At 72.5% G+C, this 57017-nt stretch carries 50 protein-coding genes and 1 pseudogene (2 of these 51 only partly in view); 25 read left to right on the top strand and 26 right to left on the bottom strand.

The genetic code is table 11. The annotated features are described in order from the left end of the window. Positions 1–380: the 3' portion of an SAM-dependent methyltransferase gene (locus GBN72_RS04715; protein ID WP_151770318.1), read on the top strand. 88 nt of this gene lie to the left of the window's left edge; only the last 380 of its 468 coding nucleotides appear in the window; its start codon lies off the left edge, out of view; the stop codon is at positions 378–380. A gap of 137 nt (positions 381–517) precedes the next feature. Here the strand turns inward: GBN72_RS04715 and GBN72_RS04710 are convergent, their stop codons facing one another. Next, positions 518–3289: a cellulose binding domain-containing protein gene (locus GBN72_RS04710; protein WP_369695878.1), complete on the bottom strand. Its 2772-nt coding sequence runs from the start codon at positions 3287–3289 to the stop codon at positions 518–520. Positions 3290–3831: 542 nt separating this feature from the next. Next, positions 3832–4407: a TetR/AcrR family transcriptional regulator gene (locus GBN72_RS04705; protein WP_151770317.1), complete on the bottom strand. Its 576-nt coding sequence runs from the start codon at positions 4405–4407 to the stop codon at positions 3832–3834. Between the two features lie 239 nt (positions 4408–4646). Between GBN72_RS04705 and GBN72_RS04700 the strand changes: the two genes are divergently transcribed. The 5 genes from GBN72_RS04700 to GBN72_RS04680 all read left to right on the top strand — a co-directional run bounded on the left by GBN72_RS04700 (position 4647) and on the right by GBN72_RS04680 (position 10824). After that, positions 4647–5555, top strand: coding sequence for a DMT family transporter (locus tag GBN72_RS04700; RefSeq protein ID WP_218042018.1), 909 nt, complete (start codon positions 4647–4649; stop codon positions 5553–5555). Between the two features lie 180 nt (positions 5556–5735). Continuing rightward, positions 5736–6044, top strand: a complete 309-nt coding sequence (locus tag GBN72_RS04695) for a hypothetical protein (protein ID WP_151770316.1) — start codon at positions 5736–5738, stop codon at positions 6042–6044. Positions 6045–6287: 243 nt separating this feature from the next. Then, the gene (locus GBN72_RS04690; RefSeq protein ID WP_151770315.1) at positions 6288–7085 is read left to right on the top strand and encodes a VOC family protein; all 798 of its coding nucleotides are present in this window, start codon (positions 6288–6290) and stop codon (positions 7083–7085) included. Positions 7086–7473: 388 nt separating this feature from the next. Continuing rightward, positions 7474–9108 carry a ribosomal protection-like ABC-F family protein gene (gene abc-f, locus GBN72_RS04685; protein WP_151770314.1) on the top strand — a complete coding sequence of 545 codons (1635 nt, stop codon included), beginning with the start codon at positions 7474–7476 and terminating at the stop codon, positions 9106–9108. 78 nt (positions 9109–9186) lie between these two features. Beyond that, a complete protein-coding gene (locus GBN72_RS04680) occupies positions 9187–10824 on the top strand; it encodes an ABC-F family ATP-binding cassette domain-containing protein (RefSeq protein ID WP_151770313.1) in 1638 nt (545 codons plus the stop codon). 113 nt (positions 10825–10937) lie between these two features. On the opposite strand, the gene GBN72_RS04675 is transcribed toward GBN72_RS04680, so the two are convergent. Then, a complete protein-coding gene (locus GBN72_RS04675) occupies positions 10938–11543 on the bottom strand; it encodes a class I SAM-dependent methyltransferase (RefSeq protein ID WP_151770312.1) in 606 nt (201 codons plus the stop codon). A 149-nt stretch (positions 11544–11692) separates the two neighbouring features. Between GBN72_RS04675 and GBN72_RS04670 the strand changes: the two genes are divergently transcribed. Further along, entirely contained in the window at positions 11693–12370 is a 678-nt protein-coding gene (locus GBN72_RS04670) for an N-acetylmuramoyl-L-alanine amidase (protein ID WP_151770311.1), read from the top strand. Between the two features lie 325 nt (positions 12371–12695). After that, on the top strand, positions 12696–13394 hold the full coding sequence (locus tag GBN72_RS04665) for an NPCBM/NEW2 domain-containing protein (protein ID WP_151770310.1): 699 nt from the start codon (positions 12696–12698) through the stop codon (positions 13392–13394). Positions 13395–13415: 21 nt separating this feature from the next. Here GBN72_RS04665 and GBN72_RS04660 read toward each other — a convergent pair whose 3' ends face one another. The 4 genes from GBN72_RS04660 to GBN72_RS04645 form a co-directional block, all read right to left on the bottom strand. Then, positions 13416–14108 carry a response regulator gene (locus tag GBN72_RS04660; RefSeq protein WP_151770944.1) on the bottom strand — a complete coding sequence of 231 codons (693 nt, stop codon included), beginning with the start codon at positions 14106–14108 and terminating at the stop codon, positions 13416–13418. Positions 14109–14133: 25 nt separating this feature from the next. Next, complete coding sequence (locus GBN72_RS04655; protein WP_151770309.1) at positions 14134–15459, bottom strand: sensor histidine kinase; 1326 nt, start codon at positions 15457–15459, stop codon at positions 14134–14136. A 28-nt stretch (positions 15460–15487) separates the two neighbouring features. Then, positions 15488–16363, bottom strand: a complete 876-nt coding sequence (locus GBN72_RS04650; protein WP_151770308.1) for a CPBP family intramembrane glutamic endopeptidase — start codon at positions 16361–16363, stop codon at positions 15488–15490. Positions 16364–16465: 102 nt separating this feature from the next. Next, on the bottom strand, positions 16466–17467 hold the full coding sequence (locus GBN72_RS04645) for a helix-turn-helix transcriptional regulator (RefSeq protein ID WP_151770307.1): 1002 nt from the start codon (positions 17465–17467) through the stop codon (positions 16466–16468). Between the two features lie 111 nt (positions 17468–17578). Between GBN72_RS04645 and GBN72_RS04640 the strand changes: the two genes are divergently transcribed. After that, positions 17579–18133 carry an NIPSNAP family protein gene (locus GBN72_RS04640; protein WP_151770306.1) on the top strand — a complete coding sequence of 185 codons (555 nt, stop codon included), beginning with the start codon at positions 17579–17581 and terminating at the stop codon, positions 18131–18133. Here the strand turns inward: GBN72_RS04640 and GBN72_RS35825 are convergent. The 3 genes from GBN72_RS35825 to GBN72_RS04630 all read right to left on the bottom strand — a co-directional run bounded on the left by GBN72_RS35825 (position 18130) and on the right by GBN72_RS04630 (position 19560). Continuing rightward, positions 18130–18264, bottom strand: coding sequence for a hypothetical protein (locus GBN72_RS35825; protein ID WP_281371399.1), 135 nt, complete (start codon positions 18262–18264; stop codon positions 18130–18132). The genes GBN72_RS04640 and GBN72_RS35825 overlap by 4 nt on opposite strands. Further along, a complete protein-coding gene (locus GBN72_RS04635; protein ID WP_151770305.1) occupies positions 18248–18604 on the bottom strand; it encodes a hypothetical protein in 357 nt (118 codons plus the stop codon). Before GBN72_RS04635 ends, GBN72_RS35825 begins: the two co-directional genes overlap by 17 nt. An 83-nt stretch (positions 18605–18687) precedes the next feature. Further along, the gene (locus GBN72_RS04630; RefSeq protein ID WP_151770304.1) at positions 18688–19560 is read right to left on the bottom strand and encodes an alpha/beta hydrolase family protein; all 873 of its coding nucleotides are present in this window, start codon (positions 19558–19560) and stop codon (positions 18688–18690) included. Positions 19561–19658: 98 nt separating this feature from the next. On the opposite strand from GBN72_RS04630, the gene GBN72_RS04625 reads away from it, so the two are divergent. The 5 genes and pseudogenes from GBN72_RS04625 to GBN72_RS04610 all read left to right on the top strand — a co-directional run bounded on the left by GBN72_RS04625 (position 19659) and on the right by GBN72_RS04610 (position 25487). Then, positions 19659–20318, top strand: a complete 660-nt coding sequence (locus GBN72_RS04625; protein ID WP_151770303.1) for a TetR/AcrR family transcriptional regulator — start codon at positions 19659–19661, stop codon at positions 20316–20318. A 50-nt stretch (positions 20319–20368) separates the two neighbouring features. After that, positions 20369–21898 (top strand): MFS transporter, encoded by a 1530-nt coding sequence (locus GBN72_RS04620; RefSeq protein WP_151770943.1) that lies wholly within the window; start codon positions 20369–20371, stop codon positions 21896–21898. Positions 21899–22199: 301 nt separating this feature from the next. Then, a pseudogene (locus GBN72_RS35045) lies at positions 22200–22364 on the top strand (IS5/IS1182 family transposase); the annotation flags it as partial. Positions 22365–22568: 204 nt separating this feature from the next. Further along, positions 22569–23939, top strand: a complete 1371-nt coding sequence (locus GBN72_RS04615; protein ID WP_151770302.1) for an SMI1/KNR4 family protein — start codon at positions 22569–22571, stop codon at positions 23937–23939. 183 nt (positions 23940–24122) lie between these two features. Next, positions 24123–25487, top strand: a complete 1365-nt coding sequence (locus GBN72_RS04610) for a glycoside hydrolase family 6 protein (RefSeq protein WP_246212249.1) — start codon at positions 24123–24125, stop codon at positions 25485–25487. Positions 25488–25609: 122 nt separating this feature from the next. On the opposite strand, the gene GBN72_RS04605 is transcribed toward GBN72_RS04610, so the two are convergent. Further along, a complete protein-coding gene (locus tag GBN72_RS04605; RefSeq protein ID WP_151770300.1) occupies positions 25610–26035 on the bottom strand; it encodes an SSI family serine proteinase inhibitor in 426 nt (141 codons plus the stop codon). A gap of 196 nt (positions 26036–26231) precedes the next feature. Beyond that, entirely contained in the window at positions 26232–27053 is an 822-nt protein-coding gene (gene modA, locus GBN72_RS04600; RefSeq protein ID WP_151770942.1) for a molybdate ABC transporter substrate-binding protein, read from the bottom strand. Positions 27054–27358: 305 nt separating this feature from the next. On the opposite strand from modA, the gene GBN72_RS04595 reads away from it, so the two are divergent. Then, positions 27359–27841 carry a molybdopterin-dependent oxidoreductase gene (locus tag GBN72_RS04595; RefSeq protein WP_151770299.1) on the top strand — a complete coding sequence of 161 codons (483 nt, stop codon included), beginning with the start codon at positions 27359–27361 and terminating at the stop codon, positions 27839–27841. Between the two features lie 54 nt (positions 27842–27895). Here GBN72_RS04595 and GBN72_RS04590 read toward each other — a convergent pair whose 3' ends face one another. Continuing rightward, the gene (locus tag GBN72_RS04590) at positions 27896–28291 is read right to left on the bottom strand and encodes a TOBE domain-containing protein (RefSeq protein WP_151770298.1); all 396 of its coding nucleotides are present in this window, start codon (positions 28289–28291) and stop codon (positions 27896–27898) included. 260 nt (positions 28292–28551) lie between these two features. Between GBN72_RS04590 and GBN72_RS34565 the strand changes: the two genes are divergently transcribed. Together GBN72_RS34565 and GBN72_RS04580 are read left to right on the top strand one after the other, a co-directional pair. After that, positions 28552–29004 (top strand): hypothetical protein, encoded by a 453-nt coding sequence (locus GBN72_RS34565; protein WP_174887062.1) that lies wholly within the window; start codon positions 28552–28554, stop codon positions 29002–29004. A 98-nt stretch (positions 29005–29102) separates the two neighbouring features. After that, entirely contained in the window at positions 29103–30278 is a 1176-nt protein-coding gene (locus GBN72_RS04580) for a PP2C family protein-serine/threonine phosphatase (protein WP_164540381.1), read from the top strand. A gap of 452 nt (positions 30279–30730) precedes the next feature. On the opposite strand, the gene GBN72_RS04575 is transcribed toward GBN72_RS04580, so the two are convergent. Further along, positions 30731–31573 (bottom strand): hypothetical protein, encoded by an 843-nt coding sequence (locus GBN72_RS04575; protein WP_246212248.1) that lies wholly within the window; start codon positions 31571–31573, stop codon positions 30731–30733. Between the two features lie 450 nt (positions 31574–32023). On the opposite strand from GBN72_RS04575, the gene GBN72_RS04570 reads away from it, so the two are divergent. Both GBN72_RS04570 and GBN72_RS04565 read left to right on the top strand, forming a co-directional pair. Further along, the gene (locus GBN72_RS04570; protein WP_246212247.1) at positions 32024–32788 is read left to right on the top strand and encodes an RNA ligase family protein; all 765 of its coding nucleotides are present in this window, start codon (positions 32024–32026) and stop codon (positions 32786–32788) included. A 110-nt stretch (positions 32789–32898) separates the two neighbouring features. Continuing rightward, positions 32899–33324 (top strand): DUF2750 domain-containing protein, encoded by a 426-nt coding sequence (locus tag GBN72_RS04565; protein ID WP_369695872.1) that lies wholly within the window; start codon positions 32899–32901, stop codon positions 33322–33324. Between the two features lie 228 nt (positions 33325–33552). Here the strand turns inward: GBN72_RS04565 and pntB are convergent, their stop codons facing one another. Together pntB and GBN72_RS04555 are read right to left on the bottom strand one after the other, a co-directional pair. Further along, positions 33553–35034 (bottom strand): Re/Si-specific NAD(P)(+) transhydrogenase subunit beta, encoded by a 1482-nt coding sequence (gene pntB / locus GBN72_RS04560; RefSeq protein ID WP_164540379.1) that lies wholly within the window; start codon positions 35032–35034, stop codon positions 33553–33555. Positions 35035–35040: 6 nt separating this feature from the next. Continuing rightward, positions 35041–36597, bottom strand: a complete 1557-nt coding sequence (locus GBN72_RS04555; RefSeq protein ID WP_151770295.1) for a Re/Si-specific NAD(P)(+) transhydrogenase subunit alpha — start codon at positions 36595–36597, stop codon at positions 35041–35043. 871 nt (positions 36598–37468) lie between these two features. Between GBN72_RS04555 and GBN72_RS35820 the strand changes: the two genes are divergently transcribed. From GBN72_RS35820 to GBN72_RS04540, 3 genes are all read left to right on the top strand, one after another. After that, positions 37469–37603: a hypothetical protein gene (locus tag GBN72_RS35820; RefSeq protein WP_281371398.1), complete on the top strand. Its 135-nt coding sequence runs from the start codon at positions 37469–37471 to the stop codon at positions 37601–37603. A 34-nt stretch (positions 37604–37637) separates the two neighbouring features. Continuing rightward, the gene (locus GBN72_RS04545; protein ID WP_151770293.1) at positions 37638–38945 is read left to right on the top strand and encodes an ATP-grasp domain-containing protein; all 1308 of its coding nucleotides are present in this window, start codon (positions 37638–37640) and stop codon (positions 38943–38945) included. Between the two features lie 378 nt (positions 38946–39323). Further along, positions 39324–39830: a GNAT family N-acetyltransferase gene (locus tag GBN72_RS04540; protein WP_151770292.1), complete on the top strand. Its 507-nt coding sequence runs from the start codon at positions 39324–39326 to the stop codon at positions 39828–39830. A gap of 232 nt (positions 39831–40062) precedes the next feature. Here the strand turns inward: GBN72_RS04540 and GBN72_RS04535 are convergent, their stop codons facing one another. The 4 genes from GBN72_RS04535 to GBN72_RS04520 form a co-directional block, all read right to left on the bottom strand. Next, the gene (locus GBN72_RS04535; protein WP_151770291.1) at positions 40063–40836 is read right to left on the bottom strand and encodes a calcium-binding protein; all 774 of its coding nucleotides are present in this window, start codon (positions 40834–40836) and stop codon (positions 40063–40065) included. A gap of 720 nt (positions 40837–41556) precedes the next feature. After that, positions 41557–42231 (bottom strand): lytic polysaccharide monooxygenase auxiliary activity family 9 protein, encoded by a 675-nt coding sequence (locus tag GBN72_RS04530; RefSeq protein ID WP_501207492.1) that lies wholly within the window; start codon positions 42229–42231, stop codon positions 41557–41559. A gap of 908 nt (positions 42232–43139) precedes the next feature. Then, a complete protein-coding gene (locus tag GBN72_RS04525) occupies positions 43140–44255 on the bottom strand; it encodes a hypothetical protein (protein ID WP_151770289.1) in 1116 nt (371 codons plus the stop codon). Between the two features lie 334 nt (positions 44256–44589). Continuing rightward, positions 44590–45279: a FadR/GntR family transcriptional regulator gene (locus tag GBN72_RS04520; RefSeq protein ID WP_151770288.1), complete on the bottom strand. Its 690-nt coding sequence runs from the start codon at positions 45277–45279 to the stop codon at positions 44590–44592. A 188-nt stretch (positions 45280–45467) separates the two neighbouring features. Here GBN72_RS04520 and leuA point away from each other — a divergent pair, with 188 nt between their 5' ends. Next, positions 45468–47264 carry a 2-isopropylmalate synthase gene (leuA, locus tag GBN72_RS04515; RefSeq protein ID WP_151770287.1) on the top strand — a complete coding sequence of 599 codons (1797 nt, stop codon included), beginning with the start codon at positions 45468–45470 and terminating at the stop codon, positions 47262–47264. Positions 47265–47404: 140 nt separating this feature from the next. Here leuA and GBN72_RS04510 read toward each other — a convergent pair whose 3' ends face one another. The 3 genes from GBN72_RS04510 to GBN72_RS04500 form a co-directional block, all read right to left on the bottom strand. After that, the gene (locus GBN72_RS04510) at positions 47405–48352 is read right to left on the bottom strand and encodes a hypothetical protein (RefSeq protein WP_151770286.1); all 948 of its coding nucleotides are present in this window, start codon (positions 48350–48352) and stop codon (positions 47405–47407) included. A 64-nt stretch (positions 48353–48416) separates the two neighbouring features. Continuing rightward, a complete protein-coding gene (locus tag GBN72_RS04505) occupies positions 48417–48728 on the bottom strand; it encodes an AzlD domain-containing protein (protein WP_151770285.1) in 312 nt (103 codons plus the stop codon). Further along, positions 48725–49465 (bottom strand): AzlC family ABC transporter permease, encoded by a 741-nt coding sequence (locus GBN72_RS04500; protein ID WP_164540377.1) that lies wholly within the window; start codon positions 49463–49465, stop codon positions 48725–48727. Before GBN72_RS04500 ends, GBN72_RS04505 begins: the two co-directional genes overlap by 4 nt. Positions 49466–49701: 236 nt before the next feature. On the opposite strand from GBN72_RS04500, the gene GBN72_RS33980 reads away from it, so the two are divergent. Continuing rightward, a complete protein-coding gene (locus tag GBN72_RS33980) occupies positions 49702–51468 on the top strand; it encodes a hypothetical protein (RefSeq protein ID WP_176604103.1) in 1767 nt (588 codons plus the stop codon). 202 nt (positions 51469–51670) lie between these two features. On the opposite strand, the gene GBN72_RS04490 is transcribed toward GBN72_RS33980, so the two are convergent. From GBN72_RS04490 to GBN72_RS04480, 3 genes are all read right to left on the bottom strand, one after another. Beyond that, positions 51671–52288, bottom strand: a complete 618-nt coding sequence (locus GBN72_RS04490) for a restriction endonuclease (RefSeq protein ID WP_151770939.1) — start codon at positions 52286–52288, stop codon at positions 51671–51673. Between the two features lie 404 nt (positions 52289–52692). Continuing rightward, on the bottom strand, positions 52693–53496 hold the full coding sequence (locus tag GBN72_RS04485; protein ID WP_151770283.1) for an MBL fold metallo-hydrolase: 804 nt from the start codon (positions 53494–53496) through the stop codon (positions 52693–52695). 175 nt (positions 53497–53671) lie between these two features. After that, positions 53672–54892 carry a bifunctional class I SAM-dependent methyltransferase/NUDIX hydrolase gene (locus GBN72_RS04480; protein WP_151770282.1) on the bottom strand — a complete coding sequence of 407 codons (1221 nt, stop codon included), beginning with the start codon at positions 54890–54892 and terminating at the stop codon, positions 53672–53674. 868 nt (positions 54893–55760) lie between these two features. Between GBN72_RS04480 and GBN72_RS04475 the strand changes: the two genes are divergently transcribed. Next, on the top strand, positions 55761–57017 hold the 5' portion of the coding sequence (locus GBN72_RS04475; protein WP_151770281.1) for a sugar porter family MFS transporter. It continues 60 nt past the right edge of the window; only the first 1257 of its 1317 coding nucleotides appear in the window; the start codon lies at positions 55761–55763; its stop codon lies off the right edge, out of view.

The following is a 57017-nucleotide window of genomic DNA, read 5'->3' as shown; positions in this document are numbered from 1 at the left end:
GCACCATCCTCGTCGACCAGCGCTTCGGCGACACCTGCCTCCAGGGACTGGAGGGCTTCTCCCACGTGGAGGTCCTCTTCGTCTTCGACCAGTTCCCGGAAGAGGACGACCACCGCACACCCCGCCCCTACCGCGGCCGCGCCGACCTCCCGCCCGTCGGCGTCTTCGCCGGCCGCGGCCCCCGCAGACCGAACCGCATCGGGGTGACGTGCTGCGCCGTCGAATCCGTCCGCGGCCGTGAGCTCACGGTGGTGGGCCTGGACGCGGTCTCCGGCACGCCGGTCGTCGACCTGAAGCCGGCGATGGCGGAGTTCCTCCCGCGCGACGTCCGCCAGCCGGACTGGGTCGGCGGCCTGATGTCGGAGTACTTCGCACGGTAGGCGGCCGGGCGCCGCCGCGGTCCCCCGGCAGCGCGGCCGCGCCCGCGCCCGCTCCCGGGAGGCCGACGAAGCGAGGGCCGCGACCAATGACCGGTCGCGGCCCTCGCCCTGTGGCGGTCCCGCTGGACGCCGCTGGATCAGCCGCAGGCGGCTCCGTCACGGGTGAAGTCGTCCGGGGTGCCGTTGCTCCCCGTCGACGTCCCGGTGAAGCCGACGGTCACCGAACCGCCGGGCGCGACGCGGCCGTTGTACGACACGTTGGTCACCGTGACCCGGTCACCGCTCTGGGTGTGGGTGCCGTTCCAGAGCTGCGTGATCCGCTGGCCGTCCGGGTAGGTCCAGCCGAGCTTCCAGCCGTCCCACGCGCTGTCGCCGGTGTTGGTGAGCTTGACCTCCGCCTGGAAACCGCCCTGCCACTGGTTGGTGACGCGGTGGTCCACGGTGCAGGCTCCGTCCGGGCCACCGGGGTCCGGCGGGTCGGTCGGGTCCGGCGGGTCGGTCGGGTCCGGCGGGTCCGTGGGACCGGTCGGCGAGGGTATGCCGGCGGTGTCCGCGTAGACGATGCCGCGGCCGTTGGTGGAGACGTAGACCCGCCCGTACGTGCGCGGGTCGCCGGTGATCGTGGAACCGGTCCAGCCCCACTGGTGCTGGTCGTCGTTGACCCTGACCCAGTTGGCGCCCGCGTCGGTGGAGCGGAAGATGCCGCGGACCCCGTCGATCTTGGCACTGGTGTAGAGGGTCTGGTAGGTGGCGCCCGGGGCCGCCTTGCCGAAGCCGATGGTGTCGGCCTCCTGGACGCCGCCCACCTTGGTGAACGTCGCCCCGGAATCGGTCGAGTGCCACAGCCCGTACGTCTTGTCCTCCTCACCGCCGGCCAGCCAGACGTCGCCGTTGCGGCCGGGGACGGCCTTGAAGCGGACGGCCGTGCCCGTCGGCAGCCCGGTGGACGCGCGCTTGGTGAAGGTCGCGCCGGCGTCGGTGCTGACGTAGAAGGCTCCGTCCTTGAACCCGTAGAACTTCTTCGGGTCCACCCGGTCCGACTCCACGACGGCTCCGGCCGGGATACCGGAGGAGGCCGTCCAGGAGGAGCCCGACCCGGCGTGCACGCCCGCTCCCTCCGGGCTCCACACGTAGCGGCTGCCGTCCGCCGCCGCCGCGACGGTGCCTCCGCCGGTGACGCCCGACGGGTCGGAACCCGCGTACCAGTTGGCGCCGTTGTCGGAGGAGAACGCCACGTGGGCACCGCTGTCCACGTTGCCCACCCGGACCACCGTGTTCGGGTTGGTCTCCGCGTAGTCGAGGCTGGTGGTGGAGGTGAAGTTGGGCGACTGGAACATCTTCGCCGGGACCGTGTCCAGGGAGGTGTGCCGGAAGCCGCCGACGTCGCCGAGGCCGCTGATCAGCGTGGCGCCGCTGGGCGGGGCCACCAGGTCGAGGACGGCGGTCTCCTCGAGCCCCTTCACCATGGGCTTGATGACGGGCTTGCCGCCGCCGTCCCACTGGGTGAGGTTCTCGGTGCCGAAGATCGTCGCGCCGGTACCGTACATCATCCGGTCGGAGTCGAAGGGGTCGATCTCCAGCGCCTCCGTCATCCACCCGAGCTTCGGGGTCTGCTCCGGCGGAGTCGGATTGGCGCCCCAGTCGAGCCAGGGGACCGAGGAGATGTCCATGGTGTAGCGGTTCGAACGGTTCGGGTAGGAGCTGTACTCCCAGGCCCTGGTCCAGTTCTCGCCGCTGTCGGTGGTGCGGAAGATCTGCGTGTCCGGCCACCAGGAGCTGTAGCCGGTGACCATCACCGTGCCGGGGTTCTGCCGGTCCACGCTCAGCCCGCTGTAGCCGAAGTAGGTGTCCGCGGCAGGCATCGGGCTGATGTCCGTCCACTCGCCGCTGCCGGTGTCGTACCGCCACACCTGGCCGGTGGAACCGTCGTACGGGCCGCCGGTGTCGCTGTAGGGGAGGTAGAGGTAGCCGTTCTCGGCGTCCAGAACGCCCTTGTGCGCGAGCAGCCCGGTCGGCTGCCCGGCCACCCGGGACCACGTGGCGCCGGCGTCGGTCGACCGGTAGACGTTGTTCTCCTTGTCGGCGACACCGACGTAGATCGTCCGGGTGGCGGAGCCCGCGCTGCCCGTCGTCTCGTCGAAGGTCACCCAGGAGATGCCCTGGATGTCGCCGTTGTAGCCGCCCGTGTCGCTCGGATCGGCGATGTACGTCCCCGGGTTGGGGAACGAGGTCACCTCCGACCAGGTCGCGCCGCTGTCGGTGGAACGCCACAGGCCGTTGCCGCTCGGCGCCCCAAGGTAGAGCACGCTGTTGCGGTGGGGGTCGACGGCGAGGCGCTCCCCCATGCCCCGGCCGGGCATGTTCCCGCCCAGCTTGAACGGCAGGTCGGCCTTGGCCCAGGTCTCGCCCCGGTCCCCGGAGCGCAGCACGGCGCCGTTGCCGGGGTCCCAGTCGTTGGTGTACGTGCCGACCGCCGCGTAGACCTTGTCCGGGTCCACGCTGTCGGAGGCGAGGCCGATGACACCGGTGTGGCCCCAGTCGTCCCAGCCGACGTGGTCCAGCAGCGGGGTCCAGCTCTTGCTCGACTCCACCCAGCGGTACGCGCCGCCGATGTCGGTGCGGGCGTAGGCGAGATCGGGCTCGGACCGGTTGAAGACGATGCCGGGGACGAAGCCGCCGCCGTCGATGCGGACGTTCTTCCAGTCCGCGGCGGCCGCCGCGGCGTCGGCCCCGGACAGCGAGCGGGCGCCCGCGCCCTCGTCGGGCCGGGCCATGGCACCGGGCATCAGGGCGCACAGCAGACCGGCGGCGGCCGCCAGCACGCCTCCGAGCCGTAAGGCCGTGCGGCGCGGGGGCTGGGCGGAGCGTGGCGGACGGGTGCGCTCGGCCCGGGGCGTCTGCCCGGGCAGCGGTCTGCCCCTGGGGGGAGGGGACTCGTGCACGGTTGGTTCCTTCCTCGTCGCCCCGGTGTCCTCCGGGCACGGGCCGGGAGTCCCGGCGGCGGGCGTGCCGCCGCCCGTGGGAGCACCGGGGCAGGGGGATGTGGTGGACGGAACCGTCGGGTGCGGCTCGGCGGTCGCTCGCCGTACGCGACGGACGGGTACGCCCGGCGAGGGGCGACACGGAGCCCCGCCGGGTTCCCTGTCGCCCCTCGCCTGAGCTGGGAGCGCTCCCACTTTCGATCCGCGATCGAGTCGGCGTCAAGGTGTGCGCGGCGTCGAAGAAATTCGACTCCGCGCACGCGCCCCGTCCACCGAGGACCGGAAAACGTCGAAGCGCTTCGACTGCCTCGGAGGATGCGGCCGGTCAGGGCTCGTTGCCCCGTCCCGCGCCTGTTCCCGCGATCCCCCGCCGGGCCCGCGTCGAAGCGCTTCACACGGCGCGCGGAACGCACGCACCCGGCTGCGCGGCAGGGCCTGGCAGCCGGGTGCGGCGACACGGCACGGAGCGTTCAGGCGCGCGGGCCGGCTCCGTGCAGCAGGGTGTCGATGATGCGGGCGGCGAGGGTGTCCGGGTCGGCCGCCGCGGCGTTGTCCTGCAGGGACTCCCTCAGGAGCGCGTAGTAGACCCGGCGCACCCAGTCCAGGTCGGCCGCCTCGTCGATGAGCTTGTCGGCCCGGGCCCGTTCCAGCACGGCGATGCAGCGCCGGGCGATGCCCTGATGGAGGCGGGCGGCCTCGCTGTCCGGGTCGGCCGGCAGCTCCAGGGCGAACGCCCAGGCGCTCTTGACCTCCAGCACGTTGGCCGTTATTCGGTGCATCGCCACCAGCGGCGGCGCCGTGTCCGGCCTGCCGTCCTCCACCGCCTGGGCGAGCTGGCGGGCCGCCGACGAGGCGAGCGTCTCGATCAGCGCCTGCCGGTTGGCGAACCGCCGGTGGATCGTCGTGCGGGCCACCCCCGCGGCCGCGGCGATCTGCTCCATGGAGGCGCCGGGATCCTCCGCGAGCACCCGCTCGGCCGCCTCCAGGATCACGCGCACACTGCGCTCCGCGTCCGCCCGCAACGTTCGTGTCGCCGTCTGCCCCATCGCACCTCCCGCTGGACCACTTGTCCAGCAATACGGTACATCGCTGATGCGATCCAAGCCATATCTGCATCAGCTCTGTTGCAGTTCACGGATTTATTGATACCGTCTACTCTCAGTTACCGCCGACCGAAGGAGGAACTCGTGCACCGCACCGCCCTCACCACCGAAGCGTCGTCAGGCCCGGCCGCGCGGTTCTCCGCGCCGGCGGGCAGCACCGCGACCTCGTCGGAGCGTGCCGCGTGAAACTCTCCGCAGCCCCCGTCGGCGCCGCCTCGGCCATGCTGCTGGTCGGCACCTCGACCGCGGTCTCCGCCACCATCGCCGACTACCCGGTCTTCGCCGGGCAGGCCTTACGTTATGGGCTCGCCGCGGTGATCCTGCTCGCCGTGGTACGTCAGCAGCGCCTGCCCCGCGTGCGGCTGACGCCGCGTGACGTGATCCTGCTGCTCGCGCTGGCCGCCACCGGCCTGGCCGGGTTCAACGTGTTCCTCGTGGAGGCGACCCGGCACGCCGGACCCGCCATGATCGCCGCTGTGGTCGGAGCCGTGCCTCTGGTGCTCGCCCTGGTCGGGCCGTTGATGGAACGCCGGCGCCCCGCACCCCGCACCGTCGGGGCCGCCCTCGTGGTCGCCCTGGGCACGGCCGTCGCCGCCGGCCTCGGCTCGGGCAGCATGACGGGCTTCCTGCTGGCCCTGGGCGCACTCGCCGGCGAGGTCGCCTTCTCCCTGCTGGCCGTCCCGCTGCTGCCCAAGCTCGGTCCGCTGAGGGTCGCCGCCTATCCCGCCGCGCTGTCCGTGCCCATGCTGCTGGTCGCGAGCCTCGTCATGGAGGGCACGGCCTCCCTGCGGTTGCCCACCTCCGGCGAGGCGGCCGCCTTCGGCTACCTCGGCGCGATCGTCACCGCGGCCGCCTTCTTCCTCTGGTACGACGCGCTGCGCCGCCTCGGCGCGGACCGCGCGGGCCTCTTCGCCGGACTGGTACCGGTGGGCGCGCTCCTCACCACCGTCGTGCTCGGTATCGGCCACGCGGGGCCCGCAGACGTCACCGGCGCCCTGCTCGTCGCGGCGGGCGTCGCCGTCGGCATGCGCAGGCCCCGCCCCGCCGGGGACGCGCGGGGCGACCGGCCGGGGATACGCGAACTGGTCTGACGGTGCCCTGCCCGGCGACGGCCCCGTCGCGGGCGGGGGAAGGGTCCGCCCAAGTGGCTCATCGTGGCCGTCGGCTCCGTTGCCTCGTGATCGGTGACTCGTTGGCCCGAGCGGCACCGTGGTGGCCGTGGGTACCGGACCCCGCCCGCAGGCCCGTGAGAGACGAGGAGTGACCGCCGGATGAAGTTCGTGCAGATCATCGACTTCGAGACGGAGCGCATCGACGAGGTGCGCGAGATGATGCGCGCGTACGAGGAGCAGGCCCGTTCGCAGGGCCGGGCCAACGCTCCCACCGCCCGCACGCTGCTGAAGGACCGGGCCGACGCGAACCGCTATCTCGCCGTGGTGGAGTTCGACTCCCACGAGAGCGCCATGGCCAACAGCGACGCCCCCGAGACCGACGAGCTGGCACGGCGGCTCTCCCAGCTGATGACGCGACCGCCGGTCTACACCGACTGCGACGTCCAGGAGCAGCACCGGACGGGGTGAGCCCCGGCCACCGCCCGGGGCGCGGTCTTCCGCGGCGGTCGCGGCGGGCTCGCGGCAGCCCGGAACCGCAGTAGCCCCGGGCCCGCGGTCGCCCGGAACCGCAGTAGCCCCGGGCCCGCGGCAGCGCCGCTCCCGCGGGCCTCGTCGCGTCGTACCGCCCACCCCTCCGCGGCACGACGGGCGCCCGCCGCGACCCCGTGCCACGCTGGAGGCGTCAAGGATCTGCGGAAGGGAGTCATCACCATGATCACCAATGACTTCGCGCCCGGTTCCCCCTGCTGGCTCGACCTCGGCGCACCCGACGTGCGCGAAGCCGCGGCCTTCTACGGCTCCGTGCTCGGCTGGGACTACGAGTCGATGGGCGAGAGCGAGGACATGGAAGGCGGCATGTTCCGCAAGGACGGCAAGATCGTCGCCGGGCTCGGCAAGCTGACCGAGGAGGGCGCCCGCCCGGCGTGGATGATCTACTACCGCGTCGAGGACGCGGACGCCACGACCCGGGCCGTGGAGGGCGCGGGCGGCACGGTGCGGGTGGCCCCCACGGACCTCGACGAATGGGGCCGGATGGCGCAGTACAGCGACCCCCTGGGCGGACAGTTCGCCGTCTGGCAGCCGGGCACGGACAAGGGCGTCGAACTGGTGGACCAGCCGGGCTCGCTGTCCTGGACCGAGCTGTACACGAGCGACGCCACCGCCGCGAAGGAGTTCTACGGCGGCGTCCTCGGCTGGCGGTTCAGCGACATGGAGCTGCCCGGCGGTGGGGGCACCTACTCGCTCATCACCCCCGCCGGGCTCCCCGAGGAACGGATGCACGGCGGTCTCATGGAGCTGCCCGCGGAGAACCTCGGCCTGGCGCACGGCCGTCCGTACTGGCACCCGGTCTTCAACGTCACCGACTGCGACGCCGCGGTCGCCAGGGTCACCGAGAACGGCGGCAGTGTGCAGATGGGGCCCGAGGACGCGGAGGGCGTCGGCCGGATGGCCGTCTGCCTCGACCGGTCGGACGCGGACTTCGTGCTGCTCACCCCGGTCCCGGGCTGAGCCCCGACGACCACGGCCGGCGGCCGGCCGCTCCTTTGGGGCCGTCGGCCGGGGCCGGACGGCCGGCGTCTCCCGGTCAGGGCCGGCCCCGGACGGCGGTCCGCCCCTGCCCGAGTGACGCCGGGCCGTCCTTGTGCTCGCGCGTCCTTCCCCATGCTTCCGCCCTGCCCCGCGCCCCTGCTGTTACCCTGCTGAAGACGTTGATCGCTTGTTGAGGAGCCCAGACATGGTGGTGGACGACGACATCTCCGGGTGATCACCCGGACCCGACAGGCCACCGGCCGGTGCGCGGAAGCACCGCCGTCGTGGCCTCGCTGTCGTCCCCTCCTCCCCCTTGTCTGCCACCGGGGCAGAAGTGTTCTGCCTCCATCCTCACGAGGTCACCTCCATGTCCGACGCCCGCGTCGTCTGCTCCAGCCTGTCCTTCTCCTGGCCCGACGACACCCCCGTCTTCCAGGACCTGTCCTTCACCGTCGCCTCCGGCCGCACCGGCCTCGTGGCGCCCAACGGCACCGGCAAGAGCACGCTGCTCAAGCTGATCGCCGGTGAACTGCGGCCCCGCACCGGGTCGGTCTCCGTCTCCGGCACCCTCGGCCACCTCCCGCAGACCCTGCCCCTGACCGGCGACCTCACCGTCGCCGAGGTACTGGGCGTCGCCGCCGTCATCCGCGCCATCGACGCCGTGGAGTCCGGGGACGTCGCCGAGGAGCACTTCGCCACCATCGGCGACGACTGGGACATCGAGGAACGCACCCGCGCCCAGCTCGACCGCCTGGGCCTGGCCGGCCTCACCCTGGACCGGAGCCTGAGCACGCTCAGCGGCGGCCAGATCGTCTCCCTCGGCCTCGCCGCCCAGTTGCTGAAGCGGCCCGACGTGCTCCTGCTCGACGAGCCCACCAACAACCTCGACGCCGAGGCCCGCCACAAGCTGTACGACGTGCTGGAGGACTTCGACGGCTGCCTGCTCCTGGTCAGCCACGACCGCGCGCTGCTCGACCGCATGGAGAGCATCGCCGAGCTCGATTCCGGCGAACTGCGCTTCTACGGCGGCAACTTCACCGACTACGAACAGGCGGTGCGGGCCGAGCAGGAGGCCGCGCAGAGGAACGTCCGCAATGCCGAGCAGGAACTGAAGCGCGAGAAGCGGGAGATGCAGCAGGCCCGCGAGCGCGCCGAACGCCGGCAGAGCAACGCCGCCCGCAACCTGCGGAACGCCGGGCTCCCCCGCATCTTCGCCGGGAACATGAAGCGGGGTGCGCAGGAGTCCGCGGGCCGGGCGGGCCAGGTGCACGCCGGCCGGGTCGGCGAGGCACAGGCCCGGCTGGACGAGGCCGGGCGCGCGCTGCGCGACGAGCAGCGCATCACGCTGGACCTGCCGGACACCCACGTGCCCGCCGGGCGCACCCTGTTCCTCGGCGAGCGGCTCCGCGTGCGCCTCGGGGACGAGGAGGTGTTCGCCGCCGACGGCGTCGACCTGACGATCCGCGGCCCGGAGCGCATCGCGCTGACCGGCCCCAACGGCGCCGGGAAAAGCACTCTGCTGCGGCTGCTGAGCGGCGACCTGGCGCCGGGGAGCGGCGTGGTCAAGCGGGCCGACGGCCGGGTAGCCCATCTGTCGCAGCGTCTGGACCTGCTGGACCTGGACCGCACGGTCGCCGAGAACTTCGCCGACCACGCCCCGCGGCGGCCGGAGGCCGAGCGGATGAACCTGCTCGCCCGCTTCCTCTTCAGGGGGCCCCGCGCCCATCTGCCCGTCGGCGTGCTCTCCGGTGGGGAGCGCCTGCGCGCCACCCTGGCCTGCGTCCTGTGCGCGGAGCCGGCACCGCACCTGTTGCTCCTGGACGAGCCGACGAACAACCTCGACCTGCTCAGCACGGGCCAGTTGGAGAGCGCGCTCAACTCCTACCAGGGGGCCTTCGTGGTGGTCAGCCACGACGAGCGGTTCCTGCGGGAGATCGGCGTGCGGCGGTGGCTGCGTCTGGCCGACGGCGAACTCGGCGAGACGGGGCGCCCCGAGGTGTGAGCCGTCGGCGTGTCGACCTGGCCCGCGCCGAGGCGCACCGCCCCGCGGGCCGTACACCGATCACGTGGAACGGACCTCATGCCTCAGCCCCCTCTGCTCGCCCACGACCTCGTCCGCACGCTCGACGGCCGGCGCGTGCTCGACGGCGTCTCCCTCACCGCCTCACCGGGACACCGCATCGGCCTGATCGGAGAGAACGGCGTCGGCAAGTCGACCCTGCTGCGCCTGCTCGCCGGGGCGGACGAGCCCGACGCCGGTGACGTCATCAGGCCGCCCGACCTGGGCTTCCTCCAGCAGGAGATGCCGTACGACAGCGGTTCGACGATCGCCGCCGTCCTCGACGACGCGCTGCGCGAGGCCAGGGAGGACCTCGCCGAGCTGGAACGGCTCGCCGAGCGGCTCGCGCGGACCGCCGAGGACGCGCCCGGGTACACCGGCCTGCTCGACGCGTACGGCGGCCGCCTCGAACACGCCCAGGAGCGGGAGGCCTGGGACGCCGACCGGCGTGCCGTGCTGGTGCTCGACGGTCTCGGTCTGGGCGCCCTCGGGCACGACCGGACCCTGGGATCACTTTCCGGCGGGCAGCGTGGCCGGCTCGCCCTGGCCGCGCTGCTGGTCCGGCAGCCCTCCGCCCTGCTGCTGGACGAACCGACCAACCATCTCGACGACGCCGCCGCGGCCTTCCTCGAGGAGCGGCTGCGGGCCCTGCCCGGAGTCGTCGTCCTGGCCAGTCACGACCGGGCCTTCCTGGACGCGGTGTGCACGGACCTGGTCGACCTCGACCCGGCGGTGGACGGCCCGGTCCGTCACGGCGGCAACTACAGCGACTACCTGGCTGGGAAGCGGGCCGCGCGCGAGCGCTGGGAGCGGCGCTGGGCCGAGGAGCAGGAGGAACTCCAGGCTCTGCGGGTCTCCGCGCGGGTCACCGCGCACCGCGTCGCGCCGGACCGGGGCCCGCGGGACAACGAGAAGATGGGCTACGGCCACCGCGCCGGCCGGGTCCAGAGCCAGATCTCCCGGCGGGTGCGCCAGGCCGTCCGCCGCCTCGAGGAACTGGAGCGCTCCCAGGTCGCCGCGCCGCCCAGGCCGCTGCGGTTCGGGAGCACGGCGCTGGCCGCGCCGGTGGCGGAGGAGGAGGGGGACGGCCCGCTGGTGTCCCTGGACCGCGTGCGGGTGCCGGGGCGGCTCGCACCGGTGAGCGCGGAGGTGCCGGTGACCGACCGTCTCCTTGTCACCGGTGGGAACGGGGCCGGCAAGTCGACCCTGCTGGCGGTGCTGGCCGGGCGGCTCGTGCCCCGGGGCGAGGTGCGGCGGCGGGCCGGACTGACCGTGGGACAGCTCGCCCAGGACACCGTCTTCGAGCGGCCGGACCGGTCCGTCCGGGTCACCTACCGGCTGGCACTGGGCGCCGAGCGGGCCGAGGCGGTGCCGCTCGGCTCGCTGGGCCTGCTGCACGAGACGGACCTCGACCGGCCGGTCGGCAGGCTCTCGGTCGGGCAGCGCCGGCGGCTCGCGCTGGCCGTGCTGGTGGCGCGGCCGCCGCAGTTGCTGCTCCTCGACGAACCCACGAACCACCTGTCGCCGAGCCTGTGCGACGAGCTGGAGGAGGCGCTGGGCAGCGGGCCCGGGGCGATCGTGCTGGCCAGCCACGACCGCTGGCTGCGCAGGCGCTGGCAGGGGCGGGAGATCGAGGTCCGCCCCGACCGCGAGGGGTAGCCTCCCTTGCCGGGACCTGCCGCCGTGGCGCGCGGCCACGGGGCGGGTCCGCAGGCCCGCCGCCCGGATCTGGACGCGCCCGGACCGGAGCCTGGGGGCCCGTGCCGTCGGCTTCAGCGGTGGTGGACGCTGACCACGTATCCGCCGCCGTCGTAGGGGTCCGCGTCCCACGTGCCGAAGCGGTCGACGAGGGTGAGGCCCGCCGCACCGCAGTGGTCGTCGTACTGACGCAGGGTGAGGCTGGGCGGCACCGGCAGGTGGTCCGCGTCCAGGCCGAAGCCGGAGACCAGCAGGCCGCCCGGGCGCAGCGCCGCGGTCAGGCGCTCGAGCGCCGCGGCGACGGTCCCCTCGGCGACCAGCTGGAAGACGTTCCCGGCGACGACGACCAGGTCGAAGTCCGCGGCGACGCCGAGGGCCCGCGGGTCGAACTCGGCCAGGTCGGCCTGGTACCAGGGCAGCTCGGGTGCCTCACGCCGGGCCACCGCCAGCATCGACGCGTCGAGGTCCACGCCGACGCAGTCGTACCCGAGCTCCGCCAGCCGGATCATGACCCGGCCGGTGCCGCACCCGGCGTCCAGCACCCGCGCCCCGGGCGGCACGAGCGCGGCGCAGAACCGCGCCTCGCCGTGCACGTCCTTGCCGCTGCGGGCCAGTGCGGCGAACCGTGCGGCGTAGTCCTCTCCGGACCTTCCCCCGGTCAAGTCGTTCCAACGGCTCATGCGGCTCACTATAGGTGCGCGCCGATCACCGGCCCCGGTCACCCGGGGTCCGCCTCCCCCGCCGAATCGCGTCGTGCGGGAGGGCGGCCTAGGCTCGTGAGAGGTGCGGTGCGTCCGTCCCCGCCCGGAGCAGGAACGCAGGGACCCTCATGACTCACGAACACGAACCCGGCTCCGAGGCGGAAGGCGGCCCGGAGAACGACCGCTATCTCCCCGACGCCGGCGCCGCCCCCGTACACGCCACGGCAGGGGAGTCCGACGCCGCGCCCCTGCCGCGGGACGAGGAGGAGGGGCCGGCCGCGAAGGTCCTCGTGGTGCAGATGGGTCATTGCTTCCGCACCTCGGGCGCCACCGGCACGCCCGGTGAGCAGGTGTTCGCCAAGGCGGTGGCCGACGCCTGTGCCGAAGAGCTGGCGAAGCCGGGCCCGCCGGGCCGGGAACTCTGGCACCTGCGCGTCATCAAGGCCGACGAGCCCCTGGAGCAGTACGCCGGTGACGCGTTCGTCGCCTTCCACTGCGACGGGTCACTCCATCAGAACGCACGGGGCGCGAGCGTCGGCTACCGCGACGCCGCCGGACAGTCCCTCGCGCAGGCGTGGAAACACGCCTACGAGCGGCGTGGCTGGTCCGGTGGCTTCCGCGACGACAACTACACCGAGAACCTGAGGAAGTACTACGGCACCCGGAAGGCCGGCGAGGTCGGCAACCGGCGAGCGTTCATCGCCGAGTGCGGGTTCCTCACCAATCAGCACGACAAGGCCCTGCTCACCGGCCCCGGCGGCGTCGACCGGGTGGTCCAGGCGCTGTTCGACGCGCTGGGCGTCTGAACGCGTCCGAACCCCCGGCCGCCACCCGTTCGACCTAACGTCCGGCTTCCCGCGCTTCGCCGTTCGCGCAGGCAGGGCGGACGATGCCGCGTCCTTCGCCGGCGACGGCCCGCCCACGGTGGCGTCGACCGGTCGCGGGCGGGCTCGTCACCGAGGCGGAGATCGCCCAGCACCTGGCCCACCTGCGCGGACCAGGTCCGGACGTCACCACCGCCCCGCTGGCGCCCTGTTGGGGACGGCGCCCGCGGCCCACGCCGCGGTGAGCGTGCAACGGAGCCCTCGTGGGTATCCCTCGAACACGTGACTCGGGGGAGGGAGCGGGCCGGTGAGTGAGAGCGCGAACGACGGGGCGCCTGCGCGGCAGGAGGAGCGGAGACCGGGCCAACCGCCCACGTGGGCCTGGTGGGTGATCGGGATCCTGGTCCCGGTGATCGGGATCGTCGCCACGGTCTGGGCGACGTCGAACAAGTCCGAGGGCCCGGCGAAGGCAGCTCCGGCGGCCTCGAGCCCGGCCACCTCGTCCAGCGGCCCGGAGCCCACGGATGTCGCCGCCGAACGAACGCCCACCCCGACGGAGAGGGAATCGGACCTGCCGACTCCGACCGGCTCGCCGGAGGAAGGGAGCGATGCCGAGAAGGTGCTGCTGAGCACCCTCGAGCAGGTCGAAGGCACACGGATCGTCCCCAAGCGCGTGACGTTCCGGGGCAAGGAGTACCCGGACTCGCTCGCGTCGGACTCGACCTGTCCGGCGCGTGGGTCCGTCTCGTACAACCTGGGTACGCAGTGGGACACGTTCACCTTCACCGCCGGGATCGACGACAACTCGGCGGCAACCTCCGGCTCACTGACCGTCACCGCCGACGGCAAGACCCTCTGGACGGGAGAGGTCACGCTGGGAGCGCCCCGCGATCTGACCCTTTCGGTCAAGGACGTTCTCCGGCTCGAGATCGCCTACGAGCACGGGAACGGCTGCAGCGGCTGGGACAGCTGGGTCGCACTGGGCGACGCCACCCTGCTGAAGTAGACCCGCCGCATGCCGGCCCGTTCACTGCGTGCCGGACACCAGTCCGACGCGGTGGGCGAGGACGACGGCCTGGACGCGGTCGCGCAGGCCGAGTTTGGCCAGGATGCGCGACACGTAGGTCTTGACGGTCTCGGGCGTGATGAACATCGCCGCGGCGATCTCCGCGTTCGACAGCCCCTCGGCGATCAGCTGGAGCACCTCCAGCTCGCGGGGGGTCAGCGCGCGCACGACCTCCTGCCGGGCCGGCCGGGAGGTGTCGGCCGGCCGCACGTGCCGGGCGTAGTGGCCGATGAGGTGGCGGGTGACGGCGGGGGCCAGCAGTGCCTCGCCGCGGGCGACGGTCCGGATGCCGTTGACCAGCTCCGCCGGAGGAGCGTCCTTGAGGAGGAAGCCGCTCGCTCCGGCGCGCAGTGCGTCGTAGACGTGGGCGTCGACGTTGAAGGTGGTGACGACCAGTATCTTCGGCGCGCCGTCGACGTCGGGACCGGCCAGTCGCCGCGTCGCCTGGATGCCGTCGAGCAGGGGCATCCGGATGTCCATCACGACCACGTCGGGGCGCAGCCGCCGCGCCGCCTCCACCGCCTCGTGGCCGTTCTCGGCCTCCCCGACGACCTCCATGTCGGGCTGCGCGGAGAAGATGGTGGCGTAGCCGGTCCGCACCAGCGCCTGGTCGTCGCAGACGAGCACACGGATCGGTGGCGGCGTGTCGCTCACGGTGGCACTCGTTTCGCTCACGGGGTCACTCCTGCAGGGGCTCGGACGGAATCGTGGCGCGGACCTCGAACCCGCCCTCGGGCCGGGGACCGGCCTCCAGTTCACCACCGAGCATCCGCACCCGCGCACGCAGCCCGGCCAGTCCCCGCCCGCCCGCGGGACCCGGTTTCCACGTGACCGGTGCGGCGGGAGGCCCGTCGGTGGTCACCTCGAGTTCGATGTGCTCCTCGCCGTGCCGGAGCAGGACCCGTGTCGGCTGCCCGGCCGCGTACTTCATGGCGTTGGTGAGCGCCTCCTGCACCACCCGGTACGAGGCGAGCTCCACGTCCACGCTCCGCGGCCGCCGTTCGCCCTGCTCGTCGAAGTCGACCGGCTGGCCCGACCGGCGGCCCTGCTCGACCAGGTCCGCCACGCGCCCCAGGGCCGGTGCCCGATCCCCACGATCCATGCCCCCACGATGCGGGTCCTCTCGCTCCGGGCCCTCACGCTCCAGGCCCTCACGATCCAGCCCCTCACGCTTCGGCTCCTGGCGCGCCGGGTCCGCACGCGCCAGGTCCTCGGACGCCGAATCGCCGGTCGCCTCCAGAACGCCGAGCAGGTACCGCAGTTCCGTCAGCGCACGACGGCCGGTGTCGCTGACGGCCGTCAGCCCCTGGCCGACACGGTCCGGCGCGGATGTGAGCAGGAACTGCGCCGCGTCGGCCTGGATCACCATGGCCGTCACGTGGTGGGTGACCACGTCGTGCAGCTCGCGGGCGATCCGCGCCCGCTCCGCGGCCGTGGCCGCCTCGGCAGCCGTCCGCCGCCGGTTCGCCTCTTCCGCGCGCCGCCCGCGCACCGTGCTCCCCATCAGCCAGACCGCGGCCGGAGCCACGTAGAACGCGAGGTAGTCCGGTACCGACTGCGGTGAGCCGAAGCGGTCGAGGACGACGGCCAGCACGACGTAGCCCGAACTCGCCACCACGGCCGCACCACGGCGGAAGCGGACCTGGTGGGCCCCGGCGGAGTACAGCGCCAGGTACAGCCCCATGCTCGCGAACGTCGTCGCGAAGCCCAGCGCCTGGTGCACCGCGAACGCGCCCGCGACGACGGCCAGACAGGCGGCGGGCCACCTGCGGCGGACCGCCAGCGGCAGGGCCTGGGCCAGGACCAGGCCGGCGCCCAGCGGGCTCGCCGGCCGCTCGGGCAGATCGCCGATCTGCGCACCGAGGTGGGACAGCGTCGGAACGGCCGTCAGCAGGGTGAGCGTCAGGGCGAGGACGCCGTCCTTGAGGAAGGCGCTCCGCTCCCGCCACCAGACGACCGGCACGTGGAGCAACGGGAGGCTCCAGGACGCCTGCTGGGACATCACTTCTCCTTCCCCCTCCGATCGGCCGGTCTCACTGGCCCGCACGCCGGCGGGACTTGACGCCACCGTTCCGACGGGCGAGGACGAGCATCGTGACGGCGAGAGTCACGCCGATGAGGGCGGCCACGATCGACGTCTCCATGCCGAAACCGCCACCGGTCAGGAGGTCGGAGCCGTGGACGTCGACGGTGAACAGGCCTTCGGGGGTGTGTCCGGAGACCGGGATACCGAGCAGCTGCTCCGTGGTGTTCCACGCGAAGTGCAGGCCCACGACGAACCAGATACTACGCCGCCACAGGAACGCGGCTCCGAGCAGGAGGCCCGCCTCCAGGGCGATCGCCAGGCCGCTCCAGGCGCTCGCCCCCGGGGCGCCCATGTGGGCGACGCCGAAGAACAGCGAGGTGATCACGAGGGCCACCCGGCTGCCCCACATCAGCTCCAGGGCCTGCAGGGCAAGACCGCGGAACATCAACTCCTCGGTGACCGCGACGCCGATCTGCACCGTGACCGCGGCCCAGCCGACCGACATCACGCCGTTGCCCGCCCAGGAGAACGAGTAGCCCCCGAACGCCGTGATCAGGAGGGTGGAGACGAGGACGAAGCCCAGCCCGATGCCGCCGCCGAGCAGCGCCTCCCGGCCGGCGCCGCGCCAGGCCATCTCGGGCGTCGAGCGCCGCGCCACACGGCGCATGACCAGCCAGTACACGGCCCACGCGGCCGCCGCGCCCAGCACCGGTACCGGGCCCTGTCCGGTCGCGGTCAGACCCGCGACCAGGCCGACGCCGACCGTTCCCGTCAGCATCCAGCCGAGCGGAGAGCGCGCGATCCGGCGGAGACGGCCGCCGCGTTCGTCGCGGTCCTCGTCCCGGCCGGAGCCTTCCTGCTGTGCGGCGGACGTCGTGTCCATGGTGCCCTCCCTGGGGTGGTCGCCCCTGCGGCGACCTCACGAACACGCTAGAAATCCCGCGGCGCCCGCGAATCACCCGCGTGTGGACAGCTCCTGTAGCTCTCACGGGGGATGCGCCCCGCGGCGCGTCCCGCGAGCTGCCGTGCTGCTCCCCCGGCCTTGCGCCTGGCGGCGTCCTTCGTAGCGCTCGGCGAGGGTTCGTGCCGTCTCCGCGATGCGGTCGCACAGTTCGGCCGGTGCCATGACCTCGACGTCGGCGCCCAGTCGCAGGAACTCCCGGTGGGCGTGGTCGACCGACTCGATGGGCACGCGGGCCTCCGTCCATCCGCCGCCGGCCGCGGGTGTGACGCCGAGGCGGCGGGCGCCCTCCGGGGTAAGCCGTACCAGCGCCTCCGCGGTGTGCAGTCGCGCTCGGAATCCGGCCAGGTGGCTGCTCCAGTACGCGGCCAGGCGGAACCCGTCCGGAGCGGTGAACTCTTCGTCCAGCGGCCGGAGTTCGAGTATCTGGTCCACGCGGTAGGTGCGGACCCCGGTCGGCCCGCCGGCGACCGTGTACCAGCGGCCGGCCTTGAGGACGAGCCCGTACGGCTCCACCCGTCGCTCGATCTCCTCCGGCGCCCGCCACCGCCGGTACCGCAGGACCACCGCCCGGCGCGTCCACACCGCGGCGGCGACGGCGGGCAGGTGAGGCACCGGGTCGGTGTCGCCGTACCAGCCGGGGGCATCGAGCAGGAAGCGCTCCTGGGTCCGCGCGGCGTGTTCGCGCAGCTCCGCCGGAAGGGCGGCGCTCAGCTTGAGCTGGGCGGTGGCGAGCGCCTCGCCGAGGCCGAGCTCGGCGGCGGTGCCGGGGAGTGCGGCGAGGAACGCGGCCTGCGCTTCGTCCGCCGTCAGGCCGGTGAGCCTGGTCCGGTAGCCGTCGACCAGCCGGTAGCCACCCGCGTGTCCGGATTCCCCGTACAAGGGGATACCGGCGGCGCCGAGCGCCTCGACGTCCCGGTAGACGGTCCGGACGGAGACCTCCAGTTCCCCGGCCAGCTGCCGGGCCGTCATCCGGCCCCGGTGCTGGAGCAGCAGGAGCAGGGTGACCAGCCGACTCGCACGCATGCCGGTCAGTATCCGGTCCACTGACAGGAGATGTCAGCGGATCGGCCCTAACCTGCGGCGCGGGGACGACAGCTGGTCCTCGGACCTCACACGCACCGGGAAGGCCACCGCATGAGCATCGTCGAACTCCGGCAGTACACCCTGCGTCCCGGCGCCCGGGAGACCCTGATCGAGCTGTTCGAGCGCGAGTTCGTGACCGGGCAGCAGGCGGTCGGCATCACCGTCGGCGGCCGCTTCCGTGACCTGGACGACCCGGACCGCTTCGTCTGGCTGCGCGCGTTCCCCGACATGGCGCACCGCCGGCGCATGCTGGAGGCGTTCTACACCGGTCCGGTCTGGCGGGAGCACCGCGACGCGGCCAACGCCACCATGCTCGACAGTGACGACGTCCTCCTGCTGCGGGGGCCGGGCTTCCTGCCGGAGCCGGGAACGACCAGGGTGTCGGCGACCGTCTGCCACCCCGCCGACGCGAACGGCTTCGACGCGTACGCGGCCCGGCACCTGGGCCCGGGCCACGCGCTGCACCGCACCGAGCACGCCGAGAACGACTTCCCCCGCCTGCCCGTCCGGACCGGCGAGGACGTCCGGGTATGGTTCGGCCCGGCCGAGCCGACGCCCTGGCCGTCCCGGCGGCTGCGGCTGGAACCCGTGCGGGTGCGGTCCTAGGGCCCGTCTTCGATCTCGCCCACCGTCTCACGGGCGATCACGAACCGCTCCCACGCGGCCTCGGCCTCCCGCAGCTCGGCCTGGAGAGCCTCCACCCGCTGCCGAGCGGTGCGTTCACGCCCCTCCAGCAACCCCGTCACCCTCTGGGTGGACGACGACGACCGGTCGGGGGGACAGGGTGATCTGGTGGTCCGCCGGTGGTCCACGGAGACCGTCGAAGCCGTCGAGAACGCGACGGAGGAGGAGCCGGGCCGCGTCCATGGACCGGCACGCGACCCAGACCCCGTAGGGCTCACCGATCCGGGAGGCCACCTGCTCCAGCTCGTCCGGCTCGTAACCCGTCAGGACGCGGCACGGCAGGTCCAGGTGGTACGAGTAGCCCTGCCGGTGCAGCCTTTCGGCGCCCGTCGCAGGATCCGGCACGGCCCCCAGGCCACGGATCAGCCCCTCGAGCGACGGGCGTTGCTCCACGGTGGCAAGAATGATCACAGACCGCCAGGACACACGCCTTCACCTCCGCGGCGACCGTGGCGGAGCCGCGAGCTCGGTGCCGGTCATCGGGTGGGCTCTGTCACGCGCAGCCACTCCACGACCTCACGGACGACTTCCTGCGGCCGGGCCGCCCATCGGAAGTGGTCGCTCCGCGCGAGACCGAGTCGTTCGGCGGTGATCCTCCGCCCGGTGACGCGGGCCGAACGCAGTTTCGCGGCGAGATGCGCGGTGCAGGTGTCGGGGATGTACCGGTCCCCGGGGAAGGTGATGAAGAGCGTCGGGACGTGGGAGCCCGTCAGGGCCGTCTCGTAGTCGACGTCGCTCCCGCGGACGCGGTACCGGCCGGTCAGCGCTTCGTGGCCCCAGTCGCACACGAGCCTCCTCCCCTCCCGTCCGGCGAAGGGGAACCATTGCGGCAGGTAACCCCACAGCAGCGTGGTCGCGAAGATCCACTGCAGGCCCAGGAACCGGCCGATCCCGCCGAGGCCCGGCACCCTGCGGAACCAGGACGAGCCACTCGCCACCAGCACGACATGGCTGACCCGGTCCGACACCGCGGCGAAGAGGAGCCCGAGCTGTCCGCCCAAGCTGTGACCGGCGAGGACGATCCGGGTTGCGCCGAACTCCTCGCACACCATGTCGACGACGGCCGGCAGTTCCGTCTCCAGGAGGTCGGCATAGCCGAAGGAGATCCGGCGGGAGGCCCGGACCGAGCTGCGCCCGGTTCCGCGGTGGTCGGCGAGCACCGCGTGACATCCATGCTCGGTCAGCTCGCGGGCGAGCGCGCGGTAGTAATCGCTCCGCACCCCCATGGCCGGGAGACAGAGGACGACCTCGGCGTCGGGCGCTGTGGTGCGGTGCACCTGGAGGTCGGTCGTGCTGCCGTCCGGGAAGGTGACGCGGATGAGGTCCGGCGTGGGGTCGGTGTCCGTCACGGTGTCTGCTTCCTGTCGTTCGGCGACCGTGCCGCGGCAGGCCGGCCGGGACGAGCATTTCGTAGACACTGTCTACAGCAGGCTGGTAGACAGTGCTCATGGAACGCGAGATTTCCCTTAGGGAGCGGCTGATCGACGTCGGAGTGGACCTCGTCATGACCGACGGAGCCGCTTCGCTCGGGTTGCGCGAGATCGCCCGACGAGCGGGGGTGTCGCACGGGGCTCCTCGCCGGTACTTCCCCACACACCACGCCCTGCTCTCCGCCATCGCACGTCGGGGCTTCGCGGAACTGCAAGCCCGCTTCGCGGCCGCGTCCGGCGCCGCGGCGTCGCCGCGGGATCAGTTGCGGGCGCTTGCGCGGACATACCTGGGCTTCGCCTCGGAGCACCACGGCATGTTCGAGCTGATGTTCCGCCATGACCTGCTCAACAGCGAGACCCACACGTCGGATCTGCCGCGACTGCGCGAGTCGACCCTCCCGCTGTTCGCGCGCGTCGTCGAACTCGTGGCCCTTGACCGGGCGGTGACCGCGTCGCCAGGTGACGTGGGCCCGGACGACGCCGCACCGCCACCGGCTGTGACGGCCGTCGCCCTGTGGGCCAACGTGCATGGCATCGCCCAGCTGTGGGCGTGGGGCAGCATCCAGCTCGCCTTGGACGCCTCGTCACCGCCGCCGGCCGGTGCCCTCGGCGGCGACCAGTTGGGCCGGCTCGTCACGACGGTGCTGGACGCCCATCTCGGCCCGGTGCGCCGGTGACCGCGGCGTCCCGGCCGCGCGCCGCGCTCCTGGCGAGCGTGGCCGGCGCGATGATCGTCGCGCTGGACGGCACCGTTCTGCTCGTCGCGCAGCCCGACCTGCAGCGCGACCTGTCGGCGGACGTCACGCAGGTGCAGTGGACCAGTACCGCCTACCTGCTCGCGGTGGCCGCGTTCCTCGTCATCGCCGGGCGCCTGGGTGACCGGTACGGGCACAAGCGGCTGCTGTTCGTCGGCGTGCTCGGCTTCGGGGCGGCCTCGGCGGGCATCGCCTTCGCGCCAGGGATCGGCTGGGTGATCGGCCTGCGCGCCGCACAGGGCGTGTTCGGCGCGCTGCTGCAGCCGGCGACGCTCGCGCTGCTGAGGCTGGTGTACCCGGCTGACCGGCTCGGTCCGGCGGTCGCCGTGCGTACCGCGGCGATCGGGGTGGCCGCCGGGGCCGGTCCGTTGCTCGGGGGTGTTCTCGTCGCAGAACTGGGCTGGCGTTCGGTGTTCCTGATCAACATCCCGATCGCGTGCGTGATCGCCGTGCTCACCCTCTCGGTCCGGGCGCCGAAGCCGTCGCCCGCCGGGTTCCGGCAGTTCGGCCTCGCCGCCGCGGCCGTGTTCGCGGCCACGCTCGCCGTCCTGGTCCACGCCCTGACCGGTGTACCGGCACACGGGTGGAGCGCTGTCGAGACGTGGCTCGGGCTGGTGCTCGCCGTGGGCCTCGCGGCGCTGCTCGTCCGCCTCGAACGTCGCACCGCGCAGCCGATCGTGCCGCCTGCCGTGGCCCGGTCCATACCGGTGGCGGCGTCGATGGCGCTCCTGCTGGTCACTTCGGGCGGGATGTTCGGCGCGTTGTTCGTGGCGACCTTCTTCCTGCAGGCGGGCCTCGGGCTCAGCCCGCTCGCCGCCGGCCTGCGCGTCCTCCCGCTGACCGTGATGATGGTCCTCGGCGCCCCGGTCGCCGCCGCCGTGCTCCGCCGGTACGGTCCGCGCCGCACCGCGGTGGCGGGGCAGTTTTTCGTCGTTCTCGCCGTCGTGGGCCTGTCCCGGCTCGGTCCGGACGGCACCTGGCCGGTGATCGGCGGCGCCTTCGCACTGCTCGGCGCGGGGTTCACCGCAGTCATGGTCACGGCCACCGGGACCGTTGTCGGTGACGCGCCGCCCGGGTACGCGGGTGTCGTGGGCGGGCTCAAGCAGACCGCCATGAACGTCGGCCCGACCCTCGGTACAGCCGTCGCCGCAGGCATGATGCCGCTGACGCCGTCCACCATGGGCGCCGCCGGTGCGGGCTCGGGCTCGGGCGCGGCCCTGGCGATGTCCGGCCCGGCGATGGGCTCCGCCCTGCTGACCCTGGCCGCCTTCACCGCGCTCGGCCTGTTACCGGCCTCGCTGCTGCCGGCGTCACCGCTGCCTGCGCGGCCGGTTCCCCGCGACGGCGGCCGAGCGACCGCCTCACCCGAGGTCCGCATCGCCGACCGCGGCGCGGGAACGGCCCTTGCGGCTGCCGCTGACCGGCTGCGTAACTGGTGGGCACCTGGCCGGGTGCGGTCCTCACTGCGACGCCGCCGACGAGCGGGAGAACGCTATCGCTGAGCGGATGAAGCCGTGGCGGGACGAGGAAGGACTCAGCATCCGGGCCATCTGCGCCCGGGCCAACGAGTGCGGCGACATGCCGGCGAAGCGCGGCGGGAAGTGGCACCCGACCACCGTGGCAAAGCTGCTGCCCCCGGAGGCCCGGGACAGGGCTCGGAAGCAGTCCGCCGCCGCCCGTGCCGAGCGCAAGGAGCAGCAGCGCCGGGAGAGCCCCCCTCCCCCGGCTCCTCGCCCAACACTGAGGCTCACCACCAGGAGCCGCTCCTCGAGGGCCCGCAGCCACCCCGGACGCGGGCCCTCTGCCAGCCGCCCCCGCTGTCGTCCTGGTCACGTGATCGCCGACAAGGCCTACAGCTCACGCGGATTCCGCGCCCACCTGCGGCAACGCGGCATCGGACACGCGATCCCGGAGAGGAACGACCAGAAACAGCACCGCCGCAACCGAGGCCGGCGAGGCGGGCGGCCCCCAGGTTTCGCAGCGGTCACACTCGCATCAGTCCTGCTCTGGGAAAGATCAATGTGAGACGGACCCTGGTCCCGCTCTCCCGCGTCACGGGGGGGCTGACCACAGGCGATCGCCCACGTCGGCCCCCATGACCGAGCACCTCGTGATGTCGGTGCCCCCCGCCATGATGCGTGATCATCGAAGACACGTTCAGGAGGCCCGCTCGTGCCCGCACTACACGACTTCACCACCTGGCAGCCCCTGCTGCGCCTGTTGCACGCCGCCCACACGGAGGCGCTCACCGCGCCCGGCCGGCATGTGTCGGGGCAGATCGGTCCCGGAGCGTGGAGTGTTCCGCTGCCCTTCCGGGCGCCCCGGCCGGGGCGCGCCTCACTGGTCTCCGACAACCAGGAGCAGTTCGACGCCGTGGGCCGGATCGTCGACGCGCTCAAGGAGGACGGGGACGGCGGCGTCTCCTTCGTCGTGGAGCCCTCTCCTCTCCCCGGCGGCGTCCGCCTGCATCTGATCAGCCTGGGCTCGTCCGCCGAGCCGGGGATCGCGACCGCGCATCCGGGCACGCTTCTCCTCGCCGACGGAGCGCTGCCCGAACCGGTGCGCCGCCTGCCCGAGCCGGTGCCGGGCGCGGGGCCGGCACCGTCCGCGGACGTGGACCTGCTCCGGCGCACGCTCCGCGAACGGCTCCCGCGGGCGGTGGGCGCCTCCAGCGAGGAGATCGCGGCGGTCGAGGCGCGTCTGGGCGTGCCGCTGCCTGCCGAGTTGAGGGCCCTGTACCAGGTCGTCCGGGGCCGGTACGAGGACTGGGACGACCTCCGGGAGCCGTACGACACCGTCGGCTGCGAGCTCCTCCCTCTGGACGAGGTGTACGTCGCCGACGCGGCCTCCCGGCATGTGCTGTGGAAGTTCGGCGCCATGGAGGCGGTCGTGACGGGGCCGGAGGACGCCGTGCAGGGGCTTGTCGGCTCGCCGGGCTGGATCGTCTTCGGTGACAACGGCGGCGGGGACCGTATCGCCGTCGACCTCACGCCGGGGCCGGGCGGGCACGTCGGGCAGGTGATCATCATCGGTCACGAGGGGAACATCGGGGCGGGCCTGGTCGCCGACTCCCTCACCGACATGGTCGTCCACCATCACTTCGACGGCCGTCCGGTCGAACGGCCCGATGGGCCGCCACTCGTCGCCCACGTCAATCACGTCTCCGTCCCCAACATCGAGGCCGCGGCCCACCCTGGCCTGGAGGTCCTCGGTATCGGGGTCTGGAAGGAGGAACCTCTCAGTCTCGCCCCCGTCTTCGGACTGCCGCGCCTGCGGAGCCTCTCGGCCTGTCCCGGTACTCTCGCCGATCCCCGTGAGATCGCGCGGCTCACCCACCTCGAGTACCTGGAACTCCCGCCCGCGGAATGGCGTGTCCTGCTCGACGCGGGGGCTGTGCCCCCCGGGCTTCTCGCGGCGGGCATCGCGGCCCACCGGCAGCGGGACAATCCGCTGTGGACCATCGACCTCGCGAACGAGATCCTCGCCCTCCACGGCCGGCAGCCGGTCGCCGGCATCACGGTGCTGGAGGGGGTGGCCTCGTAGGGTGACCGCGGGGACGCGTGCTCCGCGGGCGTGCCTCTGCGGCGGCGGAGCGGCATGCGGACGCTTCCTCCCGGCACCTTGACGAGTCAGGTGCGCTCCCCGAGTTTGGTCACGAGCAGCCCTCCTCCGACGGCGTGGCGCGGACAGCACCCGAGCACAACTCGACAGACCAGAGGAGTCGATGTGAGATCACGCTTCCGCCGGGTCCGGAGCGCCGTGACCGCCCTGGTGCTCGGCGCGGCGCTGACGGTGGCCGCCGGCGGCCCGGTGGGCGCCGGTACCGGGGCGGACCGGGTGGACAATCCCTACGCCGGCGCCGCCGGTGTGTACGTCAACCCCGAGTGGTCCGCGCGGGCCGCCGCGGAGCCGGGCGGCGAGCAGGTGGCGGGGCGGCCGACCTTCGTGTGGCTGGACAGCATCGCCTCGGTCCGGGGCACCGGCGGCCGGCTGGGCCTGCGCGGTCATCTGGACCAGGCGCTCCGCCAGGCGTCCGGGCGCAGCGGCTTCGTCTTCCAGGTGGTCCTCCACGACCTCCCCGGCCGCGCGTGCGCCCACCCCGCCCGGCAGGGCGAACTGGGGCCCGGCGAACTCGACGCGTACAAGGCGCGGTACGTCGACCCGATCGCCGCGATCCTCGGCCACCCGAAGTACGCCGCGCTGCGGATCGTGACCGTCGTCGAGCCCGGTTCGGTGCTGGACCTGGCCATGAACGCCGTCAACACGCCTGGTTATTCGCCCTTGTGCCGGACGATCCTGGACAACGGCGACTACGTCAACGGCATCGGGTACGCCCTGGCCAGGCTGGGGGCGGTCGCGAACACCTACAACTACCTCGACGCCGGGCACCACGCCGCCCTCGGTTACCCCTACACCGCCGAGCCCTACGTGGATCTCCTGCGGCAGGCAGCTTCGGCCTCCGGCAGCACCCCCGGCAACGTCCACGGCGTCATCGCCAACACCGCCGAGTACTTCGCGCTGCACGAGCCGTACTTCTCGGTCGGCGACATCGTGAACGGCGCACCGGTCCACCAGTCCAGGTGGGTGGACTGGAACTCCTACGTCGACGAGTTGCCGTTCGTGCACGACCTCCGCACCAGACTGGTCGACGCCGGATTCCCCGTCGGGGTCGGGGCTCTGATCGACACCTCCCGCAACGGCTGGGGCGGTCCGGCCCGGCCGTCGGGTCCGGGACCGACGACGAGTGTGGACGCCTACGTGGACGGCAGCCGCATCGACCGCCGCCTGCACGTCACCAACTGGTGCAACCAGTCCGGGGCCGGGCTGGGCGAGCGGCCGGCCACCGCCCCGGCGCCCGGCGTCGACGCGTACGTGTGGGCCAAGCCGCCGGGCGAGTCGGACGGGGCCGCGCGGCCCGCCTCCGGCGGCGGGGACGTCCCGCTGGACGTGATGTGCGACCCGGACTACTCCGGCAGCGGCGGCGGCAGCCGCCCGACCGGCGCGATGCGTGACGCGCCGCCGTACGGCGGCTGGTTCCCTGCCGCGTTCCGTCAACTGGTGGGCAACGCCCACCCGCCGCTGACGGGCTGAGCCGAACCCCCGGTGCTCTCACGGGCTGACGGCCCGGCGACCCGCCCCCGTGACGGGGGTGGAAGTGCAAGCCGTTGGCCGCCCCGGACCTCTCCGGAACGGCTGTGGGCGGGGTGGCTGAATCAGAACCGGAACACGTAGTTGCTGAGGATCGAGGCGTCGCAGTCGCCGCCGTACGTCTTGGTGAAGGACACCGGCTGCAGGCGCCAGTTGCCGGTCACGGTGACGGTGACGGGCCTCCAGACGGGAGGGCAGCCGGTATTCGGAACGTACGGGAGCTTGTCGAACCGTCCGTCGACGGCGATGAGCTTGGTGCACGCGTCCTCGGCCGTGGGATGGGTCCCGCCGGTGGGTTCGCACCGGAGGGTGACCTGCTTGCTCACGCCGTCGGACAGAGTGGTCTTGGTGATGGTCAGGCTCGTCAGGGAGAAGGAGGCGGCCGAAGCCGCGGAAGGCGTGGCTGCCTGGTCTGCCGCCGCGGCCGGGACGACGGACCCGACCGTCGCAGCGAGGCCCGCGGCCAGGAGAATTCCGAGTCTGCTTCTCATGCTCCTCCGATCGTCGGCACTTTGTTCCGCTGAGCACCAAAATCCCGTGCCTGAGGGCTCCGAACAAGGCGGACATCGGCCTCTTTCACCGCCGCCTCGTCGCGTACCACGGCGCACTCACCGGGCGGCACGCGCTCGGCCGGCACCCGCGGTTCGCGCTCCCCGGGGTCCGACGGGGTCAGGGTTTCCGACGGGGTCAGGGGTTGAGGAAGCCCGCCCCGGTGAGCACCTTCTGCCCTTCGTCGGACTGCACCAGCGCGATGAACGCCTTCGCTGCGGCGGCGTTGGGGGCGTCCTTGAGCAGGGCTATCGGGTAGTCGTTGACGGCCTCGGCCGACTCCGGGAACTCCACCCCTGCCACCTTGTCGCCCGCGGCCTTCACGTCGGTCTTGTAGACGACGGCGGCGTCCGCCTCGTTGAGCACCACCTTGTTGAGGGCGGCCTTGACGTCCTGCTCGTAGGAGACCGGGGTGAGCTCGACGTCACCGGCTTCCAGGGCCTTCTGCGCGGCGGCGCCGCAGGGCACCGTCCTGTCGCACAGCACGACCTTCAGATCGGGGCCGGTCAGGTCCTCGAGGGAGTCGATCCTCTCCGGGTTGCCCGGCAGGGTGGCGATCTCCAACTGGTTGCGGACGAAGGTCGCGGGTGCGCCGGAGATGCTCCCGGCTTCGGTCACGATCCGCATGGTCCGGGGACTGGCGGCGGCGAAGACGTCGGCCGGGGCACCGCCCGTGATGCTCGCGGCCAGGGCGTCGCTGCCACCGAAACTGAAGGTCACCTTCGTACCGGGGTGGACCTTCTCGAATTCCTCGCCCAGCGTGGTGAAGCTTTCCTTGAGCGAGGCCGCCGCGAAGACGGTCACCTCGCCGGAGAGCTTGGCCGGGGCGGCGGACCCGGAGGTCTCCGGGGTGGCCGACGGGGAGTCGTCGGAGGACGCGCAGCCGCTCAGGGCCAACAGTGCGGCACAGCCCGCACCGGCCGCCCGCAGCGTCCAACGGGTCCGGTCGGCATGACGCATCTTCACGGGTCGACTCCTTGTGGTCCTGGTCCTGGTCATGGTCCTGGTCCCGGTCCTCCACGGACCGGCTCTCGACGAGCGCATGGGCAGGCTCGGTCACAGCGACCGCGCAACTCCACGGAACAGGCGAGGGCCGGACCGGGAATCGACCGCCACCCCGCGTGCACACGCCGATCATACTGACCGCACTTGCCAGGAGGAACACCCATTTCAGATCGTGCATGCGATAGATATAGCCGCTCGACCCGGCATCTGCGTTTGATACACAGGCGTGCACGGGTACGTTCCTCCGGGAGGTGGTAGACGTGAGCCAGTCTCCAGAACCCGCCGTCGGGACCACCGGCCCGGTGGCAGGGTTCGCGCTCGACGGCGACCTGTCACACCCTGCCCGGCTGACGGTGCCCGATCTGCTGGCCTGGCCGCAGCAACGGGCCGAGGTCGCCTTCGAGTGCGCGACCAGCGGAGTCCGGCGTCACACATACACCGGGCCGCTCCTGCGCGATGTGCTCACCGACGCGGGGCCAGCCTTCGACGGCGCACGGCGCAAGGACCGCCTGCGTTTCCTGATCACCGTTCGCGGCACCGACGGCCATCACGCCCTGCTCTCCTGGGCCGAGATCGACCCGCACTTCGGCAGGGCGCCCGTCCTGCTGGCCGTCACGTTCGACGGCGCCAGGCTCGACCGGGCCGGCCCGCAGCTCGTACTGCCCCAGGACCGTTGTGGGGCGCGGTACGTCAGCGGCATCGAGCGGATCCGGGTGGACGGCGGGTACGCCCCGCGCCTCTGAGGCATGGGGCTGTCGGCCCACTCCCCCCGTGGCTCCCGGCGGGAGGCGGGACGGTCAGACCCGGTCGATGTGGACGTTCGTCGACTTCACCCGTGCGGTGGCCTCCATGCCGACCTCGAGGCCCAGTTCCTCCACCGCCTCCCGCGTCAGCAGCGACACCAGCCGGTGCGGCCCGGCCTGGATCTCCACCTGTGCCGCGACGTCACCGAGCTTCACCGCGGTGACGATGCCGGGGAAGGCGTTGCGGGCAGAGGTGTAGGAGCCGCCCTCCTCGCCCTCCGTCTCCCTGGCGAGCTCCACGCAGAAGGCGGCCAGGTCCTTCCCGTCGACGAGCCGCTTGCCGCTCGCATCGCGACGGGTCGCCACCCGGCCCGCGTCCGCCCACCGCCGCGCGGTGTCCGGACTCACTCCGAGCAGCCGCGCCGCCTGGCCGATTGTGTAGGACTGCATGGACGCCAAGATAGGACAACGCGATCACCCTCCCGTGCCGCAGGTGCCGGCGGCACCGCCGCTCTCCGCGGAGACGGCCCGCAGGGCATGTGCGCGGACACCCGGCGCGCGGCTTCGGTGGACCCCCCGCGGGGGAAGGTGACTCCCGCGGGGGAAGGTGAGAAGGTGACCGGTGGCCCGGGCAGACGGCTCCGGCCGACGCGCCCGCGCGAGTCGACCCGGGTGCCGCTGCGGCGGACACAGGTCCGAGGAAGGCACCCATGACGAGGTTCCCCAGTTCCGGCCCGGTCGCCCCCGACTCCGACGAGGGCCGACTGGTCACGGTCGGCCGCGCCCTCTTCGCCCGGCTCACGGACGACCCGGTGCTGCGCGCCGTCGAACTCCCCGACGGCCTCGGCGTCTGTCTCGTGCACACCGTCCGCGGCGGTGGCAAGCTCTACGTCGCGCACGACGAGACGGCCCTCTTCGTGAGTTCGGCGGTCGATTTCCAGGTCGGCCTCGCAGCGTTCCGGGACGGCGCGCGCACGCCACCCGAGAAGTTCGGCGCCGATCGGCAGGCGGCGGATGATCACTCCCCGGCGACCGTCGCGGTGACGACCGCCGCCTCCGGTGGACTCGTGGGCCGGGTCAGCACACCCGCAACTCGCCGCCCCCTGGGAGTTCACCCGCCTCGCCCGGCCGCAGGCCCCGGCCCCGGCCCCGGGCAGCCTTGACCGTTGCGTCGGAGCCCGGACCCGCGAAGGAGGGCCCGTCCGGACGTCCCTCGCGCGGCTTCGGCTCTCGGGGCGGCGCGGTCGCCAGACTACGGACCATGAGTCGATCGTCAGCCACTGGCTCCTCCATCACCAAGATCGGTGGGAGTGACGGCGCACAAGGGCCTCTCCTCCTGCGCCTGGCGCGGTGGGGGTGGCTGGTCCCTGGCCTCTTCCTGATCGCGGTGGTGGTTCTCGGCGTCTGGGCCTGGCCCTCCCCCGACGCCGACAACTGGCTGCTGATGGCCCCCCTTCTGGCGGCAGCCCTGTGCTCGGTGCGGGTGACGGCGCTGTTCGGCTGCGCGGTCCTGCTGGTGAACCGGCTGGTCCCCGTCGCCCTGTCGGATCCGGGCCCGCGGCTCAACGGCTTCCTCCTCGATCTGTGCGTGGGGATCCTCGCCGTGCTGGTCGCGGTGCTGCGTTCCCGCACCCGGACGTACATGACGCACTTGCAGAACGCGCTGCTCACCGCCCGCCAGGTCGTCGTACGGCCCATCCCGCCCGGCTGGGGCGGCGTGGAATCCGCCACCGCCTATCTCCCGGCGGACACCGAGTCCCGGATGGGCGGAGACTTCTACGACATCCTGACCACCCCTCATGGCACGAGACTCGTACTCGGTGACGTGCAGGGAAAGGGACTGGCCGCTCTGTCGACAGCCGGAGCGGTGGTCGGCGCCTTCCGCGAAGCCGGGTATAACGAAGCCGACCCCGCGGTGATCGCCGCTCGGATGGACAACAGCCTGCGCCGCCACAACACGCTCATGGCCGCGAACGACCGCGGCCACGAGCCACGGTTCGTCACCGCCGTCGTCATCGCCTTCCTCGAGGACGGGACTCACGCGGACGTGATCAACTTCGGGCACGAGGGGCCGCTCGTGTTCGGACGCGAGGGAGTGCGTCAGCTTCCGCAGGAGCGCAACCCTCCCCTGGGCCTGATCGCACTGACCGGCGCCCGGACGCGGATCGACCGCGTCCGGCTGGAGCGGGAGGAGACCGTACTCCTGGTGACCGACGGCATCACCGAAGCCAGGGACAAGCAGGGCGACTTCTTCCCCCTCTCGGCGTGGGCGGACCAGCTGGCGCGCACTTCGGCCGACGACGCCCCGCCGCCCCCGCACGTCCTGCTGAACCGGCTGGTGAAGGCGCTCACCGCCCACACCTCGGGCCGCCTCGACGACGACGCCACCCTGGTCGCCGTACGCCGGCCGACGAGAAACCGCGGCGTGACCGACTGACGCTCTCCCGGCGCCCTGCCCGGCGTCGGGCCGTGGGCCCGGTGACGGGGACGGGGACGGGGACGGAGACGGGGACGGGCACCGGTCGGGATGCCGTGTCCCCCCTCTCCTCCCGTTCCGTGGCATCCGGCCTCGTCCGCGTGCGCTGCGCCGAGGAGGCCGGACGCTGCTGGGCCGGTGGACCGGACGGCGCGGCAGCGGCGAGAACGCCCTCGGCCTCACGCTGTGGTCCTTCCTCATCGGCGCGGCCGTGATGCTGCGGCCGGCCGTCCACGAGGGCCTTCGCCCCCAGGGCGGCGACACGGCCGAGGCGGCGCCGCTGATGCTGTACGTCGCCGCCGTCACCACGGCGCCCGCCCGCCCGCTGCACTTCGCGGGTGTCGCGGTGCTGACTCGACGAACAGGATCTCCCGGCCGGCGGCCTGGGCCGGGCGACGGCGGCGTCGCGCCGGTCAGCTCGGTGCGACCCCTGCGGACCGGGCCGAGCAGGCGCACCCGTCCAGCGCGGCTCCGGTTCCGTGAGGCCAGGGCGGAGTGCAGGGTGTTTCGCCGTCTGCCTCCTGGGGCCGCATGAGGTCGAGGTCGTCGCCCCAAGCGTCCAGCACCTCGCCGTGACCGGCTGTTCGGGCCGCCTTCTCGACCAGGGTGAACAGCTGCCGCTGCAGGGAGACGTCGCCTGTTGCCGAGATCCGGTCCACGGCACACAGCAGTACGCCGGTGTCCCAGCCCGGCAGTGGGTACCGGGCGAGTTCCCACTCCAGGTACTTGTTGTAGGGGCGGGGGCGGCGGTGCAGGGCGAAGAGCAACTCGAGCAGGGACCGCATGCTGTCGGCCGCGTCGAGGCGGGCGGCCGGAGCCAGGCCGTCCCGGTGGTTCTTGACCGAGCGGTAGAGGGAGTTGGCGTACGCGTCGAGCCATCCACCGGCCTCCCGGAACGCCTCGTCGACATCCAACCTGGCGCAGTCGGCAAGGATGCGGGCGATGCCTCCGTCGAGCCGGTCGAGTACGACCCGGGCGCGGGCGAGGGCGTAGCGTTCCCAGCCGGGCAGATCCGCTCGGCGGAACTGGGCGAGAGCGACGACGACGAGGTCGAGCCCTGCGCTGCGGTGACCCGCGAACCGGGTCAGGCCGGTCTCGGCGCCGTCGGCAAGGATCACGTACAGATCGTGGTCGGAGTGCGGGGTGATCATGCCGTCGTGGGCCTGGGAGCCTTTGAGGACGAGACCGAGGACGGCTGGGTCGGCGACGGCGAGTTCGACGAACGCGTCGTAGGCGATCGGCTGCTGAGCGGTCATGGTGTGGATCTCCGGTGTGGTGATGACGGGTATGCCTGTCGGGGCGCCCCGTCACGAGGCGCCCTGCACCGTCCGCGGCCGCACGTGGCCGCCGCCCGGAAGATCAACGCACAGGTGGACCCTATCGCCCGGCCGGGCCAAGAGGCAGGACGAGAGGGATCGGCGCCGCCCCCGCTTCTTCCCCGGCGACGCCTGCCGGCCGAACGCTGTGGTGTCCGTCACGCGTCCGAAGTGTGCCGCCCACCGCGGACAGTCGATCCAGCACCGGCCTGGCGGCCGGCCCGAGATCCCCGATGCGGTCTCCCACGCGGATAATCGATTCCCCTCAGGTCGCCGCCGGCCCGACACTGGCGGCGAACCGCAATGCTCGCGCCGGGCGGGCGCACCTGACCTCGCCCGCGCGCCGACCGGCGGACGTCCGTCCCGCAACCCGATCTGGAGCCACCCGCCGTGACCGCACCCGACCTCGCCGCCCTCAACAGCGCGACGAAGTACCCGAGCATCCCCACCTACCACCGCCTGGACCCGAAGAACGGCAACCTCCTCGAAGAGCAGACCCGCTTCACGGGTGACGTACTCCTCACCGAGAAGGTCGACGGCACCAACGGGCGGATCGTCCTGCTCCCCGACGGCGACTACTTCATCGGCTCGCGCGAGGAACTGCTCCACGCGAGGGGCGACCGCGTCCACAACCCCGCCCTCGGCATCGTCGACGAGCTGAAGCCGCTCGCCGACCGGCTCGAGCCCCGCGACGCGCGCGGCCGCGTCACCGTGTTCTTCCTCGAGGTGTACGGCCGCAAGATCGGCGGCGCGGCCAAGCAGTACACCGGCGGGAACGGCGTCGGCCACCGTCTGTTCGACGTCGCGTTCCTCCAGCCCGATGTCCTCGAACGGAGTCTCGAACAGATATCGTCCTGGCGTGACGCCGGCGGTCAGGACTTCGGCGACGAGGCCACCCTCCAGGAGGTGGCTGCCACCAACGGCATCCCCCTCGTCCCCCGCCTCACGACGCTCCCCGGCGACGAACTCCCCGCATCCGTCGACGGCATGGCCACCTTCCTCGCCGAGCGTCTGCCCGCCACCCGGGTCGCCCTCGACGACGGAGCCGGCGGCACCCCGGAAGGCATCGTGCTGCGTACCCCCGACCGGTCCGTCATCGCCAAGGCCCGCTTCCAGGACTACGCGCGCACCCTGAAGCGCCGGGCTCGTCGCTGAACCCACGAGTGTGGCCCCCGCCGCAGGGCCTGCCGGTCGGCACCGCCGACCGGCGGGGCGAGCCGCGTTGGTCATCCGTCCTGGGGCGGCAACGCTGAAGAAGCTGAGCGATGGGAACGCTAGGCTCGGCGGTCATGACGCAAAGCGGCGCACAAGCGGCAGAGTTCTTTCGGGACGCTCGCCGGAACCACAGGGTCTGGCTTGTCAGGGACGACAACGGGAGTCCGACTTCCCTCTCCGAGGACGGCACTCGGAGCCTACCCTTCTGGTCGACCTCGGCCCGTGCAGAGAGGGCGGCGAAGATCTGGGGGCATGGGCTACGGGCCGACTCCCTGTCCCTGGAAAGCTGGCGCGACCGCGTACTGCCCGAAGCCGCTCGGGACGGACTCATGATCGGCATCAATTGGAGCGGCCCGCGCCTCGTCGGCTGGAGCTTCACTCCGGCGGAAGTCCTCAACCGACTGGCGGCTGACGGGTTCGTGCGCGGAACGATGCCCGAAGCGCTCACGCTCGACCTCGGAGCAGCCGACGCGTGATCAGCCTTCCGTCCAGCGTTCCGGCTGCGAGCAGTCCGCTCCCCTCAGGCAGGGAAGAGGCATCCCCACGTCGCGGTCGCTGCTCCCCGGACGCGGCCCGAACGCGGCGGTCACGTCGTGGCAGGCCCGGTGGCTGGACGCCACCGGGCCCTGCCACGACAGACGTGCGAGTGCGTGCGCCTCTCCCCGACAAGGTCGCCGCCCACCGCCGACGGATACGGCCTCAGCTCACCGGCGGACCGTCGCCAGCCCGCCGTCGTCGCCGGCCGTCCGGCTCGGGGCCGCCCGGCGCGGGCCGTCGCCGAGCGCGCGCAGGATCTCCTCGACGCTCTGCTTGGCGTCGCCGAAGAGCATGCTGCTGTTCTCGCGGAAGAACAGCGGGTTCTGCACGCCCGCGTAGCCGGAGGCCATGGACCGCTTGAAGACGATGACCTGCTCCGCGTCCCAGACCCGCAGCACCGGCATGCCCGCGATCGGGCTGGCCGGATCGTCCAACGCCGCTGGATTGACGGTGTCGTTGGCGCCGATGACCAGCACCACGGACGTGTCGGCGAAGTCGTCGTTGATCTCGTCCATCTCCAGGACGACGTCGTACGGCACCTTCGCCTCGGCCAGCAGCACGTTCATGTGTCCCGGCAGACGACCGGCGACGGGGTGCACGCCGAAGCGCACCTGGACACCCCGGTCCCGCAGTCGGCGCGTCAGTTCGGCAACCGGGTGCTGGGCCTGGGCGACGGCCATGCCGTAGCCCGGGGTGATGATCACCGAGCGGGCCTGCGCCAGCGCCTCGGCCACCTCCTCGGCGCGCGTCTCGCGGTGCTCGCCCTGCTCCTCGCCCCCGCCGGACGGCGCCTCGATGCCGAACCCGCCCGCGATGACGGAGAGGAAGGAACGGTTCATGGCCTTGCACATGATGTAGGACAGGTAGGCGCCGGAGGAGCCGACCAGCGCGCCGGTGACGATGAGCAGGTCGTTGTCGAGCAGGAATCCCGCCGCGGCCGCCGCCCAGCCCGAGTAGCTGTTGAGCATGGAGACGACGACGGGCATGTCGCCGCCGCCGATCGAGGCGACGAGGTGCCAGCCGAGGGCCAGCGCCAGCACCGTCACGGCGATCATCAGCGCCAGGCTCGGGCTGATCACGAACCAGACGGTGAGCAGCACGAAGACGCCGAGCGCGCCCAGGTTGAGCGCGTTCTTGCCCGGCAGCACCAGCGGACGGGAGTTGATCCGCGCCGACAGCTTCAGGTACGCGACGATCGAGCCGGTGAAGGTGACCGCGCCGATGAAGATGCCGATGAACACCTCGGCATGGTGGATGCCCAGCAGGCCGGCGTCGGCCAAGGCCTGGCGCGCCCTGTCGTCGGACTCCGCCTCCAGGTAGCTGTTCCAGCCCACGAACACCGCGGCCAGGCCGACGAAGCTGTGCAACACCGCGATCAGTTCGGGCATCTGCGTCATCTCGACCCGGCGCGCCTGCCACAGGCCGATCACCGCGCCGAGCAGCATCGCGGGCACGATCAGCGCGACCGCGCGGGCGGTGCCGGACTGCGCCGCCACCACGGCCGTGGCGACCAGCGCGAGCGCCATGCCGGCGATGCCGTACACGACGCCGGCTCGCGACGTGCGGTGCTGGGACAGCCCGGCCAGGCTGAGGATGAACAGCAGGGCGGCGACCAGATCCGCCGCGTGAGAGGCCGTCAGGGAGGTCATCTCGGCTCAGCCTTTCGAGAACATGGAGAGCATGCGGCGGGTGACGGCGAAGCCACCGAAGATGTTGACGCTCGTCAGCAGGATCGCCGTGAAGGACAGGACGGTGACGATGGTGCTCTCGTTGCCGATCTGGAGCAGGGCGCCGACCACGATGATTCCGGAGATCGCGTTGGTCACCGACATGAGCGGCGTGTGCAGCGCGTGGTGCACCTTCCCGATGACGTAATAGCCGATCACCACGGCCAGCGTGAACACCGTGAAGTTCTGGGCGAGTTGGGCGGGAGCGAGGGCCACCAGCAGGAACATGGCCAGCATGCCGAGCCCGATCAGGCCGAAGCGTCCCGCGCGCGAGGGCCGGGACGGTTCCTTCCCCGCATCGGTGGGGGCGGCCGCGGGCTGCGCGGCCGGGGCGGCCGACACCGCGACGGGCGGGGGCGGCCAGGTGACGTCGCCGTCACGGACCACGGTCACGGCCCGCTGCACCACGTCGTCGAAGTCGATCGACATCTGCCCGTCCTTGCCGGGCGTGAGCAGCTTGACCAGGTTCAGCACGTTGGTGCCGAACAGCTGTGAGGCCTGGGCGGGCAACCGGGAAGCCAGGTCGGTGTAGCCGAGGAGGGTGACGCCGTTGTCGGTCACCACCGCCCGCCCCGGCACCGTGCCCTCGACGTTGCCGCCCTGGGCGGCCGCCATGTCGACGACGACACTGCCCGGGTTCATGACGGCCACGTCCTCGGCCGTCAGCAGGCGCGGCGCCGGCCGTCCCGGGATCAGCGCGGTGGTGATCACGATGTCCACGTCGCCGGCCTGCTCGTGGTAGAGCTCGGCGGCGGCGCGGTCGTAGTCGGCGGAGGTCGCCTTGGCGTAGCCGTCGGTGCTCGCCTCCTGGTCCACGTTCACCGCGAGGTACTCGCCGCCCAGTGACTTGACCTGGTCCGCGACCTCCGGCCGGGGGTCGGTGGCGCGCACGATCGCGCCGAGGCTGGACGCCGCGCCGATCGCCGCGAGACCGGCCACGCCCGCGCCCGCCACCAGAACCTTCGCCGGCGGCACCTTGCCCGCCGCGGTGACCTGGCCGGTGAAGAACCGTCCGAAGACGTGGGCGGCCTCGATGACCGCGCGGTATCCGGCGATGTTCGCCATCGAGGACAGCACGTCCATCGACTGCGCGCGGGAGATGCGCGGCACCACATCGAGGGCGAGCGCGGTCACACCGGCGGCGGACAACACCTGCAGCAGCTCGGGCTTCTGCGCCGGGGTCAGCAGACCCACGACGGTGGCGCCCGGCCGCAGCCGGGCGATCTCCGGCTCGGAGGGGGCGTTCACCTTCAGGACGACATCCGCGTCCCATGCCTCGCCGATGTCGGCGCCGGCCTCGGCGTACGCCTGATCGGCGAATCCGGAGGCCTCACCGGCCCCAGGTTCGACGACGACCTCGTATCCGAGCTTCAGCAGCGAACGCACGGTCGTGGGGGTCGCCGCGACCCGTGTCTCCCCGTGGACGGACTCGACCACAACGCCTATGCGCTGGGGATGACGGTGGGTGGGTTCTTGGGCAGACATGTCCTGTATCTCTCGTCGGAAGAGGGCATGAGGGTGATCTGCGTGCGAGGAGGGTGTACGGCACCCTCCCTTTGATCGCTGGAACCTACCGGCCGCACCGGTGCGGGCCAACGAAGGCGGACGGTGATGTGTTTCACCCTGGTGGTACAGGCCCTGGACGGTGAACCGGGCGACACCGAACCGGGAAGGCACTCCGACGGCGCACGCTGTGTGTCCGGCGGCGCGGCCTCGGCGTCACCCTGACAGGTCCTTCCTCGTCCGCGCCCTCGACAAACGGGCCTCGGCCCCCGCCGCGTGGAGGAACGGCGCCCGGTCATGGCCCTCCTCGCAGCGCGGTTCCTCGGCCAAAGCCGTCGAGAGTTCCTTCTGCCGGCCCCAACGCTCCACGTCGACGTCGACACGGGCCGCTCTCGCTGGGTGGGACGACCTGCCTGCAAGGTGAACTTCGGTCCGGGGTCGGTCGAGACGCCGTCTTCCAGACCTCGAGCAGCTCTGAGTCCGCATCCCGGCCTGGGCGACGGGGTACTCCTCCGCCGGCGTCCGGCTCTCCGGCTCTCCGGCTCTCCGGCTCTCCGGCTCTCCGGCTCTCCGGCTCTCCGGCTCTCCGGCTCTCCGGCTCTCCGGCTCTCCGGCTCTCCGGCTCTCCGGCTCTCCGGCTCAGTGTGCGGAACGCCGGACGCCACTTGTCCGTGAACCGCTCGTCGCGGAAGGCGGTGGCCTCGGTCGGCTGACGGTGTCACCGCGCGGCGGCGTTCAGGCCCCGGCCGAACCGGGCGAAGCGCGCGGCCCCTCGGTGTCCATGGCGAGTTCGTCCCTCCGGCGCGATCCGGCCCCGTACCGGGGGCGGAGGTGGATACGCTCCTGGAGCCCGGTGCGCGACGCCAGGGGGGAGCACGTATCGGACGCGTCGGGCAGCAACTTCGTCACCGCGCGGTCCGCCGACGAGGCCCGTGCGCGACCGGCCGAGGCGATCGACCGGTGGCACGCCGACACGGCGTGGACCTGACGCGCCCGCCGAACCATCTGAGAGGAACACAGGCATGTCCGCACCGACCTCCGCGTCCACGGACGCTTCCACGTCTTCGGCGTCGCCACCCGAGCACGTCCTCGTCGTGGGTACGGGTCGTGACTTCCCGGCACGACTGCGCGCCGCCCTGCCCGGCACCCGCACCACGGTGATCTGCCACCTCGACTACATAGGCAAGGTCCAGGACCCGGGCGCGAACGCCCGGGTCATCGGCGTCCGCGGCGACGCCCCGGACGACGAGTGGATCGCCCTCGCGGCAGCCGCACACGCCGTCGACCCGTTCACCCGGATCGGCACCTTCGGGGAACGCGACCAGGGGCGGTACGCGGCCATCGCGGAGGCACTCGGGCTGCAGGCCCACAGCGCGGAGACGGTCACCCTCGTCCACGACAAGGCCGCCATGCGGGCCCGGCTCGCCGAGCGCGGCGTGGACACGACGGCCGCCGCCCGCGTCGGCGACCTGGCCGCACTGCGTGACTTCGTCCGCGCCGCGGGCGGCCCCTGCGTGGTGAAGCCGGTGTCCAGCTCCGGCAGCGCGGGCGTCGCCAAGGTGTCCGGCGAGAGCGACCTGGCCAGCGCGTTCGAGCTCGCCGCCGGCAGCTACCTGGGCCTGACCAGCGCAGGCGTCCTGGTGGAGGAGTTCCTGACGGGCCCGCAGTTCAGCGTGGAGGCCTTCTCCGAGGGCGGCGAGCACGTGATGATCGCGGTGACACGCAAGTACTCCGACCCGGCGACGTTCGTGGAACTGGGACACGTCTCACCGGCCGACGTCCCGGCGGACACGAGGGCGGAGATCGAGGCGTACGTGACGACCGTCCTGGAGGCCGTGGGCATCGAGTTCGGCCCCTCGCACACCGAGGTCGTCCTCACGCCGACCGGTCCCCGGGTGATCGAGACGCACATCCGCATGGGCGGCGACATGATCCCGACGCTGGCCTTGGAGGCGACCGGCGTCGACATCGACGACTGCACGGCACGCCAGGCGCTGGGCGAGAAGGTGCTGCCCGGCATACGGGCGCGTCTCGCCGAGGCGAGCGGCCGGGGCTGCTCGGCCATCTGGTTCGCCTCGGTTGCAGCGCCCGGCACGCTGGAGGAGATCATGGGTCTGGAGGAGGCCCGCGCCTTATCCGGTGTGACGGAGGTCGAGCCGATGGCCCGCCCGGGTGCGGAGGTGGGCGCCCTGGAGAGTTCGGAGTCGCGCATCGCGTACGCGCGCGCCCTGGCCCCGACGGAGGACGAGGCGGTGCGCGCGGCGAAGGCGGCGGCAACGGCCCTGGAGTTCCGTCTGCGGGTGCGTACCCCGGACATCGAAACGGTGTAGCCGGGGCCGGAGGGCCCACCGGCGCGGCGCGGCCCACGGGTTCGAGTATGTCGGGGGCGCGCCCAACGGTGCCGCAGAACAGGCGTCCGACCTGCGCTGTCGCAGGCCGGACGCCTTTCTGCGAACTCCTCGGAGGAGCCACCGGGCCTGTTTCGCGGAGTACGTGCCCGTAAGGCTCTCGTCCGCCGGCCCGGATCGGTGTCCCCGGGGTGAGGCGGCCACAGCGATGACCGGACGCACCTTCTCGGTTCCCGACGCCCGGAGGCCGGCGGGCCTCGGCCGGGTGGTCGCGGGCTCGGCCCGGCATGAGAGCGGCCTGCCCGCGCACACGAGAAATTCAGGGGAGCGGTATGCCGCGCGCTGCTACGGTCGGGCGCCATGAGCTGGCTTCCCGATGACTTCGTCCATCCCGTCCTGGTACCGCTGCCGGACGGTGGTCATCACCTGCGGCCGATCCGCGAGGCGGACACACCGCTCGACTACCCGGCAGTGATGGGTTCGCGCGAGCGGCTGTGGAGCATCTACGGCCCGGCCTGGGGCTGGCCCGCGGCCACCATGACCTACGAGGCCGACCAGGCCGATCTGCTGCGGCACGAGAAGGAGATCGCCGCCCACCAGTCCTTCAACTACGCGCTGTTCGACGCGGCTGAGACAGCTCTGCTCGGCTGCGTCTACATCGACCCACCGGAGAGGGCCGGTGCCGATGCCGAGATCTCCTGGTGGGTGGTGGACGAGCTGGTGGGCAGCAAGCTCGAGCAGGACCTCGACGCACTGGTGCCGCGTTGGATCGCCGCCGATTGGCCTCTCGAACAGCCGCGCTTCATCGGCCGGGAGATCTCCTGGTCGGACTGGCTCGCCCTGCCGGAGCTTCCCGACGTGCAGTGACGGTCGCCCATACCGATCGATCCGCCTGGCGCGCAGGCGGGGGAACCCCCAAGGCCCACTCGTTGCCGTGAGGCCCGGCTCGACCTGCAGCAACGGTTTCCGAGCCGCGCAGGGGGCTCGACGGGGCCTGTCCGCGCATCGCGCATCGACAGGCCTCGTCCTCCGCGCGGCACCGGCATGGACTCACCAGGCCGGTGCCGCGGAGCCAGAGCCTTTCGGTCCGGAGGCGCGCCTACGGGAGGACGATGTTGCGGCCCGGTCCGCCCTTGAGGACGTCCTTCCCTGAGCCACCGAGGATCAGGTCGTTGTCGCCCTCGCCCTCCAGCGTGTCACTGCCTGGTCCGCCGAGGATGATGTCCCGGCCGTCCCCGCCCATGGCGTGGTCGTCGCCCTGGCCGGCGTACACGATGTCGTCCCCGCCGTACCCATGGATCATGTCGTCGCCCGGGCCGCCCCACATCTGCTGGTTGGCGTGGTCACCCATCAGCTCGTCCATGCCGTCGCCGCCGTACAGGGCCGCGGCTCCCATGACCATGTCGTTGCCCGCATCACCCAGCACCTTCCGGGCGGTGTGGGCGTGCAGTTCGTCATCGCCGGGGCCGCCGCTGACGGTGCCCATCCCGGGGTCGAAGGCGGAGATCGTGTCGTCGCCGTCGCCGAGGGAGACGTCGATCCTGTCGGGCCGGGGGCCGTCGACGGGCAGTTCACAGGTGACGGACGTGGTCTCGCCTTCTCTGGAGTACGCACAGTGGTCGCCCGGTTCGAGCGGGACCACGTCGGTGAAGCCGATCCGCCGGACACCGTCAGCGGTGTACATGGAGAAGATCTGGAGGTCGTTGGCCTGCCCGTCAGCGGCGGTGAAGACGATCGACTGAGTGTCCCAGTCGGCGCCGACGCGCGCCTTCGCCTCCGCGGGCGCGGGGGCGGCGACCGCCGGACCGGCGGCCAACCCGGCGGCGAGCAGGGCCACAGCGACAGCGCGGACGGTAACTCGGTTTCGGTTCATGGGGGGCCTCGTTTCGACGGGGTGACGGTGGATCGAGTTGCCGGACATTCCTCATGACCGTCCGCCCGCTCCCCCGGAAGCACCCACACCTGCTGCTGCGAATGCCCACGTGCACGGTCGCCACCGTCGGATTCGCCTCACCACCGGCCTGAAGGCCGATGCACTGCGAGGGCATTCCGACAGCCGCCCCGCATGCCGGTCAGCGGCGTGGTGATCGCCTCGGGCGGCGTGGGCGGTGGGGTCGGTGCGGGCGGTGCGGGCGGTGCGGGCGGTGCGGGCGGTGCGGGACAACAGCAGTGACCCGGCGTCGGCGGCCAGGTCGGGCCACCTGCGCGGGTCAGGACGCTCCTGCGGTCGAACCCGGGTGGGTGAGGAGTGTTCCGGGAGGAGGGTTCATCCTGGGCATGAGGTATCGCGGAGTTGACGGGCGGCCGGGGAAGGCCTGGCAGGGCAAGCGAGCAAGGCCACGGGACACGCCCCGGTGGGCTGACGGTCCCGAGGAGTCTCCATGGCGGTTGCGTGCCGAAGTCGCACGACGAGACGGTGGGGGCCGGCCGGCGTGCGACTGCCGTGCGATGGGGCGCGTTCACACCGGGAGCGGCGGGAGCCCCGCCGGGGCAGGTGACCGCATGGGTCCCCTGCCCCGACGGAGCTCGGTCGGCCGGGCGGCGGGTTACCGGCGCCCGGCGGAGACCGGTGCCGTGTGCGGCGCGCTCCGGCTCAGCCGAAGTTCACGTCGCTGCACCACATGTAGGCCTGGTCGAGGTGCGAGGCCTGCCAGATCACGAACACGACGTGGTGTCCGCTGTAGCCCGAGGTGTTGACGTTGAACGTGATGTTCTGTGCCGGGGCGTAGCGGCCGGTCTGCGTGATGTAGTCGAGGTTGCCCCAGCCCAGGGTCTGGGTCTTGGGGTTGAACCCCTGCTTGCTCACGTAGACCTTGAAGTAGTCCGCACCGTGCGACGCCTGGTCGTACAGCTGGACCGAGAAGTTGTTGCCGACGGTGGTCGTCTTCCAGTTGCCGGGCTTGTTCAGGCTGGCGTTCCTGGAGAGGTTGTTGCTGCAGAGCGTTCCGTCGGGGGTCTTCGCCTGGAACTGGCCCCCGAGGCCGTCGCGAAGCGCGCTCATCCAGTTCCACATGGTGTCGGGGTTGGCCTGGAAGGCCTGGTAACACATGGGGTCTTCGGTCTGCATGGCCGGGTTCGTGTGGCTGCTACCCCACTTCTGCCAGCACTGGTACGCGCGGGTGGCGGGACCGACGATGGTGCCGTGGGCCTGGGCGGGGGCTGACCAGGCCAGTGCGCCGGCGACCACGGCGAACAGCATGACGAAGGCCTGGAGAGGCCGGTGGAAAGCCGACCGGGAACGCCCGGCTAATCGACTCAGGTTACGCATGTGGGGGGAACTCCTTCCAGATGAAACAACTATGGGAGCGCTCCCAGAGTTACGGCGTTTCAAGGAAATGTCAATGAAGCAAACCAAGTTGGTTGCAGGTGCGGGCGGCGAGCAGCGAATCCCCGGTGGGCCAGGGGGCCAGAATCTTTCCCTGTACCGGAAGACGCGGCTGTGGCCTGGCGCAGCAATGCAAAGCCCTTTCACCCGGGGCTGATCTCGGGGAATGGGACTGCTGGGCATCCGGCACGACCGGGTCTCGTGCACGTAACGCGTGATCCACCTGCTGAGCACCCGCGACTTCGCGTGGCTGATTCTGATGTGCCGACGGATCATGGCCCCAAGGCCACCCAGCCGGAACGGGCCCCTCTCTCCGCGCTCGCCCGGCGCAGGGGCGCTTGCCGGAGACCTCGCCGACGCACGCGGCTCAGCGACAGGTCTCCTGGCTGGGCAACGGCCGAGGTCCGCGGTGAGGAGCCTCACCAGAAACTCCACCATGCCGCAGTCGTAGCGCTGCCAGCCGTCGTTGTTCCTGTTGCATACAAGCACCGGCCGCCTGTCGGGGTCCTCGGACGAGGTGTCCCGGCACAGGATGTCCGCGGCGGAGTCGATGCCCCAGGCGATCAGCCCGGGCTTCGTGCCCTGGAGGTCGTCGCCCTTCGCGCGCTCCCACGCGCGTTCGGCATCGCCGCGCCTCGACGGACATGCCGTCACGTCCAGGGTGGGAACGTCCCCGATGCTCCGGTTCAATGACCTCGAGGAAGTCATCGATCGATCCGGCACCGTACCAACCGGTGAAGCGCTTGTATGCAAGTGGGAACCCCCGTCCCCACGACGCGTGTCCCAGGCCGGCATGTCGCCACCGGGCCGGGCTCGCCGGTCGCCGTCGCCGGCCCCGGCCCCGGCTCCCGTCAGTCCGGTTGCCCCTCGAGGAGCCGGAGGTCCCGAACCTCCTCGGGCCAGCGGTACACCACCTCGCCCGGCGTTCCGTCGAGCGCGAGGGAGACGACGGCGCCGCGGAGGGAGACCAGGATCTGATCGTCCGTGATGCTCACCGAGCGCACGTCGGGCCGCCCGTGCACCTCGACGAGCCGGCCGAGCAACGGCCTCAGCCGCTTGCGCCGCCAGCCGCGGCCGGGCCGATGGAGGTACAGGTGCCGGTCGGTCACGGCGCGGACCACGCGGTCCGCGCCGACCCGCAGATCCAGCACCTTGCGGCCGAGCCCCAGCTGCGCCGTGGATGCCTCTCCCCCGCGCAGGTCGATCACGTACAGCCGGTGGATGTCGTCCCAGACGTAGAGGTCGACGGTCTCGGTGGAACCGCTGTATGCGAGCAGACCGTCCCGCAGGTGGAGGTCACCGACGCGGGGCACGGCCCACTCCGGGCGGTAGCGGTAGAGGCGCAGCGGGTCGCGCCAGTGCCGCCGTTCGCGGAACTCGCCCACGGGCACCTCTGTGAGCTGCCGGTCGGCCGTCCGCAGCGCGAACAGGGCCGGTCTCGTCCCGGTGCGCGCCTGCTTCCGCTCACGTACCACACCGGCCAGGAGCAGAGCCCCGGCCTCCCGTCCGACCGTGCCCCACAGGCGAACCGTCCCGGGCGTGGGCAGGTGCTGCCAGGAGGAGGCGCCGGGAGGCAGCAGGTACAGCTCGTCCCAGTCCACCGGCGTTGCCGCCCCCTCCGGTTCGGTCAGGAACTCCTGGCAGCGGGCGACCGCCACCACCGTGCCGTCGTCACTCACCCCCAGGTGGTCCGCGTCCCACTGCTTCCTGGCTTCCGGCAGGCCGGGCAGCGGACGCGACGGTTCCCCGTCCGCGCCGGCCAGAGGCCGCCAGACCGAGGCGTCCTCGTGAGCCTCCACCGCGAGCCCCCACCGAAAACGCCACGTCCGTCGGTCCCCGGGGCCCTTGGACGGCGGGCACAGCTCACCGTCGCGCAGCTCCCGGCGGAGGCTCCGTTCCTCGGCGTCCTCCACGACGACGCGTATCGGCGGCCCGTCGTCCGCCGCGCCCGCCTGTCCACCCGCCATGCGCATGGTCCTCCCGGCCCTGTTCGCTGTCGCAGTGATCTTCGAGCGCCCCTTGCCCACAGTCAACCTCCGCCCGCGTCACGGTCGGCGGGACGTGCCGGCTCGGCCATGGACGGGCCATGGGCGTGCAACGACGGCCTGCCTACCGCACCTCCACGGCCGGTGCGGCATGCCGCCCACGGCCGACGGCGTGCCGCCCTCACGCGTCCGGACGTTCCGACTGGAGCCGGGCGCTTGGCGCTGTTCCCCGTCCTCCGTCGCCGTGACGGTCCGGCGGCCGACGGCGAACGCGCGGAGGACGTCCAGGAGTTCGTCGCGCGCCGCACCGGTGCCTTCACACGGAGCGCAACAAGGCGAGCGTCGCGTCCAGTTCCCCGCGCAGTGCGGCTCCGGCGGCCTCGGCGTCGCCCTCCACCACCGCGGTCACCAGCGCGGCGTGGCCCGCGTCGCCGTGGTGCGGATCTTCAGCGCGCAGGTCCAGCAACTGCACAAGGTCCAGTAGCCGTTGTTCGAGGACGGGCACGAAATTGCGGAAAAGACCGGTCAGTACGGGGTTGTGTGCCGCAGCGACCACCGCTTCGTGCAGCGCGATGTCGGCCTTGACGAAAGCGGCGTCACCGAGCGTTCCGGCGGTCCGGCGGGCTTCCAGCGCCTCCCGCAGAGCCGCCACGTCCTCGTCGGTGCGGCGCCGCGCCGCCAGTTGCGCGGCCTCCGCCTCCACGAGCGCGCGCACCTCGTAGACGTCGGTGATGGCCGCCTGCCGGAGCTGCGTGGACCAGTCCTCCTCGGGCGTGGACGCGATGACGAACACCCCCGAGCCCTGGCGCGCCCGGACCAGCCCCGCGCCCGCCAGGGCCCGCAGGGCCTCGCGGACGGTGGAGCGCCCCACTCCGAGGGACTTGGCCAGGGCGGTCTCGCCCGGGAGCCTGGTCCCCACCGGCCATTCGCCGCTGGTGATCTGTTCGCGCAGGTAGGCCGTGGCCTGTTCGACCAGAGGGGACGGACGCAGGGCGCCTGGTGACACGGGCTCGAACCTTCCTGTACCTCTCAGGTTGTCTGAGGACCTGAGTTGTCGCTACGGTACTCGCATGTCGCTGCGCGAGTTTCTTCTCCTCGGCTGCCGCTGCGGGGCCTGACCCAGGACCGGCACCCCGCGGCGGGGTTCAGGGCTGAGCCGGTCTCCAACGGCCGACCGAAGGAAGCACTGTACCGATGACTCCCAGCCCCCTCCCGACCGGCACGGCGTTCCCCACCCTGCGTACCCCCGACGGCGACCTCCCCGCGGACGCACCCCGCTGGAACCCTCAGCGTCCGAGCGCGATGCCACACCACCGTTACCGGCCCGCGGAAGAGCGCGTCCCCCTGCCGCTGACGGACCGCACCTGGCCCTCACGCAGGCTGGAACGCGCCCCGCTGTGGGTGCCCGTGGACCTGAGGGACGGCAACCAGGCGCTGGCCGAACCGATGGACACCGAACGCAAGCGCCGGATGTTCGACCTCCTGGTCACCATGGGCTACAAGGAGATCGAGGTCGGCTACCCCTCCGCCAGCCGGACCGACTTCGACTTCGTCCGGCACCTGGTCACCGAGGACGCCGTGCCCGACGACGTGACCGTCTCCGTGTTCACCCCGGCGCGCATGGACCTGATCGACCGGACCATCGCCTCCGTCGCGGGGCTGCCCCGCGCCCTCGTCCACCTCTACACCGCCACCGCTCCCGCCTGGCGGGACGTCGTGCTGGGCCGCTCCCGCGCCGAGGTGCACGCCCTGATCCACGAGGCCGCCACCCACCTGATGCGCCGCGCCGAGGAACACCCGCACGCCGACATCCGGTTCGAGTTCTCGCCCGAGGTCTTCAACCTCACCGAGCCGGACTTCGTCCTGGAGGTGTGCAACGGCCTGACCGAGCTGTGGGACGCCGACCCCGGCAGGCCCGTGGTGCACAACCTGCCGGCGACCGTCGAGATCGCCACCCCCAACGTGTACGCGGACCAGATCGAGTACATGGACCGCCACCTCGCACGCCGCGACGCCGTGATCCTCTCGGTGCACCCGCACAACGACCGCGGCACCGGCGTCGCCTGCGCCGAACTCGCCGTCCTGGCGGGCGCGCAACGCGTCGAGGGCTGCCTGTTCGGCAACGGGGAGCGCACCGGCAACGTCGACCTGGTGAGCCTGGCTCTGAACCTGTACGCGCAGGGCGTCAACCCGATGATCGACTTCTCCGACATCGACGCGGTGCGCGAGGTCGTGCAGCACTGCAACCGGCTGCCGGTCCACCCGCGCCACCCCTACGGCGGCGACCTCGTCCACACCGCCTTCTCCGGCACCCACCAGGACGCGATCTCCAAGGGCCTGGCCCACCACGCCAAGCAGGCGGCCGAACTCGGCGTCCCGGCCGACCAGGCGCCCTGGGCGGTGCCCTACCTGCCCATCGACCCGGGTGACATCGGACGCACCTACGAGGAGGTCATCCGCATCAACTCGCAGTCCGGCAAGGGCGGAATCGCCCACCTGCTCCAGATCCACCACGGCCTGGACCTGCCCCGCGCCATGCGTCCGGACTTCTCCCGCACGGTGCAGGAGGTGACCGACGCGACCGGCGAGGAACTGTCGCACAAGAAGCTGTGGGACCTGTTCCGCGCCACCTACCTCGCTCCTGGCCTGGACGGCCCGGTCACCCTGAAGTCCTGGACCACCGCCGAACTCACGCCCGGCAAGCACCGGTTCACCTGCACCCTGCTCACCGACGGGCGCGAAGCGCGCTGCGAGGGGGCCGGCAACGGACCTCTGTCCGCCTTCGCCGACGCCTTGGCCGGCATCAAAGTCGCCGTCGACATCCTCGGATACACGGAGCACTCCACCGCCACCGGGCCGAACAGCCCGGCCGTCGCCTACGCCCGGTGCCGGGTCGGCGACGTGACCCGATGGGGCGCCGGCCTGGACACCTCGGTGCTCACCGCCTCCGTCCACGCCGTCCTGTCCGCCGTCAACCGCTCCGGGCGCTGACCCGGATCTCCGTGCCGGCCGCACGGTGGTGACCGCAGTCACCAGACGTCCGGCCGGCCCGGAGGGACGCTCGCGGTCCGCGAACGCCGTCCTGTCCCGGTCCGGTCGGGTCGGGCCCGGTCAGGTCGGGCCCGGTCAGGTCACCTCCGGATCGTGCGAGGCGGCCGTGCCGCGGCCGGGCCGGACTCCGCCCGCGCCGAGGCCCGCACGTACCCCACGGCGACGGCGACCAGCACACAGATCAGGGCCAGGGCGACGGCGTCGAAGGAACCGTGGAAGGCGCACTCCGCGAGGTAGGTCGCACCCGGCAGGGTGGTGAGCAGCACCGTCGCCACCATCGGATCGGTCCGTTGCAGACCGGACTGCAACCAGTACAGCGGCAGCGTCACCGCGAGAACGCCGGTGAGCATCGTCCCCGGCAGCCGCCCGGCCCAGTCCCCGCCGGGCCCTCCCACGGCGAGCAGCAGCACCCCGCCGAGCAGGTAGGTGAGGTGGAAGCGATGCGCGGTGACGTACACCGGATCGACGCCGCGCCGCCCCAACTCGACGGAGAGCAGGGCGATCACGGGCGCTCCGCAGCCCGCGACCACGACCAGGGCGAGCCCCGCGACCAGGCCCGGCCCCAACCCGGCGTCCGCGGTGATCCGGTGCGCGACGGCGACTCCGAGGAGCACCAGCAGGCCGGCGGCGCACCAGCCCCTCCCCGAGGCACGGGGGGCATGGCCGGCCAGGCCGAACAGCGCGAGCACGACCGGCCCGACGGCGGTCTCGACCCCGGTCGCCGCCGTCGCCGGAACCCAGGTCAGGCCGGCGTAGAAGCTGAGGAAGGTGGCGGCCGTGACGGCGTTCAGCGCCAGCATCAGCCCGGGAGCACGCCCTGCGCGGCCCGGAACGGCCGCGCCCCGTGCCGCGCCCCGTGCCGCGCCACGCGGCCGGCGGACCAGCAGCACCGCGTTGAACAGCACGGCGGCGGAGGCGAACCCGGCACAGGACAGGGCGAGGCTGTAGCCGGAGTCCAGGGTGCCGGACACGAACCCGTACACGCCCGCCTGGAGCAGCACGGAGGCGACGACGCACAGGACGGGCACGGTCAGCCCCCCGCCCCGACGAGGTGGCGGCGGGCCCCGGTCTCCTCCGGCCGGAACCGTCGCCTCACGCGCCCACGCCCAGGTGTCGCAGGCCGGCGGTGGTGGCGGCCGCCGCGACCACCACGACCAGGAACGGTGCCCGCCGCCACAGGGCGAGGGCCGCGACGGCGAGTCCGGCCACGCGGGCGTCGAGAAGCAGGCGCTGGTCGGAGACGAAGGTCTGCGTGGCGATGAGCCCCGCGAGCAGCGCGACCGGCACCGCGCCGGTGACGCGGGCCACCGACGGCCGGCCGAGCACACGCGCGGGCACCAGCAGGCCTGCCAGCTTCAGCAGATAGCAGGCGGCCGCCGCGAGCAGGATCCACGACCAGCTCATGCCGCGCCCCCGTGCCGCGTGGGGATCGTCCTCCGCTTGGCGCCACCGGCCTCCGCCGGCGGCAGCAGCGCGAGGCCCAGCACGGTGAGGCCGGCGGCGAGCACCGGCAGACCCGAACCGGCGAAGGGGGCCACGGCCGTCGCCACCACGGCCGCCGCCGCGAAGACCAGCCGCCCGTCCCGCTCCCGCAGCCGGGGCGCCACGAGCGCCAGGAACGCGGCCGAGGAGGCCGTGTCGAACCCGAGGGCTTCCGGGTCCGCGAGCAGGGAGCCGGACAGGGCCCCGGCCAGCGTGGCCAGGTTCCAGCAGAGGAACACCACGGAGCCGGTGACCCAGTAGGCCGCGCGGCGCTCCGGAGGCGTCCGACGGGCGATCGCCATCGCCGCGCTCTCGTCGCTCAGCAGGTGCGCGGCCGGCAGCAGGGCCGCCCTCCGCAGACCGAGAACCGGCCGCAGGCTCACACCGTAGAAGAGGCCGCGCACCCCGAGCAGGGCCGCCGTCGCGGACGCGGCGAGTCCGCCTCCGCCGGCCGCGAGCGTCCCGACCAGGGCGAGTTGGGCCGACCCGCCGTAGAGGACGAGTGACAGGAACTGCGTCTGAGCGACCGTCAGGCCGCCGGCGACGGCCAGCGCGCCGTAGGACAGCCCGTAGGCGCCGACCGCCAGACCGACACCGGCCGCGTCCCTGACCAGCCTCGCTTTCTCCTTGCCCGGCAGCCGACCGGCACAAGACACCACGGAACCCCCTGCACCACGTGACGGAGCGGCCTGACTTCGGACACCACTCCTCGAAGTGTCATGCAGAATACGCACGATGACTCTCCCTTGTCATCGAGATGCCTTGTATTGACATTCCGGTCCAGACTCTCGGGGGGCCGCGTCATCCAGGCCGTCTACGATGACGTGACGCGCAGCCATGAACGCCCGGTCCTCACGGCGCGACGACACGGGCGTGCGACGACGGGACGACGAAGATGAGCAGCGTGGCCGAGCGACACCGCATGCTGGAGGAGCACGCAGCCGGCGGCCGGCGGGCCGTGGTGAGCGAGGTCGTGGACGTGCCCGCCTCCGACCTGCGGCAGGCCGAGGAGCACGATGTCGCGCTGCTGCTCGTGCTCGGCGAACTCTGCGCCCGCGCGGAGGGCGGGGAGTCGGCCGCGCCCACCCTGCTGGCGACGGCCGCGAGGTACGTCGACACCTCGTTCCTCCACACCGGCAGGATCCTCCCCAGGACCGAGGAGCTGATCGGCCTCCTCGACCGCGCCGTGCGGGAGCGCTCGCTCGACCTGCTGGTCGAGGTGGCCGACCACTTCAGCCAGGGATGGGCCGGTTACGCCGACTCCGTGTTCCCCGCGGCCTTCGCCCGGCTGGCCGCCGCGGCAGGCCTGGCGGCGGAGCCCGATGCCTTCGCCCGGGTCTCCTTCACGCTGTGGCGCGAGGGCCTCGCCGCGGCCGCCGGCGACGATCCTGAGCGTGCGGTGCCGCTGTTCCGGTCGTCCCTGGAGCGCTACCGGAAGTACCGCTACTACGCCGACGCCTCCTGGCTGCACACCGACCTCGTCGTCGCCCACCTGCTCGCCGGACGCCGGGAGGAGGCCGCGGCCGAACTGGAGGCGCAGCGCTCCTACGTGGAGAAGGTGCTCGCCGAGCACGCGCCGACGGCGTCAGGGCCGGGCGAGGGGCGGCCCTTCGCCTTCCACCTCGGGGACGTGCGGAGCGGCCGGTACAGCACCTTCGTCGAGTCCGCCGCTCTGCGTCCGACGGAGCTGACCGAGCGGGACCGCGCACTGCTCCTGCGCTACGTCCGCGCGAGCGAGTCCTTGCTGTCCGCCGCCCGGTACGGCGCACGGCGGGACTTCGACGCGGCGCTCGACGTCTTCGCCTTCGGCTGGGCCGCCTACCGGCAGTCGCCCTACCCCAGGATCTTCCGGCAGCTGGGCGACCGGTACCTGGAGCCCGCGGAGCGAGGGAGCGCGCACCTCACGGCGTACGAGAACTGGCACCGGATGCTGCGCGGTTACCGCGTCCGGGTGAAGCCGGGTGCGCTGGTCGCCACGGCCGCCACGCTGCACGACCGCCTCTCCCATGCCGGACTCCACGCCTGCGCCGCGCTCGTCCTGCTGGACACGGCCGTCCTGCACGCCCGGCTGCACGGCAGGCGCACGGCGGTGGAGTGGGTCGCCCGCTACCTGCGCGATCTGCGCCCGGTCCTGCCGGAGGCGCTCGGCGTCGTGTCCGACTACCTCCAGGCGCCCCGCGGCACCGAGCGGGGCCAACTGCTCAGCCGGTACATCGGGCTGCGCGCCGCACACCTCGCGCCCGAGTTCCTCTCCCTCGACCTGGACGACGAGCACCTGCCCGACCCGAACCGCCTGGAAGTCGCGCTCTACGGGCCCCTGCTGTCGATCGAGGGCGTCACCGTCCACGAGCGCACACCTCAGCCCCTCGTCGACGTCCTGCGCGTGCTCGGCCAGGACTGGGAGCGGCACCGCGCGGCCGGGACCGAGCCGCCGTACCTCTCCGCCGGCGAGCTGGCGGAGCGCACCGGCCGCACCGCCGCGGCGCTCGCACAGACGGTGCGCCGATTCCGCATGGCCTGTCAGGAACGCCTCGGCGAGGTCGCGGACCTGGGCATCGGCCAGGACGCCGTCATCCAGGGCCGCCCCGGTTACCGGCTGAACCCCCGGAGCGTCCACCGCTTCACGCACTGCCCGACCGACGCGCCGGGCGGGCCGGCGTGAGGAACGCGGAGGTACTGATCCTTCGCCGCGCGGTCGCGCCGCCGCGCCGACAGGCTGTGGTCCGCAGCGGATCCGGCACTCCGCCGTCGAACGCGGCGCCGGGCACACCCGCGCCCTGCCGGGCGGGGCGACCTGACCCGTCGATCGCCAGGTCCCCCGGACACGGGCCGCAACCCCACGCACGGGACGGCAGGTCGCGGGCTCAGCCCAGAGCTGTCGGGCGCCTCGGAGGCGGCACGGCGCGCAGCAGCTCCCACAGCGGACGCGATCCCGACGCCCAGGCGGCCAGCGTCTGACGATCCACGACATGCAGCTTCTGTTGCTTCGCGAACGCCACCGCGGGCCCGCTCACCCGGCCGTTCGTCACGATCACCGCGACATCCGCACCATGTACCTGCCGGGCGGTGCCGTTGAGCACCTGCAGATCCGGGGTACCCACGGCAGAACCCTGGGCCCCTGCACGGCGGTGCTTGCACTGGATCACCCAGCGTCGGCCGAAGGGGTCCGTGGCCTTCACGTCCGCCCCCAGGTCGCCGCGGCCGCCGACCCTCTGGGCGTCCCGGCAGCCGTCCCGGTGCATCAGGTCCCGGATCGCGTCCTCGAACCGTGAGTGGTGCAGCGCGTCGAGCTGGGCCAGCCCGTAGCGCAGGGCCTGGGCCCGCGCGGCCTCCCATCGGATCCGCTGCTGCCGGCTGTGCCACCACCCGACGCCCGCCGGCACCGCGAGAGCGAGGGCGACCAGGAGCACCCACCAGTGCGCCACCAACCAGTTCACCACCGTCACGATCAGGACCACGGCGACGACCGCCACCCCGACCATGCCGAGCAGCTGGGCCTCCTGCTGCTGCCGCCGCCTGCTGGGACGCCGTCGACGCCGAGGGCTCACCGGTCCGCCTCCGGCGAGGGGAACAACCCCACCGCTGCGAGTGCCGCCTCGGCAAGGATCATCAGCTCCCGTCGAGCCCCCGGAGCCCACCACGAGTGTCCGCGGACCCGTCTCCCGTCGGAGCGCACATACGACCGTACCCAAGGCATGTAAGCCTCCCCCTCGCGACAGCCTTCCCCTTGAGCGCCCATCCTGGCAGGCGCCACTGACAAAGGGTCAGGGAAAGCCCACGGAGGGTGACCGATGAAGGTGAGCAGGCCCTGGCATGGCCCAGGCGCAGCTGTAGCGGGCTGCCGCGAACCTGCGTGCTCCGAGCCGCCACGCCGGCCGCCGGGTGGTCAACGGGTGATGAACGGCTCGGTCAGGTGCGGGGTCGCGAGGTGGAGGGTGTCCTCTGTGCGGCTCCGGAGCACCTGTTCCCTCGATGCCCTTGCCTGCCCAGGGTCCATTTCGTGGGCGTAGGCGAGTTCGGGGTGGAGCACCTGGATCGCGTGCACGAGCAGGTCACCGGTGACGGCGACCAGTTCGCGCCCGGACTCCACGAGCACGCTCTGGTGTCCGGGTGTGTGACCGGGCGTGGCGAGCACCCGCTCGCCGCCGCGCAGCGAGGTGTCGCCGTCCAGCAGCCATAGATGACCGCCCCTTCGGAGCGGGTCGATCACGGTGGACCGCAGCTGCGGGTTGATCTCCTCGAGCGCATCGAGTTCGGCCCGCTGCAGCAGGTACGCGGCGTTGGGGAAGAACGGTCGTGCCTGCTCGCCGCCGACGACGGCCCAGCCAACGTGGTCGGTGTGGAGGTGCGTGAGCACCACGGTGTCCACGTCGGACGGTTCGATACCCGCGGCGGCCAACGAGGCGGGGAGCGCCCCGGGTACGGGCGCCCACGAGGCCGCCGGGCTGTCCGCCGGGCCGATCCCCGCGTCGACCAGGGTCACGCCCCGGTCGCTGCGGATCGCGAACGCGCGGAACTGGAGCCGCCAGCGCCCCTCGGCGTCGAGCGCGCCGGGATCGAGCCGGTCGGCCGCCGCCCACTGCTCGGTGGTGGCGTCGGGGAACGCCTCCGACCGGGGGGAGAAGAAGGGGCCCACGCCGTCGGCGAGCGCGGTGACGGTGTACGGACCGACCTGAAGGGAAGGGGGCATCCCCCAGATGGTGCCACCGGAGGGCAGCCCCCGACCAGGGCGATCGACCAGGAGTCCACTGCGGGCCGTGAGCGCCTCGTCGAACCGGCAGACCTCGACCCGTGTACGGCACCGGGCGTCAGCCGCCGTCGTCTCCGGAAGGCCGCACGGGAGAGTCTCCGGGTGGCGCCAGCCGCTACTTCCCCATTCGGCCGTGGACGTCCTGACCGGATTCGCGCGGGTCGGCGAAGGAGGTGAAGTGGGCGGGGGGATGGTCGATGGGCAGGTCGGGGCGCCATGCGGTGAGGATCTGGGCGCTGCATTCGAACAGGCCCGGCGGCAGCCCGTCCAGCGGCCACCACCCCCAGTCTCCGACCCGCTCGCCCGGCTGGTCGGCGGGCTCGCCGCTCCACCGCGTGACGAGCGCGCCGAACGTGATCCGGACGACGTCGCCGACCTGGTCCAGGAGCATGCCCAGCAGGCGCACGTCGGCCGGGTCTGCGCGCAGACCGGTCTCCTCGGCCAGTTCGCGCACCACCGTCTCCTCCAGCGGCTCGCCCGGCTCCACCGTGCCGCCGGGCAACTCGAGCGTCCCCCGCCGGTGGCGGCCGAGCAGCAGACCGCGCGGTCCCGCCAACACCGCGCCGACTCCCGCCGCCGCGTGCGCGACGGGTGGCTGGGCCGTACGTGGACGAGAGGTGATCCGCACCGGCCTGCGGACCTGGAAGAGCCGGTACGAGGCATGGTTGCCCGCCTCGGACGCGTCCAGCACGGTGACCTCCTCGGCGCGCAGCCCGTACTGCGCGAGCAGATCCGTCCACAGCTCCGGGGTGAGCACCCACATGTGCACGGTCAGGTCGCCGCCGCCGGCCAGGCGCAGGTTCTCCGGGCGGGGTTTCACCTCCGAAGAGGGGCCGTGCCCGGCCGAGTTGGTGTGCAGCACGGTGAAGTACAGCCGTCCGCCGGGCCTGAGGGCGACCGCCAGGGCGGGCAGCAGTCGGTGCGGGTCGACGAAGTGGACGGCGGACAGGGAGTAGATCACGTCGTACGGCGCCGAAGCGCGCAGATGTGCGACGGCGTCGGCCTGGATCAACCGCAGGCCGGGCAGGCCGTCGTAGCGTACCCGTGCCCGCTCGATCTGAGTCGGTGAGAGATCGACGGCGTCCACGGCGGCGTGACGGGCACGCGCGAGGTGGGCGGCGTGACGGCCCGGGCCACAGCCCAGGTCGAGCACGCGCAGGCCCGTCAGGTCACCGAGGACAGCGTCTCCCGGCCCTGTTCCCGCAGGGCCCCAGGCGATCTCGTCCACCTCGGGCAGGGGCGTGGCCCGGTCGAGGTGGTGTGCCCCGTAGGTGTGCCACACCGCGGCGTTGACGTTCTCCGCAGCGGCCGTACCGGGTGTGTCGGGTGCCGTCATGAAGTCCCCTCCTCGGGCCCGTCGCCGGGGCCCTCCTCGTCACGTCGTCCTGCTCGTCGCCGGGCGATGCCCCGTCCTCCGGCTCGCTGCCGAGCGCCGATGCCTCCCGCTCTTCGTCCCCCTCTCCTCGTGTCTCCATCGTGCCCGAGGCCTTGGGCGGCGCGGTCGGGGATCGGGATGAGGCCCGCCGCCCCGCCCTGGCTTGCGGTCACCCTCGACCGGAGCCCTCGCCGGCGGCGGCACGGCGTCCAGCGGCGGCGGCCTGCCTCCTCGACGAACCCGCACCGCGGTGTCGGAGTCGCCGGCGCCGGACCCGTGAGGCAGCGGCGAACGCCCTCCCCGGCGTGCGAAGCCGCTCGGTTCTGCCTAGCGTCGGAGCATGAGCGCCAGTACGCCTTCCCGTGTCGACGGTGCTGCGGTCCCGATCGGTGGCACCGACAGCCGTACCGCGCGTCGCGATCGCCTGGTTTTCCGACCGTATGCGACGCGCCGAGCGCTCGGTATGTGAACGCGCGTACGCACGCGTGCGGCCGGGCCGGCTGTCCGGCGCCGTCGTACGCGTGTCGGCCCTGGGCTCTCGGCGCCGTCCTCCCATGCCGTACCGAATTCCCTCGGCGGGACGACCGCCGGAGTCCGCGTCCGGTCCGTGATAGGCGACGCAGACAGAGACGAGGAAGGCCACAGCGATGAACCCTCCGTCCTCCGCCCCTCCTGTCGGCCAGGAGCACGCGGTCGTCGGCGACGTCCTGGATCCCGTGAGCGGACCGTTCTCCCATCCGGCCGGCAGCTGGGGACCGGCCGGGGCCGACCGCCTCGTCACCGGCGGCCGCTGGTGTCCCCCGGAGCAGGAACGGCCGCGAGACGCCTCATGAGCAGCACGAGTGACGCGAACGGCCCAGGGCCCGACGCCCACGGGTCCGGCGCCGAAGCCGAGGTATGGCTGCTGGCGGGCGTGACCGCCGCGCTGACCTGTGTGCTTTACGGCTACAGCAGCGGCATCGTGGCCGGTGCGCAGCTGTTCTACGTCCCGCACTTCGACCTGTCGACCAGCCGGCAGAGCTTCGCCGTCTCCTCCTTCCTGCTCGGCGCCGCCCTCAGTGCCCTCACCTCCGGGCGTATCAGCGACCGCATCGGCCGCCGCCGCATCCTGCTCCTCAGCGGGCTGCTCTTCGGCCTCGGTCTCCTCGCCTGCGCGCTGGCTCCCGGCTTCGCGCTGTTCCTGGCCGGCCGCATCACGCAGGGCCTGGCAGCGGGCATCGCGTCGGCCCTGGTTCCGGTCTACCTTTCGGAGATCTCCGACGCACGCAACCGTGGCCGCATGGGCCTGCTCAACCAGCTCGGTCTCACCCTCGGTCTGCTCCTGTCCTACGTCATCGCCCTGATCCTCTCCGCCTCGGGCGACTGGCGCTGGATGTTCGGCGCGGGCGCCGTGGGCGTCGCGCTGTTCCTGCTCCTGTCCCCCACTCTGCGGGAGTCCCCGGCCTGGCACCGCAAGGGGCGGGTCGGGAGCCGGACCGAGTCCGTCGGCGACGAGCGTCCTGTCTCCGTCACCGACCTGTTCACCTCCACCGCCCGCCCGGCCCTGATCATCGGCGCCGCGCTGTGCGCGCTGCAGCAGCTGTGCGGGATCAACGCCGTGCTGTACTTCGCCCCGACCGTCATCAAGACCACCGGCCTGTCGGCGTCGAACGCGATCCTCTACTCGGTGTTCATCGGCGCCCTCAACCTGCTCATGACCTTCGTGTCCGCCCGTCTGGTCGATCGGTGGGGCCGGCGCCCGCTGCTCCTGCTCTCCATGGGGGGAATGCTCGCGACGCTGGTCCCGCTGGGCGCCTGCTTCGTCTGGGACGTCTCCGGACAGAGTGTGATCGCCCTGGTCTGCCTGCTCGGATACGTCGCCTTCTTCGCGATCGGCGCCGGCCCGGTGATCTGGTTGCTGGTCTCCGAGCTGTTCCCGCCGCGGGTACGCGCACGCGGCGCGAGCCTGTGCACGGCCGTGAACTGGATCTGCAACTTCCTGGTCAACCAGTTCTTCCTGCATCTGGTACAGACGCTGGGCGAGGGTCAGACCTTCTGGCTCTTCGCCGCTCTCTGTCTGCTGGGACTTCTCTTCATCGCCCGCAAG

Origin of the sequence: Streptomyces abyssomicinicus, from assembly GCF_008974245.1 — a bacterium.
Taxonomy (GTDB): Bacteria; Actinomycetota; Actinomycetes; order Streptomycetales; family Streptomycetaceae; genus Streptomyces; species Streptomyces abyssomicinicus.
The sequence above is the reverse complement of the archived record's forward strand: the minus strand, read 5'-3'. Positions and strand labels throughout refer to the sequence as shown.

Coding starts and splice junctions, on each gene's coding strand:
- GBN72_RS04545 (WP_151770293.1), top strand. CDS start 37,638: ATGTCCGCACCGACCTCCGCGTCCACGGACGCTTCCACGTCTTCGGCG.
- abc-f (WP_151770314.1), top strand. CDS start 7,474: ATGTCCGACGCCCGCGTCGTCTGCTCCAGCCTGTCCTTCTCCTGGCCC.
- GBN72_RS04605 (WP_151770300.1), bottom strand. CDS start 26,035: ATGAGAAGCAGACTCGGAATTCTCCTGGCCGCGGGCCTCGCTGCGACG.
- GBN72_RS04540 (WP_151770292.1), top strand. CDS start 39,324: ATGAGCTGGCTTCCCGATGACTTCGTCCATCCCGTCCTGGTACCGCTG.
- GBN72_RS04705 (WP_151770317.1), bottom strand. CDS start 4,407: ATGGGGCAGACGGCGACACGAACGTTGCGGGCGGACGCGGAGCGCAGT.
- GBN72_RS04565 (WP_369695872.1), top strand. CDS start 32,899: ATGGGAACGCTAGGCTCGGCGGTCATGACGCAAAGCGGCGCACAAGCG.
- GBN72_RS04620 (WP_151770943.1), top strand. CDS start 20,369: ATGATCGTCGCGCTGGACGGCACCGTTCTGCTCGTCGCGCAGCCCGAC.
- GBN72_RS04680 (WP_151770313.1), top strand. CDS start 9,187: ATGCCTCAGCCCCCTCTGCTCGCCCACGACCTCGTCCGCACGCTCGAC.
- GBN72_RS33980 (WP_176604103.1), top strand. CDS start 49,702: ATGAGCAGCGTGGCCGAGCGACACCGCATGCTGGAGGAGCACGCAGCC.
- GBN72_RS04675 (WP_151770312.1), bottom strand. CDS start 11,543: ATGAGCCGTTGGAACGACTTGACCGGGGGAAGGTCCGGAGAGGACTAC.
- GBN72_RS04690 (WP_151770315.1), top strand. CDS start 6,288: ATGATCACCAATGACTTCGCGCCCGGTTCCCCCTGCTGGCTCGACCTC.
- GBN72_RS04580 (WP_164540381.1), top strand. CDS start 29,103: ATGAGTCGATCGTCAGCCACTGGCTCCTCCATCACCAAGATCGGTGGG.
- GBN72_RS04590 (WP_151770298.1), bottom strand. CDS start 28,291: ATGCAGTCCTACACAATCGGCCAGGCGGCGCGGCTGCTCGGAGTGAGT.
- GBN72_RS04670 (WP_151770311.1), top strand. CDS start 11,693: ATGACTCACGAACACGAACCCGGCTCCGAGGCGGAAGGCGGCCCGGAG.
- GBN72_RS04555 (WP_151770295.1), bottom strand. CDS start 36,597: ATGTCTGCCCAAGAACCCACCCACCGTCATCCCCAGCGCATAGGCGTT.
- GBN72_RS34565 (WP_174887062.1), top strand. CDS start 28,552: ATGACGAGGTTCCCCAGTTCCGGCCCGGTCGCCCCCGACTCCGACGAG.
- GBN72_RS04640 (WP_151770306.1), top strand. CDS start 17,579: ATGAGCATCGTCGAACTCCGGCAGTACACCCTGCGTCCCGGCGCCCGG.
- GBN72_RS04575 (WP_246212248.1), bottom strand. CDS start 31,573: ATGACCGCTCAGCAGCCGATCGCCTACGACGCGTTCGTCGAACTCGCC.
- pntB (WP_164540379.1), bottom strand. CDS start 35,034: ATGACCTCCCTGACGGCCTCTCACGCGGCGGATCTGGTCGCCGCCCTG.
- leuA (WP_151770287.1), top strand. CDS start 45,468: ATGACTCCCAGCCCCCTCCCGACCGGCACGGCGTTCCCCACCCTGCGT.
- GBN72_RS04695 (WP_151770316.1), top strand. CDS start 5,736: ATGAAGTTCGTGCAGATCATCGACTTCGAGACGGAGCGCATCGACGAG.
- GBN72_RS04625 (WP_151770303.1), top strand. CDS start 19,659: ATGGAACGCGAGATTTCCCTTAGGGAGCGGCTGATCGACGTCGGAGTG.
- GBN72_RS04645 (WP_151770307.1), bottom strand. CDS start 17,467: ATGCGTGCGAGTCGGCTGGTCACCCTGCTCCTGCTGCTCCAGCACCGG.
- GBN72_RS04530 (WP_501207492.1), bottom strand. CDS start 42,231: ATGCGTAACCTGAGTCGATTAGCCGGGCGTTCCCGGTCGGCTTTCCAC.
- modA (WP_151770942.1), bottom strand. CDS start 27,053: ATGCGTCATGCCGACCGGACCCGTTGGACGCTGCGGGCGGCCGGTGCG.
- GBN72_RS04525 (WP_151770289.1), bottom strand. CDS start 44,255: ATGGCGGGTGGACAGGCGGGCGCGGCGGACGACGGGCCGCCGATACGC.
- GBN72_RS04535 (WP_151770291.1), bottom strand. CDS start 40,836: ATGAACCGAAACCGAGTTACCGTCCGCGCTGTCGCTGTGGCCCTGCTC.
- GBN72_RS04485 (WP_151770283.1), bottom strand. CDS start 53,496: ATGCCCCCTTCCCTTCAGGTCGGTCCGTACACCGTCACCGCGCTCGCC.
- GBN72_RS04505 (WP_151770285.1), bottom strand. CDS start 48,728: ATGAGCTGGTCGTGGATCCTGCTCGCGGCGGCCGCCTGCTATCTGCTG.
- GBN72_RS04490 (WP_151770939.1), bottom strand. CDS start 52,288: ATGGTCGGGGTGGCGGTCGTCGCCGTGGTCCTGATCGTGACGGTGGTG.
- GBN72_RS04480 (WP_151770282.1), bottom strand. CDS start 54,892: ATGACGGCACCCGACACACCCGGTACGGCCGCTGCGGAGAACGTCAAC.
- GBN72_RS04650 (WP_151770308.1), bottom strand. CDS start 16,363: ATGGACACGACGTCCGCCGCACAGCAGGAAGGCTCCGGCCGGGACGAG.